Source organism: Streptomyces sp. NPDC012474, from assembly GCF_042955185.1.
Classification (GTDB): domain Bacteria; phylum Actinomycetota; class Actinomycetes; order Streptomycetales; family Streptomycetaceae; genus Streptomyces; species Streptomyces cahuitamycinicus.
The window spans coordinates 114,799-170,764 of the sequence record NZ_JBIBEP010000020.1 but is presented as its reverse complement, the minus strand read 5'-3'; the positions used below and the strand labels follow the sequence as shown (position 1 = coordinate 170,764).

Genomic DNA, 55,966 nt, shown 5'->3' with positions numbered 1-55,966 from the left:
CCGCGGCCCCTGGGAGCTCGGCGGCGGCGAGGCCACCGTCAACGCGACCGGCTGGAACGCGGCCGGCGGCTACGGGGTGGTGTGGGTGCCGTCCATGCGGATGGTGGTGAACCTCGGCGACCTCGACAAGTCGAAGTGGATCAACCTCACCGGCGCCTCCGGGCACGCCTACAACGCGCACTACGTCGACCAGACCGACAAGTGGGCCGACGGCGAGCTGTTGCCGTGGTCCTTCTCGGACCAGGCGGTCGAGAAGAGCACGGCCGACAAGCTGGTGCTCCGGCCGTGAGCCGGTGAACGAAGGGCCCTCCACGCGCGCGTGGAGGGCCCTTCGGCGTCAGGGCGCCGGCCGGAACCGTCGCACAGCCGACGGTGTCACCACCGCGTCCACCGGCCGGTCGTGCGGCTCCGCGGGGACGCGCTCGACGACCTCGGAGTCGTACAGGAGCACCACCAGGGCGGGATGCGCCCCGGCCCGCTCCAGCCGCGCCAGGACCCGGTCGTACGAGCCGCCGCCGCGCCCGAGCCGCATCCCGCGCGCGTCGACCGCGAGCCCGGGAAGCAGCACGGCGTCGGCGGTGGTCACGGCATCCGGCCCGAGGCGCTCGCCCGCGGGTTCGAAGAGGGCCATCCTGCCGCCGTGTTGCACGCGCGCCAGGGAGCTCCCGCCCTCGTACGCACCCCAGTCCAGGTCGTTGTCGGGCAGCAGGGCCGGCAGCAACACGCGCACGCCCCGGGCGCGCAGCGCGTCCAGGAGCGCGAGCGTCCCGGGTTCGCTCCCCACGGAGACGTACGCCGCCACCGTTCCGGCCCGCGCCAACTCGGGCAGTTCCAGCGCCCGCCCGGCCAGCGCGGCCGACGTTTCCCGCAGGTCATCCGCCGTCAACCTGCTCCTCGCCGCGAGGATCTCGCGCCGCAAACTCCGCTTGTCAGGCTCGCCCGGACGTGCGATAGGCCTCAATGGTTGCTCCCGTACCGTCGCAATACGCTCATATGAGCGCCTATGAACCGGAGCCGCAGATTCCATGCAAAGCCACCGGATAGGGTGGCCGACATGACTCAGTTGCACCCTCGGATCAGCAAGGCTGTCATTCCAGCAGCAGGCCTCGGCACCCGGTTCCTGCCGGCCACCAAAGCCACTCCCAAGGAGATGCTGCCGGTCGTGGACAAGCCCGCGATCCAGTACGTGGTCGAGGAGGCCGTCGCCGCGGGTCTCGACGACGTCCTCATGGTGACGGGCCGCAACAAGCGCCCCCTGGAGGACCACTTCGACCGCAACTACGAGCTGGAATCGGCCCTCCAGAAGAAGGGCGACGCCAGCCGCCTCGCCAAGGTGCAGGAGTCCAGCGACCTCGCGACCATGCACTACGTCCGCCAGGGCGACCCCAAGGGCCTCGGCCACGCCGTCCTGTGCGCCGCCCCGCACGTGGGCGACGAGCCCTTCGCCGTCCTCCTCGGCGACGACCTCATCGACCCCCGCGACCCGCTGCTGCAGCGCATGGTCGAGGTCCAGGAGCAGCGCGGCGGCAGCGTCATCGCGCTCATGGAGGTCGCCCCGGAGCAGATCCACCTCTACGGCTGCGCGGCCGTGGAGACCACCGAGGACAGCGACGTCGTCCAGATCAGCGGCCTGGTCGAGAAGCCCGACCCGGCCGACGCCCCGTCCAACTACGCCATCATCGGCCGCTACGTCCTCGACCCGCACATCTTCGAGATACTGCGCCGGACGGAGCCGGGCCGCGGCGGCGAGATCCAGCTCACCGACGCCCTCCAGCAGCTCGCCGAGACGTATACATCAGCGGCTACCGCCGCGGAGAAGATCGGCGGCCCCGTGCACGGCGTCGTCTTCAAGGGCCGCCGCTATGACACCGGCGACCGCGGGGACTACCTGCGTGCCATTGTCCGACTCGCATGCGAACGTGAAGACCTGGGACCGGACTTCCGGACCTGGCTCCGCAGTTACGTAGCCGAGGAGATGTAGCACGTTGAGCAGCGCCGCGCCCCACGTCACCGGCCAGGACCACTCCGACGCCGACCACCTCTGGTCGGTGGACGAGCACCTGGAGGACATCCTCGCCACCGTCCGGCCCCTGGAACCCATCGAGCTGCACCTGCTCGACGCCCAGGACTGCGTCCTCGTCGAGGACATCACGGTGCCGGTGTCCCTGCCGCCCTTCGACAACAGCTCGATGGACGGATACGCGGTACGGGTCGCGGACGTCGCGGGCGCGAGCGAGGAGTTCCCGGCGGCCCTGGAGGTCGTCGGGGACGTCGCCGCGGGCCAGGCCGAACTGCTCCACGTGGGCCCCGGCCAGGCCGCCCGCATCATGACCGGCGCCCCGCTGCCGCCCGGCGCCGAGACGGTCGTGCCCGTCGAGTGGACCGACGGCGGGCTCGGCGAGGGCCCGGTGCGCGGCATGCGCGCCCGCAGCCTCGGCCCCGAGGGCGCCACCGGGCACGTCCACGTGTACCGCCCGGCCGAGGCCCGCGCACATGTGCGCGCCAAGGGCAGCGACGTGAAGGCCGGCGACCGCGCCCTGGAGGCCGGCACCGTCCTCGGCCCGCCCCAGATCGGCCTGCTCGCCGCGATCGGCCGCGGCACCGTCCGGGTCCGCCCGCGCCCGCGCGTGGTGGTGCTCTCCACCGGCAGCGAACTCGTCCAGCCGGACACGGAACTGGGCACCGGTCAGATCTACGACTCCAACAGCTTCGCCCTCACCGCCGCCGCCCGCGACGCCGGCGCCATCGCCTACCGCGTGGGCGCCGTCGCCGACGACGCCGAGACCCTGCGCTCCACCATCGAGGACCAGCTGGTACGCGCCGACCTGATGGTCACCACCGGCGGAGTGAGCGTCGGCGCGTACGACGTGGTCAAGGAAGCCCTGTCCCACGTCGGCGACGAGGACGAGGCCGGCAGCGGCATCGACTTCCGCAAGCTCGCCATGCAGCCCGGCAAGCCCCAGGGCTTCGGCTCCATCGGCCCCGACCACACCCCGCTGCTGGCCCTGCCCGGCAACCCGGTGTCGTCGTACGTCTCCTTCGAACTTTTCGTCCGCCCCGCGATCCGCACCCTCATGGGCCTGCGGGACGTCCACCGCCCGACGACCCGGGCGACGCTGACCGCCGACAAGGCGCTGACCTCCCCGAAGGGCCGCCGCCAGTTCCTGCGCGCCACCTACGCCGACGGCAAGGTCACCCCGGTCGGCGGCGCCGGATCCCACCTGGTCGCTGCCCTCGCCCACGCGGACGCCCTGATCGCCGTCCCCGAGGACACCGAGTCCGTCGAGCCGGGCGCCGACGTCGAGGTGGTCCTGCTCGGCCGATAGCCGCTGGTTGCGGGTACCGTGTCGCGCACAACAGGCCCGTGCGCCGCACCGCGGCGGGCCCGGACCGGGAGCGCCACACAGCATGAGCACGCAGGACCCACCCCCGCAGGACGGCCCCACGCAGGACCGGCTGACGCACATCGACGCGGCGGGCGCCGCCCGCATGGTCGACGTGTCGGAGAAGGACGTGACCGCGCGCACCGCCCGCGCCAGCGGACGGGTCCTCGTCTCGCCCCGCGTGATCGAGCTGCTGCGCGGCGAGGGCGTCCCCAAGGGCGACGCCCTCGCGACCGCGCGGATCGCCGGGATCATGGGCGCCAAACGCACCCCCGATCTGATCCCGCTCTGTCACCCGTTGTCGGTGTCCGGTGTGAAACTGGACCTGTCGGTCGCGGACGACGCCGTGGAGATCCTGGCAACCGTGAAGACGACGGACCGCACGGGTGTCGAGATGGAGGCCCTCACCGCGGTCTCCGTCGCCGCGCTCACCGTGGTCGACATGGTCAAGGCGGTCGACAAGGGAGCGGTCATCACGGACGTACGGGTGGAGGAGAAGACGGGCGGCAAGTCGGGCGACTGGAGCCGGGCATGACGTACCGCGCTCTGGTGGTCACGGCTTCGAACCGGGCCGCCGCCGGGATCTACGAGGACAAGGGCGGCCCGCTGATCTCCGACGGCCTGCAGCGCTTCGGCTTCGAGGTCGACGGCCCGCAGGTCGTCCCCGACGGCGACCCCGTGGAGGCCGCCCTGCGCGCCGGGGTCGACGCCGGCTACGACGTCATCGTCACCACCGGCGGCACGGGCATCTCGCCCACCGACCGCACCCCCGAGGCGACCCGCCGCGTCATCGACCACGAGGTGCCGGGCATCGCCGAGGCCATCCGGGCCTTCGGCCGGGAGAAGGTGCCGACGGCGGCGCTCTCCCGGGGCCTGGCCGGAGTGGCGGGCGGCACGCTGATCGTCAATCTGCCCGGCTCCAGCGGCGGCGTGAAGGACGGCCTCGCCGTCCTGGAGCCGCTGCTCGTCCACGCCGTCGAGCAGCTCCGGGGCGGCGACCACCCCAGACCCGGCACCGGGGGTGCGAGCTGAACAGCCCATCCTGGCCCGTGGAGCTGGTGGACGGCGACATCGTCCTCAGGCCGATAAAGCTGCGCGACCAGCGGGTATGGCGTGAGGTCAACCGGCGCAACCGCGACTGGCTGCGCCCCTGGGAGGCGACGATTCCGCCGCCCACGCCCGGCGGGCCGATGGCGCACCGCCCGACTTTCCGCCAGATGGTCCGCCACCTGCGGTCGGAGGCGAACGCGGGCCGGATGCTGCCCTTCGTCATCGAGTACCAGGGGCGGCTGGTCGGGCAGTTGACGGTCGCCGGGATCACCTGGGGCTCGATGTGCTCGGGCCACGTCGGCTACTGGGTGGACGAGTCGGTGGCCGGCCGCGGTGTGATGCCGACGGCGGTGGCGCTCGTCACCGACCACTGTTTCCGCACCGTCGGACTGCACCGTGTCGAGATCTGCATTCGCCCCGAGAACGGACCCAGCCGCCGGGTCGTGGAGAAACTCGGATTCCGCGAGGAGGGTCTGCGCCCCCGCTATCTCCACATCGACGGGGCCTGGCGCGACCATCTCGTCTTCGCCCTCACGGCGGAGGAGGTGCCGGACGGGTTGCTGAGGCGCTGGCAGCGGGCACGATCGCAGAGTAATCCGGGAATGCGGCACCACCCCGGAAATTGAATAAGTGTTCGAAAATGATCGACTGGTGACCATCTCAGGGCAATGAATTCCCGGCCTGGGCGGTCTGCTGATCGCATCCATCACAAGAAAAGTTCGAAATATCAGCCAGATCGTGCGACACACCGGCTCAATTGGCAGATGGCCTCACGCAAACCCCTCTACGGTGTGAGGCGTGAGCAGCAGCGGCCTCATCTACGCAGTCATCGTCGGGGCCTGGGCCGCCTACTTGGTGCCGATGTGGCTCCGTAGGCAGGACGAGCTGAACGAGGCCCGTCCGACGGAACGCTTCAGCACCGCCATCCGGCTGCTGTCCGGACGGGCGGGAATGGAGCGCCGGTACGCCAAGGACCGGGCGCGCTCCACCGACGAGGGGGAGCAGGGCGCCGACGACCTGGACGCCGCCACCGACTCGGTGGACGTCCGGGCCTTCGCCGTGTCCAAGACCCGGCCCCAGACCCAGGCACCCGTACCGTCGCCCGGCACCGAACAGCCGGCCCGCCCGGCGGCCCCCGAACCCCAGGCCCGCCAGTCGCCCGCACCGCACGCGGCGATGTCCGGACGCCCCCGGGAACGGGTCCCCGCGGCCCGGCGCAGCGCCTCGGCACAGGCGAACGAGGCGGCCGCGGCACGAGCCCGGCGCTCGAAAGTGCTCGCGCGCCGTCGGCGCACCACCACCATGCTGTTCGCCGCCTTCACCCTCGGCGCGATCGTCGCCGCGGTCGGAGGGCTCGCCTTCCTGTGGGCGCCCGGCGTGCCCGCGGTCATGCTCAGCGTCTACATCGCCTACCTGCGCTCCCAGGAGCGCCGCCGCTTCGCCTACCAGATGGACCGCCGCATGGCCGAGGCCGCGGCGCAGCGCCTGCGCGAGCGGAGCCGCCAGCCCCGCCGTCGCGCCCCGGCCGACGAGAGCGACGACCCGGAGGAGGGACCCGAGCCGGTGACCGACCCCGGCCTGTCGGCCCTCGCGGCGGACCGGCGCGCCCTCGTCGAGCAGACCGACCACGCGGAGTGGGTCGACCAGCAGCGCGAGCGGCAGCGCCGGCCCTGCCAGGGCGGCGACAGCTGGGAGCCGGTGCCGGTGCCCCTGCCGACGTACGTGACCGCCCCGGTCGCACCGAGGGCCACCAGTGACGTGGATCTCGGCGCCCCCGACACCTGGAGCTCGGCGCGGTCGAGCTCGGTCACCCCGAATGCGGAGACCGAGTCCGCCGCGGACCGCCCCGGCGAGCCGCAGCCCCCCGCCCAGGACACGGACGACGACGGGGACGGCGACGGACGCAGCGACGCCCGCCGGGCCGCCTCGGCCCGACGGGCCCGCGAGCGCGGCCGCACCCCGCTGTTCGACCAGTACGAGGACGGGGATCGGCCCCGGGCCGCCAACGAATAGGCTCACGAAGCCGCAGGTGACGGCCCCTGGGGAACGGATTTCCAAGCAGGCCGATCGGAGTGCTAAAGTTTCACTCGTTGCAAGGGCCTGTGGCGCAGTCCGGTAGCGCACCTCGTTCGCATCGAGGGGGCCAGGGGTTCAAATCCCCTCAGGTCCACGCAGCTCAGAGCCCCGGTCGGGAAACCGACCGGGGCTCTGACGTGTGTTCAGGGCCTGATCGGTGAGCCGGCGACGCTGGTGGCCCGCGCCGGTGACACGGGCCACAGTGCGGACCGCCGTTGAGCATCCGTCAGCCGGTGGTCCTCAAGTCCTTCGCGAAGCAGCGGCTCGACTCGTACAGGCGGTAGTAGCCGAACTTGGCGCAGGGCTCGTAGCCGCTGGACGTGTACAGGGCTATGGCCTCCGGCTGCTTGGTGCCGGTCTCCAGGACCATGCGGATCCGGCCGGCCGTGCGGGCGTCCTCCTCCAGGGCGGCGAGGATGCGCCGGGCCAGGCCCCTGCCGCGCATGCCGTCGATCACGTACATGCGCTTCAGCTCGGCGTCGCCGTCGAGGTTGCCCTCGTCGTTGATGTCCTGGGCCCGCCAGCCGCCCGAGGCGACGGGGGTGCCGTGCTCGTCGTACGCGATCAGGTAGACGCCGTGGGGCGGGTCGAAGTCCGCGGCGGCCATGGGCGTGGCGTCGCCGTCGTCGCCGTAGCGGACGGCGTACTCGGCCTGGACCTGGTCGTTCAGCTTCATGGCGTCGGGGTGGTCGAAGGAGACCCGGCGTATGTGCATGGCCGCTACCGTATTCGATCCGGAACTGGACCTCGTCCAGCGTGCCGGTATCGTGCCCGGGTGCTCACTGTGACCTCTGTGAATGTGAACGGGCTGCGTGCCGCCGCGAAGAAGGGCTTCGTGGAGTGGCTGGCGGAGACCGAAGCCGATGTGCTGTGCCTCCAGGAGGTGCGCGCCGAGCCGGAGCAGCTGCCCGGGCACGTCCGCGCGCCCGAGGGATGGCATGTCGTGCACGCGCCCGCCGCCGCCAAGGGCCGGGCCGGGGTGTCCCTGTACAGCCGCCGCGAGCCCGACCGGGTGCGGATCGGCTTCGGGTCCGACGAGTTCGACGGCAGCGGGCGGTACGTCGAGGCCGACCTGCCCGGCGTCACCGTCGCCTCCCTCTACCTTCCCTCCGGCGAGGTCGGCACCGAGCGGCAGGACGAGAAGGAACGCTTCATGGGCGAGTTCCTCGCCCATCTGAAGGAGCTGCGGGAGCGTGCCGCCGCCGAGGGGCGCGAAGTGCTCGTCTGCGGCGACTGGAACATCGCCCACCAGCGGGCAGACCTGAAGAACTGGCGCGGCAACCAGAAGAACTCCGGGTTCCTGCCGGAGGAGCGGGAGTGGCTGACCCGGGTCCTCACTCCCGAGGACGGCGGATACGTCGACGTCGTCCGCGCGCTCCACCCGGACACCGAGGGGCCGTATTCGTGGTGGTCGTATCGAGGGCGGGCTTTCGAGAACGATTCGGGTTGGAGGATCGATCTCCACGTGGCCACCCCCGGGCTAGCCAAGCGGGCGGTCAAGGGCTTCGTGGAGCGTGCGGCCAGCCATGACGAACGGTGGTCGGATCATGCTCCCGTGACGGTCGTCTTCGGAATGTGACATGGGTGGGGGTGCCAGACATCTGGCGTTCCCCCACATGTCGCAGGGCAGATCAAGTACGAGACTCGATCGTGAAGGTCAGGCGTGAAGTATCGGGTCCGGTCAGTCGCTTCGGTCCGCCGCCCGACCGCCCCTTGACGACTATGACGCGGACTCCGTCCTTGAGGAGCTGCCCCCGAGTCACCTCCCCGTCCGTGGCGAACGCCTCGCGATAGTGGCTGACGGTGTACTCGTTGAGCCAGTCGGCGCGGATGCCGGCGGGAGCAGTGCAGGTCGTGCCCCGGGCAGAAGCACGGCAGACGTAGTCGCCGTATGCACACGCCTTTCGTGCGGCGAAGTACATGCGGCCACCGCACCCGGCGCAGTGCGCGACCCCAATCAGCAGCGCCGTCTCCCGGCGCTTGCGGCGAGGGCCGTTCGAGCGGGCCTTGAGGGTGTCCTGGAGCGCCTGAAACTCCTCTTCGCTCAGCAGCGGAGGACCGATCAGTACCGGTGAGCCGTCAGCGTTGCGGACTGTCTTCCCCTTGTGCACACGGTGGCCCATCAGCGCCGGGGTCCGAAGGATCTTGCACAGGCTGCCTGCTGTCCAGCGGTACCGCTCGAAGTCGCGTCCGTGGCGCCGCCCACCCGTGGGGCGTCCCTGAAGGTATGCATGGCGATCACGTGGCACCAGGACGCCCGCGATCTCGAGTTCGTGAGCGATGGCGACGAGGGACCGTCCCGAGTGGACACCGTTCACGATCGCGCGGACCACGGTGACGGTTTCGGGGTCAGGTACGAGACTCCATCCGACGCCGGAGGCGTGCGGTGACTTCTTGTACCCGAATGGCACCAGGCCGCCGCCGTATCGGCCTGCGGCGCGCAGCACTTCGTGAGCGCTGGTGAGACGGGCAGAAATGGCGCGCGCTTCTTGCTCCGCTGCGTGGGCCAGATCCATGCAACGGCGGACAGCGTCGCCAGCGGCCTGCGGAGTGATCACCAGCGGCCGATGCTCCTCAGGCATTCCGAAGACGAGTGTGATGGAGTTCCGCCGACTCCACTCGATCAACTCGGACATGTGGAGCACCGATCGTACGGCGCGATCCACATGCGACCACACGATGGCTTCATACGCGTCCGGGCGCTGGAGCCAGGACGACAGGGAGGGCCTCTCGAAGGGGGACAGAAGGCGTGCGGACACCCCGAGGTCAGAGGCTTCGGCGATCAGCGTGAAACCCAGTTGTCGGGCACACAACTGGATCGAGGTGCGCTGCCTGGTGGGCGAGGTGGTCACTGCTGTCAGGCAGCTGAGGCGCACGGCTCCGAGAGCTCGCAGATTTTCGATCGGAGTCGAAGCCGGTCGGGATGGCTGCGACGCTCCTCGTAAGTGTCGGCCACACCCCGGGACTGGTCGCACAGTCGCCGGGGCCTTTTCGATCTCACTCTGGGAGTGCGAACGTGGTTTCGTCGGTGCTTTCCTAGAAGCTGCCTCGATTGGGTGAATCCCTCTGCACGGCTGGATATTTGAGGCGTGATGGTCCTCGACGGCTAGTCCTGTCTGTGCATCCTGCGGTCCAGCGCCAGGGACAGTTCCGCCTCCACCACGCTCCGGGCCAGTGGGCGCAGGCGGGGCAGGTCCTCGGGGGAGGCGTGGCGGAGGACCAGGGTGGTGAAGAGTTCGGCGAGGGCGTCGGCGTGGATGCGGACCTGTTGGGCGGCGGCGAGGACCTCCGCGAGGGGGATGCCCTCGTGGACCAGGGCCGAGGAGACGTCCAGGAGGCGGCGGCTGACGTGGACGATCTCTCCGCCGTCGGTGCCGAGGTAGCCGAGTTCCATCGCGGCGGCGAGGTTCTCCGGTGTGGCCTCGCCGGCGAAGTGGTCGGCGAGTTCCTCGGGGGTGAGGTGGACCGGCTCCTCCTCGGTGGGGCCGCCGACGCCCAGCAGGTCGCCGACGTCGCGGCCGTGGTCGAAGGCCTCCGCCAGTTCCGCGATGCCGCTGAGGGTGTGGCCGCGCTCCAGCAGGGCCGTGATCGTGCGCAGCCGGGCCAGGTGCTGGTCGTCGTACCAGGCGATGCGGCCCTCGCGGCGTGGTGGCGGGATCAGCTTGCGTTCGCGGTAGAAACGCAGGGTGCGCACTGTGATCCCGGCGAGGCGGGCCAGCTCTTCCATGCGGTATTCACGCTTCTCGGCCACCTGGGCACCTTAAGGCGTACCAGGGGTAACTTTCCTCGCCCCGCCCCCTACCCATCAGTACGCAGCTGCCCTACGCTCCCATTGCGCCAGTGTTCACTGGCATGGTTCTGGTGGTGTGTGGAGGTGTCGGCATGGGCGAGCGCGAACACGAGCATGTGCGGGTCGCGGTGGTCGGGTCCGGGTTCGGCGGGCTGGGGGCCGCCGTGCGGCTGCGCCGCGAGGGCGTCACCGACTTCGTCGTCCTGGAGCGGGCGAGCGGTGTCGGCGGCACCTGGCGGGACAACAGCTACCCGGGGTGCCGGTGTGACGTGCCGTCCCATCTGTACTCGTTCTCCTTCGCGCCCAACCCCGACTGGCCGCGCGCCTTCTCGGGACAGGAGCACATCCGCGCCTACCTGGAGCATGTGACGGACGTGTTCCGGCTGCGCCCGCACATCCGCTTCGACTCGGAGGTGAAGCGGATGAGCTGGAACGCCGAGCGGCTGTGCTGGGACATCGAGACCAGCAGCGGAAGCCTGTCGGCGGACATGGTCGTGTCGGCGACCGGGCCGCTGTCGGACCCGAAGATCCCGGACATCCCGGGGCTGGACTCCTTCCCGGGCAAGGTCTTCCACTCGGCCCGCTGGGACCACGACTGCGACCTGCGCGGCAAGCGCGTCGCCATGGTGGGGACCGGGGCCTCGGCCGCCCAGATCGTGCCCGCCGTCCAGCCCGAGGTCTCACGCCTGACGCTGTTCCAGCGCACCCCGCCCTGGGTCATGCCCCGCGTCGACCGGAACATCAGCGACGCCGAGCGGTGGCTGCACCGGCAGCTGCCCTTCACCTCGCAGATCAGGCGCGGGCTGCTGTGGGGCATCCGGGAGTTGCAGGTCCAGGCGTTCACCAAGCATCCGAAGCAGCTCGGCCTCGTCGAGGAGCTGGCCCGGCGCAACATGGCCCGCTCGATCAAGGACCCGGCGCTGCGGGCGAAGCTCACCCCGGACTACCGCATCGGCTGCAAGCGGATCCTGCTGTCCAGCGACTACTACCCGGCGCTCGCGCAGCCCAACGTGGACGTGGTCGCGAGCGGGCTCGCCGAGGTCCGCGGGTCCACCCTGGTCGCGGCCGACGGCAGTGAGGCCGAGGTGGACGCGATCGTCTTCGGCACCGGTTTCCACGTCACCGACATGCCCATCGCCGAGCGGGTCGTGGGCGCCGACGGGCGGACCCTCGCCGAGACCTGGAAGGGCGGCATGGAGGCCCTGCGCGGCGCCTCGGCGGCCGGCTTCCCCAACTGGATGACGATCATCGGGCCCAACACCGGCCTCGGGAACTCCTCGATGATCCTCATGATCGAGTCCCAGCTGAACTACCTGGCCGACTACGTCCGTCAACTGGACGTCCTCGGAGGCCGGGTGGCCCTGGACGCCCGCCCGGACGCGGTGCGCGCCTGGAACCACCGGGTGCAGGAGCGCATGAAGCGCACCGTGTGGAACACCGGCGGCTGCACCAGCTGGTACCTCGACGCGAGCGGCCGCAACACCACCATCTGGCCCGGTACGACCGGCGAGTTCCGGCGGGCGACACGGCGCGTCGACCTCGCGGAGTACGACGTCCTGCGGGCGCCCGCGGCCAGGCAGAGCATCGGGTCGCAGGAGAAGGCCGGGGTGGAAGCGTGAGCCGCCTCCTGCACGTCGACTCCGGCCCCTACGCCCCGCCCGCCCCGGCGCGTGAACTGACCGCAGTCTCGGCCGACGGCGCCCGGCTGCACGTCGAGGTCCATGGGCCCGAGGGCGCGCCCGCCGTCGTCCTGGCCCACGGCTGGACCTGCTCCACCGCGTTCTGGGCGGCGCAGATCCGCGACCTGGCCGCGGACCACCGGGTCATCGCCTTCGACCAGCGCGGACACGGGCGCAGCCCGGCGAGCCCGGCGTGCAGCCCCGAGGCGCTCGCCGACGATCTGGAAGCCGTGCTCCAGGCGACCCTCGCGCCCGGCGAACAGGCTGTGGTCGCCGGGCACTCCATGGGCGGGATGACCGTCATGGCGGCCTCCGCGAGAGCCGCGTTCCGCGCGCACGCGGCGGCGGTCCTGCTGTGCAGCACGGGCAGTTCGCAGCTGGTCGCGGCTTCCACCGTCGTGCCGATGAGGGCGGGGCGGGTGCGGACCTGGCTGACCCGGCGCATCCTCGGCTCCCGTGCCCCGCTCGGGCCGGTCACACCGCTGGCGCGCCGGATCCTCAAGTACGGGACCGTGGGCCCCGGTTCGGCCCCGCACATGATCGAGGCGTGCGCCCGGATCGTGCACGCCTGCCCCCGCAAGGTCCGCTACTCCTGGTCGCAGGTGCTGGATCTGCTGGACCTGGACCACGGCGTGCGGGAGCTGGACGTGCCCACGGCCGTGATCGTCGGGACGGCGGACCGGCTGACGCCGCCGGGGCAGGCCCGGGCTCTGGCCGCCGCGCTGCCGCACTGCACCGGCATCGTCGAACTGCCCGGCATCGGCCACATGACGCCCATCGAGGCGCCTGAACTGGTCACCGACACCATCCGGGAACTCGTCCGCACACACGTCCAGGTCGTATCCGAGGAGAGCGCATGAGCAGGGTGAGCCTTGAGGGGAAGGTCGCCGTGGTGACCGGGGCGGCGCGCGGGGTCGGGGAGTTGCTGGCCCGCAAGCTCTCCGCTCGCGGGGTGAAGGTGGCGCTGGTCGGCCTGGAGCCGGACGGGCTCAAGCAGGTGTCCGGGCGGCTGCACAGCGACAGCGACCACTGGCACGCCGACGTCACCGACCACGAGGCGATGGCCCGGGTCGCCGGTGAGGTCGAGGAGCGCTTCGGGAGGGTCGACATCGTCGTCGCCAACGCCGGTGTCGCGACCGGCGGGCCCTTCGCCGACTCCGACCCGGAGTCCTGGCGCCGGGTGATCGAGGTCAATCTGATCGGCTCGGCGGTGACCGGCCGCGCCTTCCTGCCGTCGCTGCTGCGGAGCCGGGGGTATCTGCTGCAGATCGCGTCCCTCGCCGCGATCACCCCGGCTCCGATGATGACCGCGTACTGCGCGTCCAAGTCGGGCGTGGAGGCGTACGCGCACAGCCTGCGTGCCGAGGTCGGGCACCGGGGCGTGAAGGTGGGCGTCGGGTACCTGTCGTGGACCGACACCGACATGGTGCGCGGGGCCGACCAGGACGACGTCATGCGGGAGTTGAGGCAGCGGCTGCCCTGGCCGTCCAACAAGACCTACCCGCTGGGGCCGGCCGTGGACCGGCTCGTGGAGGGGATCGAGCGCAGGTCGAGCCATGTGTACGGGCAGCGGTGGCTGCGGGGGATGCAGGGCGTGCGCGGTTACCTGCCCGCGGTCATCGGGACGGTGGGCCAGCGCGAGATGCGGCGGTTCGCGGACCGGCTGACGGGCATGCGCACGGGCCTGGTCGGGGCCGGTGGAGCGGCCGACGAGCAGCAGCGCACTACGCTCCGTAAGTGATCGACATGCGTAGCGTCACGGCCCGTGTGAATCTGGACGAGCCAGATCCCCTCACCCCCAACGGGAGTGAACCCACATGGGTATGAAGGACCAGTTCCAGGAGAAGTCCGAGCAGTGGCAGAACCAGGCTCGCCAGAAGGCGGAGCAGGCTCGCGAGCAGGTGCCGGGCCGCGACCGCCGGCGTGACGAGGACATGGACCCCTCGCAGCCGCAGCGCGACCGTGAGCGCACGGAGCCGCAGCGCGACCGTGAGCGCGAGCAGGAGGACCGCTTCGACCAGGACTTCGACGCCTGACGTAGCGTGCTGAGCGGACTGGGGCGCCCCCGTGCGGGACGCCCCTTTCCCGTGTGTCACCTCAGGGCCGGCGTGTGTGAGCTCAGGGCCGGGCGTGTGTGACCTCAAGGCCGGGCGTGTGTGACCTCCGGGCCCGGGCTGTGTGTCACGTCCCGGCCCCGGGCGTTCACGTCCTGGGCGGCAGCTTCGGACGGGAGCGGTCGGGTACGTCGCTGTAGGTCGGCGGCGTCGCCGGCGGGTTGCTCTCCAGCAGTCCGAGCGCCAGCTCCACCGCGTCGGTCAGCTGGGCGTGCCGCCCCTCCGCCCAGTCCAGCGGGGTGCGCAGGACGTCGATGTCGGGGGAGACGCCCTTGTTCTCCACCGACCAGCCGTACGCCTCGAACCAGGCCGCGTTCATCGGCACCGTGATCACCGTGCCGTCGCCCAGCTCGTGGCGGCCGGTCATGCCGACCACTCCTCCCCAGGTGCGCTGCCCCACGACCGGGCCGAGCTTCAGCAGCTTGAACGCGGCGGTGATCATGTCGCCGTCGGAGGAGGTCGCCTCGTCGGCCAGGGCCACCACCGGGCCGCGCGGCGCGTTCGAGGTGTACGACACCGGCTGGGCGTCGCGGGTCAGGTCCCAGCCCAGGATGGTCCGGCTCAGCGTCTCGATGACCAGCTCGCTGATGTGACCGCCGGCGTTGCCGCGCACGTCCACGATCAGGGCGGGCCGGGACACCTCCATGCGCAGATCGCGGTTGAACTGCGCCCAGCCCGAGCCGCCCATGTCGGGGATGTGCAGATAGCCGCAGCGTCCGCCGCTCAACTCGCGTACCACCGCCCGGCGTTTGGCCACCCAGTCCTGGTAGCGCAGCGGCCGCTCGTCGACGAGCGGGACGACGGCGACCCGCCGGGGCGGGCCACCGCCCTCAGCCGGGCTCTTCGCCAAGGCCTCCACCGGGCTCCCGGCCGGGCTCTCCGCCGGGCTCCCGGCCAAGCCCTCCGCCGGGCTCTCCGCCAAGGCCTCCGCCGGGCTCCCGGCCAAGCCCTCCGCCGGGCTCTCCGTCAAGCCCTCCGCCGGGCTCCCGGCCAAGCCCTCCGCCAAGCCCTCCGCCGGGTCGAAGGTCAGCTCCACCGTCGTGCCGCCCGCGCCGGCCAGCAGCGGGTAGGGGCCGGCGTCCGGATCCACCGGGCGGCCGTCCACATGGGTGAGGACCGCGCCCTCCCGGATGCCCGAACCGGCCAGCGGGGAGCGGGCCTTGGAGTCGGAGGAGTCTCCGGGCAGGATCCGCTTCACGGTCCAGCCGCCGTTCCTGCGGACGAAGTTGGCGCCCAGCAGGCCCTGCCGGCGCTGGTAGTGCGGCGGGCCCTCGTTGCGCCGGGCGGCGGTGACGTAGGCGTGGGAGGTGCCCAGTTCGCCGAGGACCTCGCGGAGCAGGTCGGCGAACTCGTCGGGGGAGGCGACCCGTTCGACCAGGGGGCGGTACTGGTCGAGCACCCCGTCCCAGTCGATGCCGCACATGCCCGGATCCCAGAAGTGGGCCCGGATCAGCCGCCCGGCCTCCTCGTACGACTGCCGCCACTCCGCCGCCGGGTCGACCGTGTGCAGGATGCGGCGCGCGTCGATCCACACGGTGGAGTCGCTGTCGCCCTGCTCGGTGGCCGGGACCGCGCGCAGTTCGCCCTCGTCGACGATCACCAGCCGGCTGCCGTCGCCGCTGACCGCGAACCAGTCGAGGTGCTGGGCGAGTTCGGTCTTCCTGGCCTTGGTGATGCCGAAGTGCTCCAGGGTCGGCCGGCCGGTGGTGTCGTCCGGGTTGGCGAACGTCTCGCCGAGGGCGCCCGAGATCGGCCAGCGCAGCCACACCAGCCCGCCGCCCGCCACCGGGTGCAGCGCGGAGTACTTGGAGGCGGCCACCGGGAACGGCGTGACACGGCTCTCCAGCCCCTCGGCCTCGACGGTCACGGCCCCGTTGTCGCCGTTGTCGTCGTCCTCCACCGGGTCCAGGCCCCCGGCGGCCGGGCGGCCCTCCGGGTTCACCGCGAACGGGGAGGGCGTCGCGGAGGACAGCGGTACGAGGTACGGGCGGCAGCCCAGTGGGAAGGACAGGTCGCCGGTGTGCACGTCGTAGACGGGGTCGAAGCCGCGCCAGGACAGGAAGGCGAGGTAGCGGCCGTCGCGCGTGAAGACCGGGTTCTCGTCCTCGAAGCGGCCGTTGGTCACGTCGACGATCAGCCGGTCGGCGAGCCGGGCCATTTTGATCTGCCGCAGGGTCCGCCCGATGCCCGGGTGCGACCAGGTCAGCCATGCCCCGTCCGGTGAGAACGCGAGGTCGTGCACGGGCCCGTTGACCGACCGGATCAGCTCGGTGACCTCCCCGCCGGAGCCCTCCGTGACGTCGACGAGGAGGAGCCGGCCGTCGTGCGAGGCGATCGCCAGCCGCTCGCCCTCCGGGTCCGAGACCAGCTCGCGGACCCGGCCCAGTGCGGCCCGGGCCGGCCGCCGGGGTGCCCGTTCGCCGCTCGCCCGGGGCAGGGAGGCGATCTCGATCGCGTCCTCGCCCTCCGCGTCCGTCACGTACGCCACCCGCCCGCTCGCGCCGAGCATCTCGGGCAGCCGCACCCGGACGCCGGGGGTGTCGGTGAGGGTGCGGGCGGGGCCGTCCCGGTGGGTCAGCCAGTACAGGCTGCCGCGTACCACGACGGCACTGGCCCGCCCGGTCTCGTCGACGGAGAGCCCGTCGACGTGCCGGGAGGCCGCGACCTGGTAAGGGCGCCGGCCCGTCCGCGGCCCGCTCAGCCGTACGTCCAGCCGGCGCGGCCCGGAGCCCGGGGACAGGTCGTCGACGATCCACAGGTCGCCCGCGCACTGGTACACCACCCGGGCGCCGTCGCTCGCGGCGTGCCGGGCGTAGAAGGCATCGTGGTCGGTGTGCCGGCGCAGGCCGGAGCCGTCGTAGGCGATGGAGTAGAGGTTGCCGACGCCCTCGTGGTCGGAGAGGAACGCGATGCGGCCGCCGACGAACATCGGGGAGTGCAGATGGCCGTCGAGGCCTTCGAGGAGCCGTTCGCCGTGCAGCCAGAGCCGGCCGGTGGCGCCGCCGCGGTAGCGCTTCCATGAGGCCGGTTCGTGGGGCGGGGTGCCGGTGAGGAGCAGGGAGGTGCGCTCCCCGGCGACGTCGGCGACCTGGATGTCGGCGACCGGCCCCCAGGGCAGTTTGCGGCCCGGGTCGCCGGCGGGGGAGATCTTGTAGGCCCAGGTGTAGTAGGAGAAGGGTTCGCCGTGCGAGGCCACGGCCAGGATCTCGCCCTCCGGGGTCCAGCCGCAGACGCGGGTGTCGGCGCTGCCCCAGTGGCTCACCTGGCGGCCCGGGCCGCCGTCCACCGGGACGACGTGGACCTCGGGCACCAGGCTGCGCCAGCTCGTGCAGGCGAGGTGGCGGCCGTCGGGCGAGAAGCGGGGGTGGCCCGCCTTGGTGCGGTCGGCGGTGAGCCGCCAGGCCCGGCCGGGGGCGTCGAGCGGGGCGAGCCAGAGGTCGTCCTCGGCCACGAAGCACAGCAGGTCGTCACGGAGGTGTGGCAGACGCAGATAGGTCACGTCCTCATGCTTTGCCGGGGGACGGACCAGGGCAACTCAAGGCATAAGCCTGCCCATGACCCAGCGCACGTACGAAACGGTTTCGTTTTCATGGAGGGTGCGCTATCTTCGTGCTGTACGAAACCGTGTCGTTCGCAGTCAGGAAGGTGAGAGAGATGACTGAGGTCGCCGCCGCGCGTCGCAGTCGGATCACCCCCGAGCGAGAGGCCGAGCTCTACACGGCCGTGCTCGACCTGCTCCGCGAAGTCGGCTACGACGCCCTCACCATGGACGCCGTGGCAGCGCGCACCCGGTCCAGCAAGGCCACCCTCTACCGCCAGTGGGGCGGCAAGCCCGAGCTGGTGGCGCAGGCGATCCGGCACAACAAGCCGGGCAACACCTCCGACATCGACACCGGGTCCCTCCGGGGCGACCTGCACGCCCTCACCTCCCGTGAGGACGACTGCACCATGCAGCAGAACGCCGCGCTGATGCGGGGCCTGTTCATGGCGGTGCACGCCAATCCGGACCTCCTCCAGGCGTTCAAGGAACTTCTCGTGGAGCCGGAGATGGAGGAGTTCCACCGGGTGGTGCGGCGGGCCGTCGACCGAGGCGAGGTCCGCGCCGACTGTCCGGCGCTGGGCTACTTCATGCACCTGCTCATCGGTGCGTTCGTGACGCGCACGCTGATCGACGACCAGCCGCCGACACAACAGTTCCTCATCTCGTACATCGACGCCGTGGTCCTCCCCGCCCTCGGCGTGCCCACCGAGTAGTCCCCCTCAGCTAGCCCCTACCTGACGTCTCCGCTCACGTCGTCGGGCTGATGACCCCTGCCCTGAAGATCCCACGACTGACCGGGAGTACGCCCTCGTGGCCACTTTCCTCTACAAACTCGGCCGGCTCTCGTTCCGGCGGCGGCATTTCGTCGCCCTGATATGGGTGGCCCTGCTGACCCTCGCCGGTGTCGGCGCGGCCAGTGCCCCCACCGCGGGCAACAGCTCGTTCTCCATTCCCGGCACCGAGGCCCAGAAGGCCTTCGACCTGCTGGAGCAGCGCTTCCCCGGCACCAGTGCCGACGGGGCCACCGCACGCGTCGTCTTCAAGGCGCCGAGCGGCGAGAAGATGACCGACCCCGGCAACAAGGCGGCGGTCCAGGACACGGTGAAGGAGCTGTCCGACGGCTCCGAGGTCGTCCGCGTCACCGACCCGTACCAGGCGAAGGCCGTAAGCAAGGACGGCACGATCGCCTACGCGCAGGTGTCGTACAAGGTCTCCGGCATGGAGCTGGACGACGCGGCGAAGGACGCCCTGAAGGACAGCGCGCAGGACGCGCGCAAGGCCGGGCTGACCGTCGAGATCGGCGGTGACGCGCTCCAGGCGGTCCCGCACACCGGCTCCAGCGAGATCATCGGCATCGCGGTCGCCGCGGTCGTCCTGGTCATCACCTTCGGCTCGCTGGTGGCGGCCGGGCTGCCGCTGCTGACGGCGCTCATCGGCGTGGGCATCGGCGTCTCCGCCATCACGGGCCTGGCCAGTGCGCTGGACCTCGGCTCGACCACCTCCACCCTCGCGATGATGATCGGCCTGGCCGTCGGCATCGACTACGCCCTGTTCATCGTCTCCCGCTACCGCGCCGAACTGACCGAGGGCCGCGAACGCGAGGAGGCGGCGGGCCGGGCCGTCGGCACGGCCGGTTCCGCGGTGGTCTTCGCCGGCCTGACCGTGGTCATCGCGCTGGTGGGCCTGTCCGTCGTCAACATCCCCATGCTGACGAAGATGGGCATCGCGGCGGCGGGCACGGTGGCCATCGCGGTGCTGATCGCCCTGACGATGGTGCCGGCACTGCTCGGATACGCGGGCCGGAAGGTGAAGCCGATGGGGGAGAAGGGCAAGCTCCTCGGCCGGGCGAAGAAGCAGGACGAGCAGAACAAGCAGGCCGAGCCGGCCAAGCCGAACCTGGGCACCCGCTGGGCGAGCTTCGTCGTACGCCGTCCGGTGGCGGTCCTGCTGCTCGGCGTCGTCGGCCTCGGCGCGGCGGCCGTCCCGGCGGCCTCCCTGGAACTGGGCCTGCCCGACGACGGCTCCCAGGCCACCTCCACCACCCAGCGCCGCGCCTACGACCTGCTGTCCGAGGGCTTCGGACCGGGCTTCAACGGCCCGCTGATGGTCGTCGTCGACGCGAAGGACAGCGACGACCCCAAGGCGGTCTTCGCCGAGACCGGCGACCGGATCAAGGGCCTGAAGGACGTCGTCACCGTCACGCCTGCGCAGCCCAACAAGGCCGGTGACACCGCCACCATCACCGTGATCCCCGACTCCAAGCCGTCCTCCGTCACGACGGAGAACCTGGTGCACGGCATCCGGGACGCGGGCACGGGCATCAAGGCCGACACGGACGCGAACGTCCTGGTCACCGGCAGCACGGCGATGAACATCGACGTCAGCGAGAAGCTCAACGACGCGCTGGTGCCCTATCTGGTGCTGGTCGTCGGCCTGGCCTTCCTCCTGCTGATCGTGGTCTTCCGCTCGATCCTGGTCCCGCTGAAGGCGGCCCTCGGCTTCCTGCTGTCGGTGATGGCGGCCCTCGGCGCGGTCGTCGCGGTCTTCCAGTGGGGCTGGCTGTCCGGCCTGATGGGCGTCGAGCAGACCGGACCGGTCATGTCGATGATGCCGATCTTCATGGTCGGCGTGGTCTTCGGCCTGGCGATGGACTACGAGGTGTTCCTCGTGACCCGGATGCGGGAGGCGTACGTCCACGGTGAGGAGCCCACGCAGGCCGTGGTCACCGGGTTCCGGCACGGCGCACGGGTCGTCACCGCCGCAGCCGTCATCATGATGGCCGTGTTCGCCGGCTTCATCGGCTCGTCCGAGTCCATGGTCAAGATGATCGGCTTCGGCCTCGCGATCGCGGTGTTCTTCGACGCGTTCGTCGTCCGCATGGCCATCGTCCCGGCCGTCCTGGCGCTCCTCGGCCGCAAGGCCTGGTGGCTGCCCAAGTGGCTGGACCGGGTCCTGCCGAACGTCGACGTGGAGGGCGAGGGCCTGCGCGCCGCCTCCGGCGACGACGACGGCGACAGGGAACTGGTCCGCGTCTGACAGTCCGTGAAGACCGGCCGGTGAGGGCATCGTGGGGACGGTGCGCCCTCACCGGCCTTTCACTTGGGCACGTCGACTTCGGCCCACACTGTCTTGCGCGGGTGCGGACCCGGTGTCACGCCCCAGCGGTCGGCGAGGGCGGCCACGACGAGGAGGCCCCGGCCGGTGGTGGCGTCCGGGGCCGGCCGGGAGGGATGGGGAAGCCGGTCGCCGCGCGTGTCCGTGACCTCGATACGGAGGGTGCCGCCGACGACGTAGAGGGTCAGCCGGAAGTCCCGGCCGGGGACGCGCCCGTGTGTGGCGGCGTTGGTCGCGAGCTCGGCGATGATCTGCTCCGCAGGGCCCAAAGGCAGTCCCCACGCGCGGAGTTGCTCCGTGGCGAGGAGCCGGGCGAGCCGGGCTCCCCGAGGTGTGGGGGAGAGCAGAAGGCTGATGTTGCGGATGGTGGTCTCCTGGTTCATGTGACTCAGCGTGGCGGAGTCTGCGCGCAGCGATCGGCCGCAGCGGGTGTGCGTACCACTACTGTCCGGAGCTTGTTCGTGCTGTCTCGGCTGTCCCGGGCGTTGTACGGGTACGGCTGCGCGATGGAGGTGGGGCATGAACGAGGCTGTCGACGAGGCCGGCTGGGATGTCGAGCCGGGCGACGAGATCGAGCCGCTGGTCCAGGCGGTGGGGAAGCTGCTGAAGGTGTGCCGGGAGGCGGCGGGGATGCGGGTCGCCGAGTTGGGTGAGGTGCTCGGCTATGGCGAGGACATGATCCGCAAGATGGAACGAGGAGCGCGGATTCCGCGACCGGAGTACCTGGACAGGGCGGACCAGGTGCTGAACGCCCAGGGGCATCTGAGGGCGTTCATGAAGGACATGGAGAGGGCTCGGTATCCCAAGCGCGTTCGCGAACTTGCCCAGTTGGAGGAGCGGGCGGTGGAGATGTTGCTCTACAGCACGCATCACGTCCACGGCCTGTTGCAGACGCCCGAGTATGCGGAGGCGATGTTCGAGAACCGACTCCCGGCGCTCTCGCGAGACGTGGTGGAACGCGCCGTCGCAGCGCGGGTCGCTCGGAAGTCCGTCTTTGATCGGGACCCTGCTCCCGCTTTGAGTTTCGTCCAAGAACAGGTGACGCTCGAACGCCCCCTCGGGGGCAGAATGGTGTTGCGTCGACAACTCGAACACCTGCTGGAGGTGGGGGAGTTGCGGACCGTCTCGCTCCAGGTGATGCCGACTGATCGCGAGGAGCATGCCGGTATGCACGGGCTGATCGAAGTGCTGAGGTTCTCGGACGGCACAGGGGTCGGGCGTTCCGACGGTGCGTTCAACGGCCGCCCCGTTTCAAGCCCTCGGGACCTCAGGCTCCTTGAACTGCGCTATGGGATGATCCGGGCGCAGGCTCTCTCTCCGAGGGAGTCGCTGGCCTTCATTGAGCAAGCGCTGGGGAGACTATGAGCGCCACGGAACTCCACTGGGTCAAGAGCAGCTACAGCAGCGGACCTGACCCCGGCGACTGCGTCGAGGTCGCCCACACCCCCGCCATGATCCACATCCGGGACTCCAAGACCCCGGGGACTCCCCACGTGGCGGTCGCCTCCGCCACGTGGGTGTCGTTCCTCGCGTACGTCACCGACTGACTGTCGGCCCGGCCCGGGCTGCCTAAGCTGCCTGCGGGTGGAGGACCACCTTCGTGTAGCCCTCGACGCGCTTGTCGAACTTCTCGTACGCCGACGAAGCCTGGTCGAGCGGCAGCTCGTGCGAGACCACGAAGCTGGGCTTCGCACGGTCCTCGATGATCATGTCCCGCAGGTGGCGGTTGTACCGCTTGACGTTGCACTGCCCGGTGCCCATGCGGAGCCCCTTCTCGAAGAGGCGCCCGATGGAGACCATCAGCATGCCCTTCTTGGCCTGCTCGTCCGGACCGCCCGGGTCGCTCGGGACGTAGAGGCCGGGGATGCCGAGCGCGCCCGTCGGGCGGACCGTTTCGACCAGGGAGTTCAGAACGATCGCCGGTTCCTCGCGGTCCTCGCCCTGCGCCTGGGCCTGGTAGCCCACGGCGTCGATTCCCTTGTCGGTTCCCTGGCCGTCGGTCTGCTCCTTGATCTGCTCCGCCGGGTTGCCCTGGGTGAAGTCGATCGGGACCGTGCCGATCTCCTCGGCCTTCTGGAGACGTTCCGCCACCCGGTCGACCACGAACACCTTGCTCGCACCGCGCAGCATCGCGGAGTAGGCGGCCATCAGCCCGACCGGACCGGCGCCGTACACGGCGACCGTGTCACCGGGGCGTACGTCGGCCAGTTCGTTGCCGTGGTAGCCCGTCGGGAAGATGTCCGCGAGCAGGACGAAATCGGTCTCCTTCTCGGTGCCCTCCGGGAGCTTCAGGCAGTTGAAGTCGGCGTACGGGACCCGTACGTACTCCGCCTGCCCTCCGGTGTAGGGCCCCATCGCGACGTAGCCGTAGGCGCCGCCGGCGAAGCCCGGGTTCACCGTCAGGCAGAAGCCTGTGAAACCCGCCGAGCAGTTCTTGCAGAACCCGCAGGCCACGTTGAATGGCATGACCACCCGGTCGCCCTTGCTGAGGCTGGTGACCCCCTCTCCTGTCTCCTCGACGACCCCGAGGTTCTCGTGGCCGAACACGATGCCCGGCTCCGCGGCCGTGCGGCCCTCGTACATGTGCAGGTCGGAGCCGCAGATAGCCGTTGACGTGACCCGGACGAGTACATCGTTCGGGTGCTGAATCCGTGGATCCTCCACTTGCTCTATCGCTACCTCGAAGGGTCCCTTGTATACGACAGCCCTCATCGTCAAGCACCTCCATCTGTGCCGTGGCTCATATACCAGGCTGGTGCATGATGAGACGATTTGCACCCAGAGGAGAAAGGAAGTAGGGCTTTGTCACGTCGTATAGGCACCCTTCTCGTGGCGGTCTCCGGACTGTCCGGCACCACCTACCCGGTCGGGACCCGTGTGGCCATCCAGGGCACCGGCGGATCCGTCGACGGCTTCGTCGACGGCGACTGGCTGCCGCTCGCCTGGTGGGAGTTCGCCGATGTCCGGCCTGAGGAGGCCACCGGCTGAAACGGCCTCGCGTGTCCCGTACACGTACCGCTAGCGTGCGGGGCATGACGACGACAGCCGCCACTGACGCCGAGGGCTCCGGAGCCCACCCCCGATTCGCCGAGGCCCTGCGGGAACTCGGGATCGGGGATCTCGTGGGCCGCGTACGCCGCTTTCCCGACGCCACCCGCACTGCCGAGGAGGCCGCCGCCGCGATCGGGTGCGAGCTGAGCCAGATCTGCAAGTCGCTGATCTTCGCCGCGGACGGGGTGCCGGTGCTCGTGCTCATGGACGGGGCCTCCCGTGTCGACCTGGAGCTCGTCCGCAAGGAACTCGGCGCCGACAAGGTCACCCGGGCCAAGGTGGACGTCGTGCGGGAGACCACCGGGTACGCCATCGGCGGGGTGCCGCCCTTCGGGCACCGGACCAGGACCCGGGTGCTCGCCGACCGGTCCCTGCTGGAGCACGACGTCGTCTGGGCCGCGGCCGGCACGCCGTACGCCGTCTTCCCGATGGCCCCCGAGGATCTCGTCGCCCACGCCGGCGGCACCCTGGTGGACGTGCGCGAGCGCCCCGCGTGACCCCCCCTGGTCACCGCCGCCGTGCTGCTCGCCGCCGTCACCCACGCCAGCTGGAACGCCATCGCCCACAAGATCACCGACAAGCTGGCCGGGTTCGCGCTGATCTCGGGCGGGGGCGTCCTGATCGGGCTGGCCCTCGCGCCCTTCGTGGCCTTTCCGGCAGCCGCAGCATGGCCGTACCTGCTCGCCTCCGCCGCCGTTCACATCGCCTACTACGCCCTGCTGATGAAGTCCTTCCGGCTGGGCGACTTCGGGCAGGCCTATCCCATCGCCCGGGGCACCGCGCCGCTGGTCGTGACCCTGCTCGCCGCCCTCTTCGCCCACGAGGTACCCGACGGGTGGGGCGCCGCCGGGATCGCCCTGTCCTGCGCGGGGCTGACCGGCGTCGCCCTGTGGGGACTACGCGGGCGGCGGCCCGACTGGGCGGCGATCGGAGCGGCCCTGGCGACCGGGCTGACCATAGCGGTGTACACCGTCGTCGACGGGCTGGGCGTGCGGGCCTCCGGGTCCTCCCTCGGTTACATCGCCTGGCTGATGGCGGTGCAGGGGGTCGTCGTCCCGGCGTATGCCGTGTGGCACTGGCGCGGGGAGACCGTTGCCCAGCTCCGGCCCTTCGCCGGGGTCGGGCTGCTCGGCGCCGCGCTGTCCGTCACCGCCTACGCCCTCGTGCTGTGGGCCCAGACCAGGGCCGAACTCGCCCCCATCGCGGCCCTGCGCGAGTCATCGGTCAAGCTACGCCCATGCAGTAATAACTTGCCTGCGGCGGGTGGCTAACCGAGGCCGTTCCTCCTACCGACCCCTGATAGCTAGAGTCGAACGATTGCTCGATACCATGTTGCGGGCAGGGTGTGGGCGAGAGACGGATAGCGACCGCGATGAGCGGCAATCGTTTCGTGTTGCGATCAACTCCCACGTTGATCGGCTCGGTGCGCCTACGCTTGCCTGCAGACCCTGCCGAGTCGCACAACAACAGGAAGGCGCATAGACGGTATGTCAGCACCTACTGCACCACCGGTAACGATCCGTACGGGAGCTGTTCCGGAGGGTAAGGTCGCCGACTTCCTGACGCAGCGCCACGTGCGCGACACTCCGGAAGAGTACGTCCGGCAGAACCTGGAGAAGGCGCTCGTCAGGCAGTACAAGTACGCCTCCAGTGACTGTGAGCCGGAGTACCCGGTGCGAGTGGGCTCGTCACGACGACGCGTTGATGTGGCGGTCTTTCTGCCCGGCGCTGAGCACAAGCAGGAAAACATCTACCTGATTGTCGAAACTAAGAAGCCAGGGACTAACCCTTCCAATAAAAAGGAGGGTGTTGAGCAGCTTCGCAGTTACCTGGCGGCATGCCTCAATGCTAAGTATGGTCTCTGGACCAACGGGGATGAGCAATATTGCATTGCTAAACGAACCGACAATTCAGGTGGATTCTCTTTCGAAGAGATTATTGATATCCCCGCTTTCGGGCAGACCGAAGAAGAGGCTCAGCGGCCCAGTCGAAAAGACCTGAAGCCCGCCACGGCGGATAACCTACTTTTTGCCTTCAGGCGGTGCCACAACTACATTGCGGGAACGGAGGGGAAGCAAAAGGCGGAAGCCTTCTGGGAGCTGCTGAAAATCATCTTCTGTAAGATTGAGGATGAGCGTTCTCGGCGGCTTGACTTCTATGTGACGGCATCCGAAAGGTCCAGCGCCACTACTGCCGCATCTGTGAAGACGCGGATTCAGAAGGTATTTAATGACAAGGTACTGAGTAAGTACGGCGCCATTTTCCCGCCGGCAGATTCGACGATCGACCTTAAGCCAACGGTTGTCGCGTTCGTCGTAAGTCAGCTTCAGGGTTATTCGCTCCTCGCCTCGCCTGTAGATGTTAAGGGCGTGGCCTACGAAGAAATCGTTGGATCTAATCTTCGAGGTGACCGAGGAGAATTCTTCACCCCGCGTAACGCTTGCCGTATGGCGGTTACGATGTTGAATCCGCAACCCGAAGAGCGGCTGATTGACCCTTCATGCGGTACCGGCGGATTCCTCATCACGGCAATGAACCACGCTCTCAATCATATTGAACAGGCGGAGCGGGCGAATTGGATTGACCCTAGCCGCGGGACGGATGAAGAACGCCACGAACTGTATCGCGCGCGAAATGAGTATCTTTCGCAGTATGTGTACGGGCTTGATCTCAACCCGGGTCTCGTGCGCGCCGCCAAGATGAACATGGTCATGAATAATGATGGATCTGGTGGTCTCTGGCAGGCGAACAGCTTGGCGAATCCCCGAACGTGGGACGCGGAGACTGCGCGAAGGGTCCGGTTGGGTTCCTTTGACGTGATAGTCGCCAACCCTCCGTTTGGAGCCAACATCCTCATTGATGATGAGGAAATCCTTGAGCAGTACGAACTCGCCTCCATGTGGGACAAGCGGGAAGATGGCTCTTGGGTGCGGCGAGTGGACCAGAATGGGCGAGCCGTTCTGCAAAAGAATCAGCCCCCAGAAATCCTTTTCATTGAGCGCTGCGTTCAACTGCTCAAGCCTGGGGCCGGCCGGTTCGCAATGGTGATTCCAAACGGAATTCTCAACAACCCAGCTCTCGGGTATGTGCGGACGTGGTTGCTTCAGAACACGCAGATCCTTGCCGTGGTCGACATGGCCCGCGAACTTTTCCAGCCGAAGAACGACACGCAGACGTCAATGGTTGTAGCACGTCGCCTTGATGACGAAGAACGTAAGGCGGCAAATCGCGGCGAGTTGGAGTACCCGATTTTCATGGCCACCACAACCCACATTGGTCACGACAAGCGGGGCAATACGATCTTCCGTAGGGCCGAGACTGGGGATGACGTGTTGGTGACGCGTCAGGAAACCATCTCGGAGATCGACCAGAGTACGGGTGAGGAAGTGCTAAAGACGGTAGAGGTAGAGGAGCGTCAGGTAGACGATGACCTCCCCGACGTCGCACGCGCTTACCTCGCTTGGTTGAGTGAGCAGCGATGAAAATCACCCATGTTCGGTCCCGCTCTGCACTCTTGCACGACCGGTTGGACGCGCACTTTTTCACCTCTCCGGGCGTCGCCGCTGGCGAGCAAGTTGCGCTGCTCGAAGCAAGCGGGACTGAGGTTGTACCTCTCGGTGCGATCGCCACGGTATGGGACCCGGCGCGTTTCGCCCGAGCTTATGCTGCGCCAGTAGAAGACGGCGTGCCTTATCTGCGACCATACGATGTCTTCGACTTCATTCCCATGCCGAAGGATCGACTTTCCCGCGAGCGTAATAGCGACGTTGAACGATTGATTCCGACTGCGGGGACGATCCTGCAGACATGCTCAGGTCGGAATCTTGGCCCCGTCGCATATGCGGATAGCTGTATCGCTCAATTTGCGCTGAGTCACGACATGATTCGTATCAATATTGATGATGTTCGAACGCGATTCTATGTCTTGGCCTACCTGAAAACCCCCACCGGTCAGGCGCTCATCCGCCGAGGGAAGAGTGGCTCTGTAATTGACCATGTCACTACCGGTGATATTTCCGCCGTGCCCATCGCGTTTATTGGGGATCAGTGGCGCGAAAAGGTGAGCGATCTAGTCGAAGCCAGCACTGAGGCAGCTAACTGTGCTCGCTCTAACATGCTGGCTCTATTCAATGAGATCGACTCGATGTCCCCTGTTGATGAGTTGGAAAGTTCAGGCTTCAGGCATTGGGTACACAACTCTCGGGACCTCGCCGGTAGGCTAGATGCTGCATTTCACCATCCTGCTGTTGAGGGAGCAAGGAGGGCGGCATTGTCGAATCAGTCGGTTCGATGCGGAGACATCGCCCAAGCCATACTCCCTGTAAGGTATAAGCGATACTACGTCAGCGGAACGAATGGCAGGCCGATTCTCTCAGGACGTCAACTCTTGCAATTGGATCCTGTAAACCTGAGGCGTGTAGCAGACAGATCCTTCAAAGAGGCTTCTAAGTACGAACTCGAAGAGGGAATGACAATTTTCGGGGCTGTGGGGCGTTCCGAAGGTCGACAAGGCTCTGCGTCTTTGGTGACACGCGACCGAAGTGGCTGGCTCGCCAGTAACGATGTGATGAGGCTGGTTCCGCGCGCCGGAGTTTCGCCAGGTGCAGTTTGGCTGGCTATCGCAGCACGCCAGACCAGAATGCAGATTAATGCCTTGTCTTTCGGTTCCGTTATTGATCATCTCAACCCATGGGATGTAGAGGAGATTCGGGTTCCGCAGATCTCCGAGGACCTGGCTAAGCGCGCGGAATCAACTTGGGAACTATTTGCTCGATCTCGTGAGCTGATGGATGAGGCTGTAAGGATGGTTGAGTCTCACTTGAGTCGCGGAGCTGCCGATCAAGAGATTCCGGCGCAACGGGCCATTTGAGAGAGGCCCTGATTCCCAGCACACGGGAGGGTAGACGTAGACGTCTGCCAGATTGTCAGCCCGAGACCTCGCGTTGGCGAGTGCGCTCCTCTCGTCGCACGCCATGAATCCTCGGTACGGTCGGAGTCGTGTCCGACGTACGGTCGGGGTTGGTCACCCCTAGTCGTGCGTTGGTTGGTCGCGTACGACTAGGGGAGCTGGTACGGGCATGGCGGTTAACGCTGCTCGGTTGGATGAGGGGTTCACATCGGCAAGGGCTGCGCGGGTGATGCGTGCTGCGTGTCGGCGGGCCGGACTGGACGACAGAGGCGCCGAGCTTGTCCGTCTCGGGGAGAATGCGCTGTTTCGGCTGGCTTCGGTGCCAGTGATCGTGCGAGTGGCCCGCGGTGAGGAGTATCTCCCGAAGGCACGCACGGAGGTTGGCGTGTCGCGGTGGCTTTCTGGGGAAGGGTTTCCGGCTGCGCGCATCGTTGATGACTTGGAACAGCCGTTGCTGGTCGAGGGGCACCCGGTGACCTTCTGGCGCCTCATCGTGGAAGGTAACCGCAAGGCGACATATGGGGAGTTGGGCAGCATGCTGCGTGACCTACACTCCATGACGCTGCCGGCCGAGTTTGAGCTGCCGTCGTTCGATCCCTTCGACAAGCAAGAGCTGCGGATCAGTCGGGCTGCGATCCCGGATGACGACAGGGTGTTCCTTCGTAAGCGCTGGCGTGAGCTGCGCGACCAGTTCGAAGAGCTGAAGTTCGAAACTTCCAAGGGGCCGGTGCACGGTGATGCTCACGTGCAGAACCTCATGGTGAACGAGCGGAGCGAAGCTGTCTTGATCGACTTCGAAGCCTTCTGCTTCGATCATCCGGAATGGGACCTGATGGTTACGGCGGTGGAGCATCACAGCCTTGGCTGGCAGACCGACGAGCAGTACGCCGACTTCGTGCGGGCATACGGGCGGGACCTGTACGACTGGCCCGGTTACGAAACTCTTCGGCGGCTCCAAGAGTTCGGCATGACAACTTGGCTCATGCAGAACGTCCAGGAGGATCAGGAGACAGCGGATGAGTACCGCCGACGTATCACTGCTCTGCGTAACGATGACGCGCCGCGTGACTGGCGGCCTCGGTAGCTCTTACTCGTCTTCGTCGTCCAGGCGGGCGAGTGCTTCGGTGACTTGCTCGTTGAAGGCAACGACGACGGGGTGGGCGGCGTGTGCGCTGACCTCTGCCTGGAAGTCGGTGATGTAGCGCTGAAAGCGGGAGGACTGGAGGGAGTCGCCGCCGTCCACGGCAAGGCTTGCTGTGGACGGCGGCGGCTTCTAGATCGCCGTTCAGTAGCTGACTCTGGGCGAGCACCATGCGGCAGAAGCCGAGCGTGCGGGCGTACTGCGGATCGGTGCTGTCAACGGCACGCTGTGCGTGTGCGACGGCTTCCCGGCGCATCTTCAGGTCACGGAAGCAGTGGCAGAACTCGCCCAAGAGTTCAGCGTCGTCGAAGTAGCTCAGCCATGCGGGGTCTTCGGCGGTGTCAGCTTGCTGGAAGTGCCGCTCGGCCTGGTTCATGGCGCGGCCGGCCCCGGTCCGGTCGCCTGCGTTGGACAGGGCGCGGGCCTCCATGGCCCAGTAGTTCGCCATGGCTCGTGGGGTGGCTCGGCCTTTGGCGCCCTCGACGGCGGCGCGGGCCAGCTGGATGGCTTGGGTGTGGTTAGCCAGGTAGTTGGCCTGGTGACTGAGGTTGCCGAGGATACGAGCGCCGAACATGCGGTCGTCGATGACCTGGGACAGGCGCAGGGTAGAGGTGAGGTAGCGGTGGGCGAGTCGGTGGTTGCCGACGTCGTACGCGGTCCGCGCGAGCAACTGGGACACCTCGGCGGCGGCGCTGAACAACGCATGGCCCACCTTCTCGCTGTAGCTGGCGCTGAGGAGTGGCAGGACTTCGTGGCGGAAGTAGTGGCGTAAGGCTCGGTGACCGTGGCCTCCGCCGTACTTGAAGTCGAGTTGCATGAATGTAGCGGCTGCGTCTCTGATCGCACGCACGTCGCGCATGCCAACCCGCTGGTGAGCGGGGCGGTCGGCCTGGATGCCATCGGGGCGCGCGATCATCCAGGACAGGACTGCTGCGCTGAGATCGGCGTCCGCTACAACCAGACGATCGGTGACCGCGGCCTCGGCGCGCTCCTGGGCGAGGCCGTCCAGCATGGACAGCACGTCGGGGACCATGCTCGGGTAACCGACCGGATAGGGGGCCGTCGGCTGAATGTGGTCAAAGAATCCGAGATCGGCCGGTGTGATGCGGCGACCCAGTTTCGAGCTGAGCACGTCCGCCATGATCACCGCGGTCTGAGGCTGGATGCCGACGCCGTCCCGCCATCGCTGCACTGAGACGTGCGTTGTCCCCAGACTGATGCCCCGCTGGTCTGCGGCATCCCTCATCCGCTTGGCAAGGCCCTTGTTCGAGACCTTCGCCTCGTCCATGACGGCGATCAACTGCGCGTTCGGCTCTCGGCTCATGCTCCCCTGCCAACCCGAGAATGACGGCGAGTGTTCATGGTGTCACAGCATTCTCGCGGCGGGGGGTTCATTGGTGAACCCCCCTTGTCTTTGCCGGTGTTCACGTGAACCCCCTGGTGAACGCTCCCGGTGACGTCCCGTGCGTCGTGTACTGGCTTTCCGGAAAGCAAGCGGTGCCATGAGGGCCGTAGAGGTTCGGAAGGGGACGTCATGGATGCGGGGAAGGCCATGCACCTGGCGAGTGAGTTGGACGCTTACGCGCACTGGTTCGTGGCACCGAAACCGTCCTCGGGCGGGCACTTTCTGACGCTGACGCTGTTCGCCGAGTGCGGTAACACGGCGCGCATCGCACGGGACACGACGTCCGTGTTCCTGCGCGGCGTTGTTGCGGAGGAACTCATCTACGATGCTCGGCTGGCTGTGTCCGAACTGGTCGGGAACGTCGTGAACCACGCGGTGCCGGATCGAGGTAAGGCGCATCCCGGTGGCTGTCGGCGGATTGATGTGGTGTTCAAGCTGTACCCGAAGTGGCTCTTCATCGGCGTCACAGATGAGGACTCGACGCCCCCGCTCCTGCCCATGGGCGACGTGTACTCGCCCGAGCTGATGGCGGACATCTCGGAAGCGGTCCTGCCCGACAGCGGACGAGGATTGTTGATCGTTCAGCGGGTGGCGACGGCGGTCTGGTGGACACCGGGCGAACGAGGCGGAAAGACGGTCTGGTCCCGCTTCGACTTGGACGGCCGGGAACTGAGCGAACCGTCCTGATGATCTCCGGGCCTCTGCCTCCTCGTTACTCCCACGCGATCGGGAGTGGGCGGCGGTCCGGAATCCCGGCCGGAGCTGACCTCTCCGGCCGATGGGGCGCGGCTCTGGTGCATACGGGACCCCGCAGGATCCCCTGACCCGGAGCACGGGGCCGCGCTTCACAACCTCATACCGAGACCGGACCACCCCCGCGCCTGGCAGCAACCGGGGTGGTCCGGGAGGGGACACAGCGTTCCCCGGTGCCCGATGGTACCGGGGTCGTTGTGCTGCTCATACGCCCCGGGCGAACGGCGTTTTCGCTGATGAGCGGCGCGCGTGGGCACGTCGTCGGCTGGAGAGACTTTGGGCGGGAGCTGCCATGGGGCGAGTGAACAGGGGGCCCTACGCTCGCCCGGCGAATCGGGCAGGTACTGGTCCTGCCCGCGTTTGTGCCCGATGGGCCCCCTGTTCTTCGAGGCTCGCCCCATGGTGGCTGCCTAAAGTCTCGGAGGCCGGCGACCCCCAGCCCGGTGGGCTCCGGCCCTCGGCGACCGGTCGAGGCGCGAACTCCTCGGGCACGGTGCGGTGCGGGGCGTCGGGCGACCGGACGGGACCGGCGGTCACACCGCATGCCCGGCCGGGGCGGCCGGGCGCCCCGGCGCGCCGCAGGCGCGCCCTTGAGGAAGTGAAGGTGGTTTCGACCGATCATCGGTGCCGCTCAGGCCTGACGGCGCTTGGCGGGCTGCTTGAGGAAGTGAAGGTGGTTTCGACCGACCATCGGTGCCGCTCAGGCCTGACGGCGCTTGGCGGGCTGCTTGGCGGCGGTGATCCGGTAGGCGGCTTCCGCGCGGTCGGCTCCGATGCGGAGTTCTTCGAGGATCAGGGCGCGGTCGTCGGTGCCGTGGGTGACGCGGGTCAGGTGCAGGATCGGGGTCGCGTCGGGGAGCTGGAGCGTGGCGCGCTCGTCGGGCAGCGGCATACGGGCGCGTACGCTTTCCGACCACCACAGCGTGTGTCCGGCGTTGGTGAGCTCCTCGTAGACCGCTGTCGGGCGCTGGCCCGGTGCTTCCGCGAGTGCGGGCACGGTCTCGGCGACCTCGAAGGGGATCAGCGTGCGGTGCATCGCGCGTGTACCGGTGGTGGCATCGGCAAGGAGCCTGTCGCAGCCGAACAGTTCCTCTTCTTCGCCCACGTTGAGCAGTCGGCCGGTGGCCTTCGTGGTGCGGGTGCGGTAGACGCTCGGTTCCTCGGCCTCGTCCCAGGCGTCGCCGTTGGGCATGACGAACTGCCCGTTCGGGGCGCGGTTGATGCGGCGTTCGAGCGTGAGTGTTGGCTGTCCGTCGGAGCGTACGAAGCTGCCCTTGCCGTGCCGGACGTCGATCAGTCCTTCGGCGCGCAATGCCGCGATGGCGTTGCGGACGGTGGGGCGGGAGACTCCGTAGCGGGCCATGAGCTGAGCTTCGGACGGCAACAGGGACTCGGGGGCGAACTCTCCCGACAGAATCGCTTCCCGGATCGCTGCCGCCACCTGTTGGTAGAGGGCTCCGGGTCGCTGGATCTCTGTCATCTCGGCCTCTCCGGTTCGGGATCGTAGGCACGTCGCACGCGCGACATCACTCGTCAGCATAAGTAGTTGCATCCTCGCCGTACAGCACTCCATAGTCGTAACTCGTAAGGACAAGTGACGTCAGCACATCACTTGAGCTCTGATAGGCCAAGGAGGCCACAGAACATGCAGTCCATTCCCGTGGACACGACGCGGCTCGGCGTACTGCGCTGCGCCATCGCGCCGGAAGCCAAGCTCAGCAACCCCGAGACACAGGAGGTGAAGAAGGACCGGGACGGCAACCCGGTCTACACCGTGGCCGTGACCGTGCGGCAGGACCGGCGACGGATCTCCGTCATTGAGATCGCCGTGACCGGTGAACCCAAGGGCATCGAGGAAGGCCAGATCGTCAAGGTCACCGGGCTGACCGCGTTCGTCTGGTCGATGGGCGAACGGCACGGAGTCAGCTTCCGTGCTGACGCGATCACCCCCGTACCTGGCACGGCGGCGCACGCCAAGGGCGGTGCGGCGTGATGCGGCCGGTCCTACTCGCCTTCGCCCTGGCGGCGCTGGCCTGGGTGCTCGTCGTGGGGGACCTTGTGCGCCGGCATCGTCCGGCCTGGCACTGGTACCTCGTCGGCTACCCGGTTGCTGCCTTCCGTGTGGTCGTCACCTGGCGCAAGGTGGCCATGCTGAACGACCTCGCCGTCTCCCGGCGTCCGTCTCGTGGCCTGCTCGGTGACCTGATGGTCAAGGGCGATCCGCTGCGGCCGGTAGCTCCGCGGTTCTCCTTTCCGCGCGCCACGCGTATGGGCCTGACCGTGATCGTGCGCCTGCATGCAGGTCAGACACCGGCGACCTACCTGAAGGCTGCCGACGCGTTCGTTCATGCGTGGAAGGTCCACGCGGTGCGGGTGACGTCGCCCGAACGCGGGCTCGTGCTCCTGACGGCAACGGCAATGGATCCACTGGAGCGCCCTGGCTTAGCCACTGCCCCGGCCGAACTCCTCTCCGCGCTCATAGGCGTGATGGAGAGCGGCGGGGCTTGGGTGATGAACCTTCGGCTTGTACCGCACTGGCTCATTGCCGGGGCCACCCGGTCCGGCAAGTCGACGCTCCTTGCCCGGCTGATCACCCAACTCGCTCCGCAACGTGTCGCCCTCGTCGGCATCGACTGCAAGGGAGGTATGGAACTTGGGCTGTTCGCCGGACGTCTGAGCGCGCTGGCGACCTGCCGCCGGGAAGCGGTCGCCGTGCTCTCCGCGCTCGTGGGCGACATGCAGTACCGGATGAGCGTCTGCCGGTCGGCCGGCGTGCGCTCGATCTGGGAGCTGCCCGGCAAGTTGAGGCCGGTCCCGGTCGTCGTCCTGGTCGACGAGATCGCTGAGCTGTACCTGTCCGACGGCACCCGCGAGGGCAAGGCGGAAGCGGAACAGTGCTCGACGCTGCTGCTGCGGTTGGCGCAGCTTGGTGCCGCGCTCGGTCTGCACCTGGTCGTCGCGGGGCAGCGGGTCGGCTCCGACCTCGGGCCCGGTGTCACCGCGCTGAGGGCCCAGCTCGGCGGCCGTATCTGCCACCGGGTGAATGACCCCGGCACGGCAGAGATGACCTTGGGCGACCTCAACAAGGACGCCGTGGCCGTCGCTCAGGCGATCACGGCGGAGGAACGGGGCGTGGCCGTGTGCACAGGTCCAGACGGTGGCTGGAGCCGCGCGCGCTCACACCTGACCGCTACGGATGAGGCCGTGGCGACGGCCCGGAAGTACTCCGGCATGACCCCGGAACTCCCTGCCATTGACCGTGCCCTTGCGGTGCTGGAAGGAGACGGCAAGTGATCAGCGAAGGTACGGCGTTCACGTTCGCGGTGGTCTTCGGGATCATCACCGTCCTCCTCGTCCGCTCCCGCGACGTACGCGCCTGGGAAGCGGTCTGCGTCGGCCTCTTCGGCCTCTACCTCGGCCAGACCCCGGTGATCTACACCGTCCATGGCCTCGTCACGTGGCTGATCAACGGCTTCTCCCACACCTGAGCAGGAAGGACACACCATGCCCATGCCTCGCGTGAGGTGCCCTCACTGCAAGGGCGACGGGGCCCGCAGGACCTGGACGGGACGGCAGCGACGCTGCCGCGTCTGCCGGGGCACCGGAACCATCCACTGACCCCTCTCCAACGCCCTGCCCACACGGAAGTGACTGATCCCCATGACCGACAACGCACCACCACCCGCCATCAGTGCCGCTTCGGCGGCCCACTCTGGAAGGTCACCACCATCACCCCGCAACTCACCCCGGCTGACCGGCGCGCCGCCCTCGACCGCGCGGCGCGCCTGCGTCAGCTCTCCGAAGCAGATCGCGATGCCATCCGCATCGCGCAAGACCCGAAATTCTCGCGCTGGCTGGAGCAGGTCACCGCCACTGGTGGTTGCGCTCACCCCGTCCATCTCTCCGGCTCCACCACCGTTTTGGACGGGGCGACAGGTGAGATCCTCCGCCGCTACGACACCCGCGACGAACCCGGCGAACGCCTCCTCATCCGCTGCCGCAACCGGCGCGCAAGCATCTGCCCAGCCTGCTCCCGCCTCCACGCGGGCGATACCTTCCACCTCGTCCGCGCCGGGCTCCTCGGTGGCAAGAACGTTCCCGCCACGGTCCGCACCCGGCCGCGGCTCTTCGTCACCCTGACTGCGCCGTCCTTTGGGCCGGTGCATCGAGCTGGGGAGTTGTGCCGTCCTCGTCGCGGGGGTGGTACCTGCGAGCACGGTCGTCCGCTCAGCTGCGGCACCGCTCACGCCCCAGACGCATCGATCGTGGGCCAACCTCTCTGCCCGGACTGCTACGACTACTCCGGTCATGTGCTGTGGCACGCTCACGCATCCAAGCTGTGGGACAGGTTCGTCATCGACGTTCGGCGGCGCCTGGCTTCTTCGGCCGCCCTGGTGCAGTCACGGTTCGCCCACCACGCTCGGCTGTCCTTTGCACGTGTCGCTGAGTACCAGAAGCGTGCGGCCATCCATGTGCACGCCGTTGTCCGCCTCGACGGTCCGGACGGACCGGCCGACGAACCCCCGGCTTGGGGTACCACCGTTCGGCTCATGGGTGCGGTGCGTGCCTCGGCTGGCCGGGTTCTGGTCCACACCCCATACAGTCCGGCCGTAGGTGAGTTGGTGCTGCGCTGGGGCGCCCAGATCGATGCCCGTTCTCTGCGGACTGGTGATGACGGGCCCTGACGGCGATGCTGTGGCTGCCTACGTCGCGAAGTACGTCACCAAGGGAGCGGACGAGACAGGCGCCGGCATTGACCGCAGGGTCGTCGCTCGGGACGACATCGACATGGTCTCTGTGACGCCTCATGTCCGCACCCTCATGCACACGTGCTGGCGTCTCGGCGGCCTCCCCGAGTACGCGCCCCTGCATCTGCGCACCTGGGTGCACACCCTCGGCTACCGGGGCCACATCCTGACGAAGTCCCGTGCCTACTCGACCACCTACGCCGTACTCCGCGCCGAACGCGCTCACCACGTACAAGACCTCGACCTCCCTGAGACGATCACGGATGCCCAGTGGCGCTACGTCGGCTCTGGACATACCCCTGGGGCAGCGCTTCTTGCCGCTGGAGTCGCTGAAGACGTCGCCATGAACCGCGAGATCGCTCGCGAAGAGCGTGAGGCGTCCCAGTGACGAGACGCCGCGACGAGAAATGGGTTCGGGCCGTCGAGCGACAGGCGGCCAAGTTTCCGACCCGCATAGGCCCGAAGAGCGCTGCGCGACTTGCACGGCTCTTCGGCCCTCCCCGCTAGGGCTCCTCACGACGCTGCACGCGCGAGATCGAGGCCACGTCAACGAACTGTTTCAAGCCACTCACCAGGCACAACCCTGACTTTAAGTTTGACAGTTCCCGGTCAAAGATCACATACTAAGCACGCTTTCATTGCTGATCTTGCCAACAGCAGTGATCGCAATGACCAAACAAGAGGGGAAAACGCTTTGCTGGGGAAGAAGTTGACTATCGCCGCCGTGACCGGCGTGCTGGTGCTCTCGGGTTCGACTGCCTTCGCTGAATCCAAGAGCACGTCACTGTCGAACGGGACGCTCACCATCAGCGAGGAGGATGGCTGCAAGGTAACTGGAAACTGCAGCCTGTACTACTCCTCCACGTCTTACAAGAAGACGGGTGGCAGTAAGGTCGACATCAGGCTTGGCATGACCACGTCCAAGGAGTTGTACCAGGACAAGTGGAGGACGGCCTCTAAGGGGCAGACGGTTTCGCACAGTTGGGGAGGCCTGAAGAAGTCGGCCGTTCCTGACTGCACGATCGTTGGTTACATGAAGGCTTCGACTGGCGACTACTACACGCCGCCGGTCAGCGTCTGCTAGTCGCGCTCTCCGACAACCGGGGGTGCCTGACCCGCACCCCCGGCTTCGTCTATCGAAGGTCATCTTGTGATCGAAGCATCCGTCTCCGCCGTCCCCCGCCTAATCGTCTCCTTCTTGATTATTGCCGTCCTGCTCGCGGTGCCCACCGCCTTTGTCGCCAAGTCCAGGAAGAAGCCGTGGGCTTTGAGGACGGCTCTTGCAGTCTGTCTGGCCGGCATTGTCGCTGTCACCTTGCTGCCGGGGAATGCCGGTCTGGAGGCTGGGCAATGTGACACGTCGCTATCGAGCCGCGCCTTCACCTCACCGAGTTCACTGCTGAACATCGCCCTCTTCACGCCCGGTGCGTTCCTCGCCGTCCTCGTCTTCAGGCGACCAGTGACCGTCGCTGCAGCGTTTGGGCTTCTTAGCGGATCTGTCGAACTCATCCAGTCCGTTGCCGACACTGGCCGCGCGTGCACGATGACGGACATTGCGGCCAATGCCACCGGTGCTGTCCTGGGGGCACTCGCTGGCGCCGTGTGGCTGCACCAGCGGAGGCAAGCGCCGCGGAACCCCGTCCGTGATCTGTTCTGGGGCATGGGACTCGCCGCACTGAGTGCTGCGGCCGTGGCGGGCCTCATCCACTTCCGGATCGACTCGGTGGACGTCGCCACAATGGACGATCAACGGGAAGACTTCACGCAGTCCGCCATCGCGGCCGATGACTGGATTACCGCGACAGCCAAGGGCATCTACGGAAGCGACGTACGCATTCTGGAGAGCAGTAGCGAGAAGCAAGGCAAGCGTTTGAGGGCCACTGTCAACACGAACAGGGGCAGCCTCTCAGGCTGGTGGCCTGAGAAGGACCTGGAGCGAGTCTGGTCTTCCAACACACGCGGTGACGAGGGCAGCCTCTCCCAGAAAGAAGTGGCAAAAACAGCCGATACGTATGCGCGCAAGTGGATTCCGAAGAACGTCGCTGGCAGCAAGCAGCAGATTCGTCCCATAGGAGACGGTGCGACAAAGGCCTACGTCGTGTCGTACCGACGCTACTCCGAGGGCGTGTTGCTGCCGATGCGCCTCGACCTAACCGTCACCACAGCAGGCCGAGTCATCGGGTTCACCGCCAGAACAATTGCCGACCCCGACCTACCGCCGGTCACAGTGGACGAATCGAAGGCCAGGGCCGTCGCAAAGGGTGCAACCGGTCTGCCGACTGAATCCGCACTGCTCCTCGCCCAGAAGATCAGCGGCGAATGGCGACCCATCTGGCTCGTAGGCAGCGGCAAAGAGGACATCGCCATCGATGCGGTAACTGGGGAACGCATCGCCAAAGCAGAGTGATGGTGCGCCACGTGGCCTAGTCCAATGGATTCGGCTTGATGTCCACCCGGTCGGTGTCGAACCCTCTGCCCCTCCTCGTCGGGGGACGGACGAACACGGCGGCGAACAGGAACCGGTAGATCGCGTTCATCCGTGCGTAGTCCTCTGCCTTCTCCAGCCTCTCCCAGTTCGCCTCCGCGTCCGGACCGGCGATGCCCTCTAGGACGGCCACGGGGCGCTTCACCGTCTTGCGCTGCCGTTCCTTCATCCGCTTGACGATCGGCGCACGCATCGCCTGGAAGTCGGCGGTCGAGAAGTCGTCGTCGTTGAGCCACAGCTCTTTCAGCTCCCGCAGCTTCTCGCGGTCCTTCTCGTCCGCGATGACGTCGGCCTCCGGGCGCGTGGTCGTGGCGGGCTCGTAGCCGGACGTGTCCAGCTTCGTCAGTACCTTGATCGCCACGTCCCGTACGAACTCCTCAAGCGGCCCGGCCGAGATGGAGCGGTTGCACTTCTGCTGGTCGGTGTTGTCGGAGCGGGTGCACCGGTAGTAGGCGTACCGGCCGCTGTTCGTGCCGCCCATACGCGCGCCGCACGTGCAGGTGGCGACTCCCCGCAGGAGGTAGTTCCGAATGGGGCGCTTCTTCGTGTCCTGGTGCTGCTGGGCGCGGTACTCCCGGAGCCGCTGCACCTCGTCCCACTGCCCGCGGTCGATGATGGCGGGCCACGTACCGACGGCCATTTCCTCGCCCAGGTGGAACCGCAGTCCGGCCACGAAGTGGGACGACAGCAGATGCCGAACGTTCTCGGGGTTCCACGCCTTGCCCTTCGACGTGGGGATGCCCCGGGCGACGAGATCTTTAGCTATGGCGTGCGGCGACTCCCCGTCCAGGTAGCGGCGGTACACCTCGCGGACGATCTCCGCCTCCTCCTCGACGATCGCGCGGCCGTCCCCGGTGTAGCCGTACGGCCGGTTGCCCACGTGGGGTCGGCCTTAGCGGGCGTGGTCCTTCAGGGCGTCCTTGAGGCGGCGGGACGTGTCGTCGGAGGAGCGGCAGGCGTGGGCGACCTCGATGCGGAGGATGAAGCGGTCGTCGGGGTCCGAGAGATCGCGGCGGTTCGCCTCGCCGTGGAGCAGGACGCGCTTGTCGTCGGCGATGGAGAGCAGCTCTTCGAGATCCTTGGGCTGCCGCATGAGGCGGTCGGGGTGGTAGACGATGACGTGCCGGATCTCTCCGGCCCCCATCGCCCCCAGCATCGCTTCCCATCCGGGGCGCTTGCGGTCGCGCTGCCAGGCGGAGCGGTTGTTGTCGATGTAGACGTGTGTCGGCTCGACGCGGAGCTGGAGGCGTTCGGCGATGTCCCGGCAGATGCGTTCCTGCCGGTCGACGCCGGTCTGGTCCTCGTCCCTGGTGTGGGAGATGCGGCAGTAGATCGCTGCGGGCTCGCCCGGTGTGACGGCGGCCCTTCCTAACTTGGGTCGGGTCATGCCAATCACTGTATGAGCGGGGTATGACATCGATCATCGTGGGTGCGGCGATCGGGGCCGTGTTCTTCAAGGAGCGGTTCGGAGTGCCGAGGATCGCGGCGGCCGGGCTGCTGGTCATCGGGATAGGGCTGATGCTGCGCGCCGGATAGGGGCTCGTCAGGCGGGTGCGTCCGGCCCGCGCGAGGAGCACCCTGGAACTAAGCGTTCCGGAGGTGATCGTCATGATGCACACCACCGTGGGGTGGCACGTCGAGATGGAGTTCACGGAGGACGACCAGCACACGCGAGCGGCCGCGATGGTCCGCCTGCCCGACGGCACCGAGGTACGGGCGCACGGGCACGCGAGCCGGCACCGGACCGACGCCAATCAACCGAGGGTCGGGGAGGAGATCGCCGGGGCGCGGGCGCTCAACGAACTCGCCATGCGGTTGCTGACCAAGGCCCACGAGGAGATCGACCAGGCGTCCGGCCGGACCTCGCACCCCATCCACGTATAGACGTCAGAGCCCCAGCACTCCCCGTACCGCCCGCACCAGCCCCTGCGCCCGCGGGTCCGCCGTCACCGTCTTGCGGAAGCCGTTGGTGACGTAGCCGAAGGCGATTCCCGTCTCCGGGTCGGCGAAGCCGAGGGCACCGCCGCGCCCCGGGTGGCCGAAGGAGCCCGGAGTGAGGAACGGCGAGGTGCTGCCGTGCAGCATGTAGCCGAGGCCGAAGCGGGTGCCGACCACCAGGACCCGGTCGGGGCCCGCCGACTCCTCGGCCCGGGCCAGTTCCACCGTCTGCGGCGTGAACAGGCGGGCGGCGCCGTTCGTGTCGCCGATCAGGGCCGCGTAGAAGCGGGCCAGTCCGTCCGCCGTCGCCATGGCGTTCGTCGCGGGGAGGGCGGTCGCCCGGTAGGCGGGGTCGTTCTGGTCCGGGAACGGGGAGATCGCGGCGAACGCCCGGCGGGTGAGGGAGGCCGGGTCCTCGTAGGCCTCGGTGACCGAGCGTTTGGGGCGGGCGCGCAGGCCACCTGCCGGCTCGGCCCCCTCGACGCGGCCCACGCGTCCCACCCGGCCGGCCTCCGACTCCGGCAGGCCGAGCCAGAGGTCCAGGCCCAGCGGGCCGGTGACCTGCGACGCGAGCCACTCCCCGGTGCCCTGCCCGGTCACGCGCCGCACGATCTCGTCGAGCAGCCAGCCGTAGGTGAGGGCGTGGTAGCCGTGGCCGGTGCCCGGCTCCCAGACGGGGGCCTGCGCGGCGACGGCCTCCGGGCCCTTCAGCGGGTCGAGGGCGTCCTGCGGGGTGAGCGGCCGGTCGAGGATCGGCAGCCCGGCGCGGTGGTTCAGCACGTGCCGTACCAGCACCCGTTCCTTGCCCCGCGCCTTGAACTCGGGCCAGTAGTGCCCCACCGGCGCGTCCAGGTCCAGCTGTCCGCGCTGGTGCAGCAGCAGGAGTACGGCGGCGGCGACCCCCTTCGTCGCCGAGCGCACGACCTGGGCGGTGCCGCGCTCCCAGGGGGCCGTGCCGTCGACGTCCTTGGTGCCGCCCCACAGGTCGACGACCTTCCGCCCGTCCCGGTAGACGGCGACCGCGGCGCCCCGGTCCCCGAGCGTTTCGAAGTTCCGTACGAACGCGTCCCTCACCGGCTCGAAGCCCTCGGCCACTGTGCCGTCCACGTCCACGCCCGTACTCCTCGTCGCCTCGCCGCCGCACCGGTGGTGCTCTCTAGCCAAGCAGGATGGTCACGTCGATGTTCCCGCGGGTCGCGTTCGAGTACGGGCAGACCTCGTGGGCCGCGTCCACCAGCCGGGTCGCGAGGTCGGCGTCGACGACCGGCACGGAGACGCTGAGGGCGACCGCGAGGCCGTACCCGCGCTGCCGGTTGGGGCCGATGCCGACCTTCGCGGAGACCGTGGAGCCGGTCAGGTCGTAGCCCTCGCGGTTGCCGACGAGGATCAGGGCGTTGTGGAAGCAGGCGCTGTAACCGGCCGCGAAGAGCTGTTCCGGGTTGGTGCCGTTGCCGTCGCCGCCGAGCTGCGGGGGCATGGCGACCTTGAGGGCGAGCTGTCCGTCCTGAGTGGTGACGTAGCCTTCGCGACCGCCGTGGGCGGTGGCCTCCGCCACGAACATGATCTTCGTCGGGCGGGTGTCGACGGCGGGGCCGTCAGTCATGCTGTCCTCCCCCGGAACCAAGTGCGCACAAATACATCGTGCACAAGGTACTGGCCGGTAACTCACCTGTCGGGTCCAGGGGGTGGCAACCGGGGGTAACCCTCAGGCCGTGTCCAGGGGGTGGCAACCGGGGGCTCTCTCAGCGGGCCCGGTCCGCCGCCGACTCCGCCCGCTCGGCCAGCCGCCACAGCTCCGCACGCAGCCGCCCGGCCTCCGTCCCGTCGAGCCCCGTCGCCGCGATCAGCGCGCCGGGCACCCGCCCCGCCCGTTCCCGGAGTTCCTCCCCGCGCCCCGTCATGGCCACGAGCACCGACCGCTCGTCCCGCGCCGACCGCTCGCGCCGGACCAGACCGGCCGCCTCCAGCCGCTTCAGCAGCGGCGAGACCGTGCCGTAGTCGAGGCGCAGGGCCGCGGCCAGCTCCTTGACGGTGGTCTCGCCGCGCTCCCACAGGACCAGCAGCACCAGGTACTGGGTGTAGGTGAGGCCCAGGTCGTCGAGGAGCGGACGGTACGCCGCCGTCACCGCGCGCTGCGCGGCGTACAGCGCGAAGCACAGCTGGTCGTCCAGCAGCGGTGATCCGTCGCTCTCCTGGTTCGTCACGCGGCCATTGTCACGGACGGGCCGGAGTCGCCGGGACGGAACGCGGGTCGAACCCGAACGGCAGCTCCAGACGGTGGGCCCGCATCAGCTCCTCGTCGGAGAGCAGCTCGCCCGTCGGCCCGTCGGCCGCGATCACCCCGTCGCTGAGGACCAGGGAGCGCGGGCACAGCTCCAGGGCGTAGGGCAGGTCGTGTGTGACCATCAGCACGGTCACGTCCAGGGAGCGCAGGATGTCCGCCAGTTCGCGGCGCGAGGCCGGGTCCAGGTTGGAGGACGGCTCGTCGAGCACGAGGATCTCCGGCTCCATCGCCAGCACGGTCGCGACGGCCACCCGGCGGCGCTGGCCGAAGGAGAGATGGTGCGGCGGGCGGTCCTTGAACTCCGCCATGCCGACCCGCTCCAGCGCCCGGTCCACGCGCTCCTCCAGGGCCGGGCCCTTCAGCCCGGCCGCCGCCGGCCCGAACGCCACGTCCTCGCGGACCGTCGGCATGAACAGCTGGTCGTCCGGGTCCTGGAAGACGATGCCGACCCGGCGCCGGACCTCGGCCATGTTCCGCTTGTCCAGGGGCAGCCCGGCGACCTTCACCGTGCCGGCACCGCCGGTCAGGATGCCGTTGAGGTGCAGCACGAGGGTCGTCTTGCCGGCGCCGTTCGGCCCGAGCAGCGCGACCCGCTCGCCGCGCGCGACCGAGAAGTCGACGCCGAAGAGGGCCTGATGCCCGTCGGGGTAGGCGAAAGCGAGGCCCGAGACCTCCAGGGAAGCAGTCACAGGGTCCATCCCAGCAGACAGACGAGCAGCGCGGCGCAGGGGAGGGCGAGGGCGTACGACCACTGCGCCCGGGACGCGGTCACCTCGTCGATGACGGGCATGGAGCCGGCGTATCCGCGGCTGACCATGGCCAGGTGCACCCGCTCGCCGCGCTCGTAGGAGCGGATGAACAACGCGCCGGCCGACTTGGCGAGCACGCCCCAGTGCCGGACGCCCCTCGCCTCGAAGCCGCGCGACTCCCGGGCGATCCGCATACGCCGCATCTCGTCGGTGACGACGTCGCCGTAGCGGATCATGAAGGACGCGATCTGCACGAGCAGCGGCGGGAGTCTGAGGCGTTGCAGGCCCAGCAGCAGTTCGCGGAGCTCGGTCGTGGCGGCCAGCAGCACCGAGGCCGCGACGCCCAGGGTGCCCTTGGCGAGCACGTTCCAGGCGCCCCACAGTCCGTTCACGCTCAGGGACAGACCGAGGACGTCGACCCGCTCGCCCTCCGCCACGAACGGCATGAGCACCGCGAACGCGACGAACGGCACCTCGATCAGCAGCCGCCGGAGCAGGAAGCCGGCGGGCACGCGCGCGACGCACGCGACGGCCCCGAGCAGCACGGCGTACAGCCCGAACGCCCACATCGCCTCGCGCGGTGTCGACACCACGACGACCACGAAGGCGAAGACGGCGGCGAGCTTGGTGTGCGGCGGCAGGCCGTGCACGGGCGAGTGCCCGTGCCGGTACAGCTTGTGCGCGTGCCCGGCTCCCATGTCAGACGCTCGTGCCCGTCGTGCTGGTGGTGCCGCTGGTGCTTGTCGTGGCGGTCGTGGAGGTCGCGTCCGTCGCCGTCGCGTTCGTCGCGTCCGTCGTGTCCGACGGGGAGGTGTCGTCCGTGCGGCGGCGGCGCACGGCCCAGAACACGCCGGTGCCCGCGACGACCGTGACGCCCACGCCGATGACACCCGCCAGCCCTCCGGACAGGCGGTCGTCGTCGACGTCCTCGACGCCGTAGTCGGCGAGGGGGGAGCCGGCCACCGCGTGCTCCTCGGTCTCCTTGTCGATGCCGTGGTCGGCGGCGACCTTCTCCAGGCCGTCGGGGTTCGCCGAGGCGTAGAAGCTGACGAACCCGGCCAGCACGAGGGAGGCGACCAGACCGGCCGCCCACACCTTGCGGTGCGAGGTCCGGGCGGCGGCGGGCACGGGCTCGGCGCCGGGGGCGTCGACCAGTTCGCCGTTCACCCGGAGCTTGAGCTTCTGCGTCAGCCCGCGCGCCCCGTACACCAGGTCCGGGCGGACGGCGATGACCGCGCCGACGGTCAGTGCGGTGATCACGGCCTCGCCGATGCCGATCAGGACATGCACGCCGATCATGGCGGTCGCGACCTTGCCGATCGACACGTCGGTGGTGCCGCCGATCGCGTACATCAGCGTGAAGGCCAGCGCGGCGGCCGGGACGGAGACCAGGGCCGCGACGAAGGCGGCGGCGGTGACCGACCGGCGGGTGCGGGGCAGCACCTTCACCAGGCCGCGGAAGAGGGCGTAGGCCACGACCGTCGTGACGATCGCCATGTTGGTGATGTTCACGCCCAGCGCGGTCAGACCGCCGTCCGCGAACAGGATGCCCTGCATCAGCAGGACGACGGAGACGCACAGGACCCCGGTGTAGGGGCCGACGAGTATCGCCGCCAGCGCACCGCCGAGGAGATGGCCGCTGGTGCCCCCCGCCACGGGGAAGTTCAGCATCTGCACGGCGAAGATGAACGCCGCCACGAGCCCGGCCAACGGCGCGGTGCGCTCTCCCCCCTGTTCACGGCGTGCGCCGCGCAGGCTCACGGCGATGGCGCCCGCGGCGATCACACCGGTGGCGGCGGAGGTGGGCGCGTTGATGAATCCGTCAGGTACATGCACCGTTCGATGATGTGGCTTGATGCGAACGGTTTGCAAGAGCGTGACTCTCGTTTTATCTCACCCGCGATATATCCGGCTCCAGAAGCGCAATCCGGAAAATATGCGACATTGGAGGGGGAGTGGACGCACGGTTTCCACTCGGATTGCGCACGGTGAAGGGGCCGTCCGATGTCCGTAGTCGAGCAGTACGCGCGAGCCCACATCGTCTCGGACGCGGCCGTGCCGCTCGTCGACGAGCTGGAGGCGGTTCCGGTCGCCCTGCGGTACGACCCCGACCACGATCCCCGGAAGGTGCGCATGGCGCTGCCGGGGGCCGGGGGACGCGAGTGGGTCTTCAGCCGTGAGCTGCTGGAGGAGGGACTGCGGGCCCCCGCCGGGAGCGGCGAGGTGCGGGTGTGGCCGTGCGGCCGGGTGCAGGTCGTGGTGGAGTTCCACTCCGCGCAAGGCGTTTCGGTGGTGCAGTTCGAGCGGCAGACGCTGCTGCGGTTCCTGCGGCGGACCTACATGGCCGCCGCGGAACCGGTCACTCACTGACCATCGAACCCGGTGCTCAGCCGCCCGCCTTGAGCAGGGCCGCCACGATCGGACCGGCCGTCGAACCGCCGTGTCCGCCCTGCTGGACCACGCCCGCGGCGGCCAGGTCGCCCCGGTAGGCCGTGAACCAGCCGTTCGGCTTCTTCTGCCCGTCGACCTCGGCGGACCCGGTCTTCGCGCCGACGTCGCCGCCGACCCCGGACATCGCCTCGGCGGCCGTGCCGTACGCGGCGGTGTACGCCATCAGCTCACGCAGCTGGGACAGGGTGCCCGCCGGCATCGTGCGCGCGGCCTTCGCCAGCTTGCGCCCGTCCACGTCAGGGGAGACCAGGTACGGCTGGTGGAAGGTGCCGGCCTTGACCGTCGCCGACACCGACGCCATGTTCAGCGGGTTCATCCGGACCCCGCCCTGCCCGATCAGCGAGGCACCCATCTGGGCCGCCGACTGCACGGGCACCGCGCCGTCGAAGGACGGCACCCCGATCGCCCAGTTGTTCAGGCCCAGGCCGTAGACCTGCTGGGCCTCCTTGGTCAGGTCGTCGTTCTCCAGCTCCGGGGCCTGGCTGATGAAGGCCGTGTTGCAGGAGCGGGCGAAGCTCGCCTTGAAGGTGCCGTTCTTGATCTGGAACTTGTCGTCGTTCTGGAACTTCCAGTGGCCGTACGTGAAGTACTTCGGGCACGGGTGCTTCTTGTCGGCCGAGGCCAGGCCCTTCTCGATCAGCAGCGACGAGGTGATGACCTTCATCGTAGAGCCGGGGGCCAGGGAGCCCTGGAAGGCGGTGTTGAAGCCGGGGGAGGCGTTGGCGGCGGCCAGGATCTCGCCGGTCGACACCCGCACCACGGCCACCGACGACCGGGCCTTCTTCGCGACCTGCCGCTCGGCCGCCGCCTGCAGGGCCGGGTCCAGCGTGGTCTTCACCGTGCCGGGCGTGCCCTCGCTCAGCTCCAGCAGGGTCTTGTCGGAGAGGTCCTTCGCCTCGGCGGACTTTCCGCGAACCACCCGCAGTTCGATGCCGGCCTTGCCGCCGGCCTTCTTGCCGTACTTCTCGCGCAGGCCGTCCAGGATCGGGCCGACCGAGGCGTACTTCTTCGTGGTCAGTTCGCCGCCGTCCCGGTCGAGGGCCTTGACCGGGGGTGTGCCCGCCGCGCCGGTGACGAGGGTGTCGCCGTCCCGCAGCTCCGGGTGCACGACCGCCGCGTGCCAGTCGACCAGTGGCTTCCCGTCGGCGGCGCGGCGCACGACGGTCAGGGCGCTGTCGTACGCCAGGGGCTTGTCGGTGCCCTTGTAGGACACCGTGCCCTTGACGGAGAACGGCACCTTGTCGCCGGTGGGCTTGCCCGGGGTGAGGGTGACGTCCTTGATGCGGGCGTCCTTGGTGTAGCCGGTGAGCAGCGACCGGGCCGCCGACGCGTCGTCGGTGGCCGCGGCGGCCCGGTCGACCTTCCGGGACTGCCAGGCGGTGAGGAAGGCGCGGGCGGTGGTGGTGACTTCGGCCGGGGACAGCGGGCCCGTCTTCACCTTGGCCTTCTGGTCCGACGCGCGTGTCCCGTCGTCGGCGGCGGCGCCACCGCCGTACAGCGCGTAGGCACCGGCCCCGGCGCCCACGACGACCACGGCGATCATCCCGCCGATCACGGCGGGTCTGGTCTTCGGTCGCTCGGTGACGCGCCTTCTGTTGCCCACTGCTGTCCGTTCCTCCGAGATTCCCCAGGGTCCCCGTTGCCCTCAGCTGTCCCATGGTGCAACGACGGCCACCACCCTAGAGTCCCGTGCCGCGGAGGTGAGATCAGCCACCTGTTCGTAGCACGGCTGCGACAATCGGCCCGGCCGCGTCACCGCCGTGGCCGCCCTCCTCGGTCATGGCCGCCGCCGCGATGTCGTTGCGGAATCCGGTGAACCAGCTGTTGGACCTGGCGTTGCCGTCGACCTCGGCGGAACCGGTCTTGGCGCCGATGTCACCGCCCAGCCCGGCCATGGCCTGCGCGGCGGTGCCCTGTGTGGCGGTGAGCCGCATCATCTCCTTGAGCTGGGCGGCGGTGCTCGCCCGCAGGCCCTGGGCCTGTGCCAGCTCGCGGCCGTCCAGCTTCGGCGAGACCAGGTAGGGCTGGCGGAAGGCGCCGGTGATGGCGGTCGCGGTCACCGAGGCCATGTTCAGCGGGCTCATCTGCACCTGGCCCTGCCCGATGGCGCCGGCCGCCCGGTCCGGTCCGCCGACGGCGGGGACGCTGCCGTCGAAGGAGGCGATGCCGGTCTTCCAGTTGTCCTGGCCCAGTCCGAAGCGCTGTTCGGCCTCCTGGGTCAACGAGGCGTCCGTGAGCGGCTTCTCGTCGATGAGCTTGATGAAGGCGGTGTTGCAGGACCGCATGAAGCTGTTGGCCAGCGTCGCGCTCTCGTCGGACTTCATGCCGGTCAGGTTCTTGAACGTCTGGCTCTGCCACACGGCGGTGTCCGGGCAGGGTGCCGGGCCGTTCATCGAGGTCACGCCGTTGTCGATGAGCATCGCGGCGGTGATGATCTTCATGGTGGAGCCGGGGGCCGCCTCGCCCTGGAAGGCGGCGTTGTAGCCGTCCGTGCGGTTGTTGGCCACGGCCAGCACCTCGCCGGTGCTGGGCTTGACGGCCACCACCGACGACTGGGCGAACCGCTTGACCGCCTTCTCGGCCGCCGCCTGCGCGCTGGGGCTGATCGTGGTGGTGAGCTTGCCCGGTCTGCCCTTGGCGAGGGTGAGCAGCGGGGTGTCGGGAGCATCGTTGCCGGGGTGCCGGATGACCAGCTCGACGCCGGGGGCGCCACCGGCCTTGTCGCCGTACTTGTCGCGCAGGGCGTCCAGGACCGGTCCGAGGGAGGGGTACTTCTCCTTCGTCAGCTCGGAGCCGTCGCGGCCCACGGCCTCGATCGGCGGGGTGGCCGACTGCTCGGTGACGAGGGTGTCCTCCTTCGTCAGCTCGGGGTGCACGACGGACGGCTGCCAGTCGACCAGCGCTTGCCCGGTGGTCAGCCCGCGCACGACCTTCAGCTCGCTCTTGTAGCCGAGCGGCTTGGACTTCCCGCCGTAGGCCACCTTCGCCTTCACCGTGTACGGCACGGTGGTGCCCCGGGCCGTGCCCGGCGTGATCTTCACGTCGGTGATGTGCGCCTCGTCGCCGAAGGCGGTGAGCAGCTGCTCGGCGGCCGCGTCGTTGTTCGTGTACGAGGCCGCCGAGGCGGCGGCGCCCTTCTCCCAGGCCGCGAAGAACTTGGCCGTGGTCTCCTTGACCTCGTCCTTGCCGGGCGGCCCCGACTTCGTCTCCGCGGCCACCCCGCCCGTGCCGCCCCTGTCACCGTCGAGCGCGCTCACGATGTTGTAGGCGCCGTACCCGGCCCCGCCCGCCATCACCGCGAACACCCCGCCTATGACGGCGGCTCTGACCCCCTTGCCCACTGGCCGGCCCTCCCCGTTGAGCCCCACGCGCTCCTTTGAACGCGTTCAGAAAGCTCGATCCCGGGGGGCACTCTATGCGTAACCGCTTACTGCCGGGACATGAGTTTCGATTTTTGACCGAACACAGATCAGACCCACGTATCGAGCCACATCCGCGCCCGCCAGTCGTCGATCGGGATGGCGGTGCCCGTGTACAGGGGCCAGAAATAGATGAAGTTCCAGGTGATCAGGAGGACCAGGACGCCCGCGGCCGTGGCGCCCGCGACGCGGCGGGTGTCGCCGGAGCGGGGCGGGCCGATGATCGCGCCGAGGAGCATCGCCACCGCCAGGCACAGGAACGGCAGGAAGACGACGGCGTAGAAGAAGAAGATCGTGCGCTCCTGGTACATGAACCAGGGCAGGTAGCCGGCCGCGATGCCGCAGGCGATGGCACCCGCGCGCCAGTCACGGCGGAAGAACCAGCGCCACAGCACGTACAGGACCGCGAAGCAGGCGACCCACCACAGCAGCGGCGTGCCGAGGGCGAGCACCTCGCGGGCGCACTTCTCGCCGGCGTCGGCGGGGCAGCCGTCCTTGCCGGGGGCCGGGGACTCGTAGAAGTACGACACCGGACGGCCGAGGACGAGCCAGCTCCACGGGTTGGACTGGTACGTGTGCGGTGAGGACAGGCCGACGTGGAACTCGTACACCTGGTGCTCGTAGTGCCACAGGCTGCGCAGCCAGTCGGGCAGGAACGCCCAGCCGTCGCCCTTGCCGCCGGTCGCGGCCCAGTTGCGGTAGTAGCCGCCGGAGCCGTCGGTCGCGGAGAGGATCCAGCCGGTCCAGGACAGGACGTAGGTGACCAGGGCCACCGGGACCGTGGCGAGGAACGCGAGGCCGGTGTCCCGCTTGAGGACCGCCGAGTACGGGTGCCGGGCCCCGGCGACCCGCCGCGAACCGACGTCCCACAACACGGCCATCAGGCAGAACGCGGCCAGGATGTAGAGGCCGTTCCACTTCGTGCCGATGGCCAGGCCCAGCATCAGGCCCGCCGCCCAGCGCCAGGGGCGCCATCCCAGGCGGGCCGTCTCGGCCGTGTGCCGGTCGGGCCGGGCCCGGCCGTCCTCGTCCAGCGGCAGCGCGGCGGCGAGTCTCGCACGGGCCCTGTCGCGGTCGACCAGCAGACAGCCGAACGCGGCCAGCACGAAGAACATCAGCACGCCGTCCAGCAGCGCCGTGCGGCTCATCACGAAGTGCAGGCCGTCCACCGCCATCAGCGCGCCCGCCAGACACCCCAGGAACGTGGAGCGGAACAGGCGGCGGCCGATCCGGCACAGCAGCAGCACGGACAGCGTGCCGAGCACCGCCGTCATGAAACGCCAGCCGAAGGGGTCGAACCCGAACATCAGCTCGCCGAGCCCGATGACGTACTTGCCGACCGGCGGGTGCACGACATACGCGGCGTCCGCGGGGAGCGTGACGTTCCCGCCCGACGACAGGACCAGGTCGTTGGCGTTCTTGTCCCAGTTGAGTTCGAACCCGCGGTGGACCAGCGCCCACGCGTCCTTGGCGTAGTACGTCTCGTCGAATATCACCGCCCTGGGGTTGCCCAGGTTCCAGAACCGCAGCACCCCCGCCAGCAGCGTGACGAGCAGCGGGCCGATCCAGCCCGACCAGCGCACCAGCCGGCCCGCGAGCGGGTGCGGGACGCCGAGCGCCGCCCACAGACGCGGGGAGGGCTCGGTGTACGGCGGCACCAGGCGGTCACGGACGTCGCGGGCGTCGCTTCTGGGCTGCCCCTGGTAGCCGAAGCGGCGCAGCCGCTGCTGCCAGGACGGCCGCTGGTCGAGCGGCGCCTGGCCCTGCCGGGTGTCCGTGGAGGACGCGGTACTGGTCACCGCGCCATCGTAGGGAACCGTTCTGTGTGAGTCCCGTGCATGGCCGGTATGCGTCCGCATGCTCCGCCCCTGGGAGGAGTCCGCGTCCGCCGCCCCTGGGAGGATGGGAGCGTGATCGGAACCCTCGTACTAGCAGGCACCCCCATCGGCGACACCGCGGACGCCCCGCCCCGGCTCGCCGAGGAACTGGCCGGAGCCGATGTGATCGCCGCCGAGGACACGCGGCGGCTGCGCCGGCTGACCCAGGCGCTCGGTGTGACGCCCAGGGGGCGGGTGGTGTCGTACTTCGAGGGCAACGAGTCCGCCCGGACGCCGGAGCTGGTCGAGGAGCTGGTGGGCGGGTCGCGGGTGCTGCTGGTGACCGACGCGGGGATGCCGTCCGTGTCCGACCCGGGGTACCGGCTGGTCGCCGCCGCGGTCGAGCGGGACGTGCGGGTCACCGCCGTGCCCGGGCCGTCCGCGGTGCTCACCGCGCTCGCGCTGTCCGGACTGCCGGTCGACCGGTTCTGCTTCGAGGGGTTCCTGCCGCGCAAGGCGGGAGAGCGCCTGGGCCGGCTGCGGGAGGTCGCCGGAGAGCGGCGGACGCTCGTCTACTTCGAGGCTCCCCACCGGCTCGACGACACGCTGTCGGCCATGGCCGAGGTGTTCGGGGCCGGACGGCGGGCCGCGGTGTGCCGGGAGCTGACCAAGACGTACGAGGAGGTGCGGCGGGGCGGGCTGGGGGAGCTGGCCGCGTGGGCCGCGGAGGGGGTGCGCGGCGAGATCACCGTCGTGGTGGAGGGAGCGCCGGAGAAGGGCCCCGAGGAGGTCGGGCCGGAGGAGCTGGTGCGGCGGGTCCGGGTGCGGGAGGAAGCGGGGGAGCGGCGCAAGGAGGCGATCGCCGCGGTGGCGGTGGAGGCCGGCGTGCCGAAGAGGGTTGTCTTCGATGCGGTGGTCGCCGCGAAGAACGCTGCGGGGTGACCGGGTTCGGGGCGAGGGCTGCTGTGCTTCGCGGGACGCGCGTCGTGCGGGGCTTGTCGCGCAGCTCCCCGCGCCCCCGGCTTGTCGCGCGCAGCTCCCCGCGCCCCTGAGGGGCGCCTTCGTGCGCCCCATGCGTGGGTAAAGGCGCCGGGGGCTCGGGGCAAGGGAGCCCCAAATCGGGGCCAACACTCGACAGTTCTGCTGCCACCGGTCCGGCCGGGGAGTCCACTGGGGTGCGGGGACGGAATCGTCCTCACGCCACAGCGGAACAGGAGCTGGCATGAGTGAGATCGCAGGGCAGACCGGGCTCCGCGCCGGTGCCACCGCAGTCGTCAACGAGTCCTACTCGTTCGCCTGCATGCGGTGCGGGCACGGCTGGGAGCAGTCGTACGAGATAGAGCACCACACGGACGCCGCGGGTCATGAGTTCGTCCTCTACGTCGCGGACGGCAAGGTGGTGCCCTCCCCGTTGAGCAAGCCCGAGTGCCACAACTGCGACAGCCACGTCGTGCGGATCATGCGGCCCGGGCGGGTCGCGTCGGCGCACGACGCCGCGCACCGGCCGTCCCGCGTGCCGCCGCCCGCCGGGCCCGTGGAGGCTCCCTCGGCAGGGCCCGGGAGCGAGGGCGAGGAGCGCGAGCACCACCACTGGCACCTGTCCGACCTGCTGCATCCCTTCCAGCGCAAGGCGAGCTGACCCGTCCGGCTGCCTTGTCCGACGCCCTCCCCGGTCCTCCCCCGTCGGGGAGGGCGTGCCCCTTTCGTAGGATCGGGGCATGCCTTCGAACGACTCCGGCCGCCAGGACAAGAACGCGGCCCCGCCCCTCCCGGAGCCCCTGCGGGTGCCGGTCGCCGACTCCCACACCCACCTGGACATGCAGTCCGGCACGGTCGAGGAGGCACTGGCGAAGGCGGCGTCGGTCGGAGTGACGACGGTCGTGCAGGTCGGCTGCGACCTCAAGGGCTCCCGGTGGGCGGCCGAGACGGCTGCGGCCCACGACGCCGTCCACGCCACGGTCGCCCTGCACCCGAACGAGGCGCCCCGGATCGTGCACGGCGACCCCGACGGGTGGTCGCGGCAGGGCGCCCGCGAACCCGGCGGCCCAGCCGCGCTGGACGACGCGCTCGCCGAGATCGACCGGCTGGCCGCGCTGGAGCAGGTCAAGGGCGTCGGCGAGACCGGCCTCGACTACTTCCGCACCGGGCCCGACGGCAAGGACGCCCAGGAGCGGTCCTTCCGCGCCCACATCGAGATCGCCAAGCGGCACGGCAAGGCCCTGGTCATCCACGACCGCGACGCCCACGCCGACGTCCTGCGCGTGCTCAAGGAGGAGGGCGCCCCCGAGCGGACCGTCTTCCACTGCTACTCCGGTGACGCCGAGATGGCGGGGATCTGCGCGAGCGCGGGCTATTTCATGTCCTTCGCCGGCAACGTCACCTTCAAGAACGCCCGGAACCTGCGGGACGCGGTGGCGGTGGCCCCGCTGGAGCTCCTCCTCGTCGAGACGGACGCGCCCTTCCTCACACCGGCGCCCTACCGCGGACGGCCCAACGCCCCGTACCTCGTGCCGGTCACCGTGCGGGCCATGGCCGAGGTGCGCGGCATCGACGAGGACACCCTCGCCACGGCACTCGGCGCGAACACGGCACGCGCGTTCGCTTACTGACCCCGGGTCCACAACCACACCGCACGACCGTGCGTAGTCGCGTCGCTTTGGAGAGTGACGAACGCTCCGCTAGGTTCTGGGGGCCCGATCCGGACCCCTCTGGACCCCTCCGGCCCCCTGGAGCGCGTCGGCGTGAGCAATTCCCGATACGAAACGTACGAGGCATACGAGACGTACGAGACGTACGGCCCGGCCTACGCCGACCCGGTGTACGGCGGCTTCGACGCGCCGGCCGATCTGCACAGCGCACAGACGCTCGGCTACGGGACCCCCGGGGCACCCGGCGCCCACCGGGACACCTACCGGCCCGCCTACGAGGCGCCGACCCCGCCCGGGCTGCCCCGGCAGGGCGCTCCGCACGACGGGCCCGCGCCCGGGTCCGTCGAGCAGCCGGGCCAGGAGCGGCCAGGCCAGGGCCCGGGTGCGCACGCCGGATCGCGTGCCGCGGCGCGCACCGGCTCGCACCGCAGATCCGCACGCCGGCGCAAGGCCCGCTACCCCGAGCGCCCGGACAGCCCCATGCGGCGGCTCCTCCCGCAGGCCCTGGTCGTCGCCTTCCTCGCCGGCGGCACCACGGCGTTCGTCGCCAAGGACAAGGCGATCGAGCTGAACGTCGACGGCAAGGCGCGCACACTGCACACCTTCGCCGACGACGTCACCGAACTGCTCGCGGAGGAGGGCGTCGAGATCGGCGCCCACGACGTGGTCGCGCCCGGGCCCGGCACGGACATCAGCAGCGGCGACGAGGTCGCCGTGCACTTCGCCCGTCCCCTGCGGCTCACCCTCGACGGGCACCGGCGCGAGGTCTGGACGACCGCCCACACGGTGGACGGAGCGCTGCGGCAGCTGGGTGTGCGACAGGAGGGAGCGTACGTGTCCACCTCGCGCTCCCGCCGCATCGGGCGCGAAGGGCTCGCACTGGACGTACGGACCGAACGCACCGTCACGATCATGGCGGACGGCCGTGCCCGCACGGTGCGCACCAACGCGGCGACCGTACGGGAGGCCGTCGAGGAGGCCGGGATCACCCTGCACGGCCAGGACACCACCTCGGTCCCGCAGAACAGCTTCCCGCGCGACGGGCAGACACTGACCGTGCTGCGGATCACCGGCGGCAAGGAGGTCCGCGAGGAGCCGGTCCCGTTCCCGGTGCGGCGGACGGAGGACCCTGACCTGTTCCGGGGCACGGAGGTCGTGGAGCACGCGGGCGAGCCGGGCCTGCGCCGCGTCACCTTCTCGCTGCGCACGGTCAACGGCGTCAAGCAGAAGCCGCGCCGGATCAGAACCGAGCTGGTGCGCGAGCCGCGCCCGCAGGTGGTCAAGGTCGGCACCAAGGAGCGCCCCGCCTCCGTCCAGGGCGCCGACCACCTCGACTGGCGGGGCCTGGCGGCCTGCGAGTCCGGCGGCCGGCCCGACGCGGTCGACTCCTCGGGCACCTACGGCGGCCTCTACCAGTTCGA

The 55,966-nt window shown here is 69.3% G+C and carries 53 protein-coding genes, 1 tRNA gene and 3 pseudogenes (2 of these 57 running past the window's edge); 37 read left to right on the top strand and 20 right to left on the bottom strand.

Annotated features, from left to right (window positions below):
• Positions 1–289: the 3' portion of a penicillin acylase family protein gene (locus ACFY9S_RS33700; RefSeq protein WP_391136123.1), read on the top strand. The gene continues 2,558 nt to the left of window position 1, outside the view; only the last 289 of its 2,847 coding nucleotides appear in the window; its start codon lies beyond the left edge, outside the window; the stop codon is at positions 287–289.
• A 48-nt stretch (positions 290–337) separates the two neighbouring features.
• Here the strand turns inward: ACFY9S_RS33700 and ACFY9S_RS33695 are convergent, their stop codons facing one another.
• Positions 338–886, bottom strand: coding sequence for a 5-formyltetrahydrofolate cyclo-ligase (locus ACFY9S_RS33695; protein WP_391136120.1), 549 nt, complete (start codon positions 884–886; stop codon positions 338–340).
• A gap of 168 nt (positions 887–1,054) precedes the next feature.
• Here ACFY9S_RS33695 and galU point away from each other — a divergent pair, with 168 nt between their 5' ends.
• From galU to ACFY9S_RS33660, 7 genes are all read left to right on the top strand, one after another.
• Complete coding sequence (galU, locus tag ACFY9S_RS33690) at positions 1,055–1,981, top strand: UTP--glucose-1-phosphate uridylyltransferase GalU (RefSeq protein WP_391136117.1); 927 nt, start codon at positions 1,055–1,057, stop codon at positions 1,979–1,981.
• A 4-nt stretch (positions 1,982–1,985) separates the two neighbouring features.
• Positions 1,986–3,326, top strand: coding sequence for a gephyrin-like molybdotransferase Glp (gene glp, locus ACFY9S_RS33685; RefSeq protein WP_391136114.1), 1,341 nt, complete (start codon positions 1,986–1,988; stop codon positions 3,324–3,326).
• Between the two features lie 82 nt (positions 3,327–3,408).
• Complete coding sequence (gene moaC / locus ACFY9S_RS33680; protein ID WP_102909966.1) at positions 3,409–3,918, top strand: cyclic pyranopterin monophosphate synthase MoaC; 510 nt, start codon at positions 3,409–3,411, stop codon at positions 3,916–3,918.
• Entirely contained in the window at positions 3,915–4,415 is a 501-nt protein-coding gene (locus ACFY9S_RS33675; RefSeq protein ID WP_391136110.1) for a molybdenum cofactor synthesis domain-containing protein, read from the top strand. The genes moaC and ACFY9S_RS33675 overlap by 4 nt, the downstream gene beginning before the upstream one ends.
• Positions 4,416–4,438: 23 nt before the next feature.
• Entirely contained in the window at positions 4,439–5,059 is a 621-nt protein-coding gene (locus ACFY9S_RS33670) for a GNAT family N-acetyltransferase (protein WP_391136168.1), read from the top strand.
• Between the two features lie 172 nt (positions 5,060–5,231).
• Positions 5,232–6,446, top strand: coding sequence for a gephyrin-like molybdotransferase receptor GlpR (gene glpR, locus ACFY9S_RS33665; protein ID WP_391136107.1), 1,215 nt, complete (start codon positions 5,232–5,234; stop codon positions 6,444–6,446).
• Positions 6,447–6,529: 83 nt separating this feature from the next.
• Positions 6,530–6,603 (top strand) — tRNA-Ala (locus ACFY9S_RS33660).
• Positions 6,604–6,735: 132 nt separating this feature from the next.
• Here the strand turns inward: ACFY9S_RS33660 and ACFY9S_RS33655 are convergent.
• Entirely contained in the window at positions 6,736–7,224 is a 489-nt protein-coding gene (locus tag ACFY9S_RS33655) for a GNAT family N-acetyltransferase (protein WP_391136104.1), read from the bottom strand.
• A gap of 60 nt (positions 7,225–7,284) precedes the next feature.
• On the opposite strand from ACFY9S_RS33655, the gene ACFY9S_RS33650 reads away from it, so the two are divergent.
• A complete protein-coding gene (locus ACFY9S_RS33650; protein ID WP_391136101.1) occupies positions 7,285–8,088 on the top strand; it encodes an exodeoxyribonuclease III in 804 nt (267 codons plus the stop codon).
• Between the two features lie 52 nt (positions 8,089–8,140).
• Here the strand turns inward: ACFY9S_RS33650 and ACFY9S_RS33645 are convergent, their stop codons facing one another.
• Together ACFY9S_RS33645 and ACFY9S_RS33640 are read right to left on the bottom strand one after the other, a co-directional pair.
• Entirely contained in the window at positions 8,141–9,361 is a 1,221-nt protein-coding gene (locus tag ACFY9S_RS33645) for a recombinase family protein (protein WP_391136098.1), read from the bottom strand.
• Between the two features lie 254 nt (positions 9,362–9,615).
• Positions 9,616–10,236: a MerR family transcriptional regulator gene (locus tag ACFY9S_RS33640; RefSeq protein WP_391136165.1), complete on the bottom strand. Its 621-nt coding sequence runs from the start codon at positions 10,234–10,236 to the stop codon at positions 9,616–9,618.
• A 155-nt stretch (positions 10,237–10,391) separates the two neighbouring features.
• Here ACFY9S_RS33640 and ACFY9S_RS33635 point away from each other — a divergent pair, with 155 nt between their 5' ends.
• From ACFY9S_RS33635 to ACFY9S_RS33620, 4 genes are all read left to right on the top strand, one after another.
• The gene (locus ACFY9S_RS33635; RefSeq protein ID WP_391136095.1) at positions 10,392–11,918 is read left to right on the top strand and encodes an NAD(P)-binding domain-containing protein; all 1,527 of its coding nucleotides are present in this window, start codon (positions 10,392–10,394) and stop codon (positions 11,916–11,918) included.
• Positions 11,915–12,838 (top strand): alpha/beta fold hydrolase, encoded by a 924-nt coding sequence (locus ACFY9S_RS33630; RefSeq protein ID WP_391136092.1) that lies wholly within the window; start codon positions 11,915–11,917, stop codon positions 12,836–12,838. The genes ACFY9S_RS33635 and ACFY9S_RS33630 overlap by 4 nt, the downstream gene beginning before the upstream one ends.
• The gene (locus ACFY9S_RS33625; RefSeq protein WP_391136089.1) at positions 12,835–13,719 is read left to right on the top strand and encodes a short-chain dehydrogenase/reductase; all 885 of its coding nucleotides are present in this window, start codon (positions 12,835–12,837) and stop codon (positions 13,717–13,719) included. The genes ACFY9S_RS33630 and ACFY9S_RS33625 overlap by 4 nt, the downstream gene beginning before the upstream one ends.
• A 76-nt stretch (positions 13,720–13,795) precedes the next feature.
• The gene (locus tag ACFY9S_RS33620) at positions 13,796–14,014 is read left to right on the top strand and encodes a hypothetical protein (RefSeq protein WP_102909958.1); all 219 of its coding nucleotides are present in this window, start codon (positions 13,796–13,798) and stop codon (positions 14,012–14,014) included.
• A 166-nt stretch (positions 14,015–14,180) separates the two neighbouring features.
• Here ACFY9S_RS33620 and ACFY9S_RS33615 read toward each other — a convergent pair whose 3' ends face one another.
• Positions 14,181–17,591 carry a S41 family peptidase gene (locus tag ACFY9S_RS33615; RefSeq protein WP_391136086.1) on the bottom strand — a complete coding sequence of 1,137 codons (3,411 nt, stop codon included), beginning with the start codon at positions 17,589–17,591 and terminating at the stop codon, positions 14,181–14,183.
• A gap of 155 nt (positions 17,592–17,746) precedes the next feature.
• On the opposite strand from ACFY9S_RS33615, the gene ACFY9S_RS33610 reads away from it, so the two are divergent.
• Together ACFY9S_RS33610 and ACFY9S_RS33605 are read left to right on the top strand one after the other, a co-directional pair.
• Positions 17,747–18,346 carry a TetR/AcrR family transcriptional regulator C-terminal ligand-binding domain-containing protein gene (locus tag ACFY9S_RS33610; protein WP_391136083.1) on the top strand — a complete coding sequence of 200 codons (600 nt, stop codon included), beginning with the start codon at positions 17,747–17,749 and terminating at the stop codon, positions 18,344–18,346.
• 97 nt (positions 18,347–18,443) lie between these two features.
• A complete protein-coding gene (locus ACFY9S_RS33605) occupies positions 18,444–20,669 on the top strand; it encodes an MMPL family transporter (RefSeq protein WP_391136080.1) in 2,226 nt (741 codons plus the stop codon).
• A 59-nt stretch (positions 20,670–20,728) separates the two neighbouring features.
• On the opposite strand, the gene ACFY9S_RS33600 is transcribed toward ACFY9S_RS33605, so the two are convergent.
• On the bottom strand, positions 20,729–21,130 hold the full coding sequence (locus tag ACFY9S_RS33600; protein ID WP_391136077.1) for an ATP-binding protein: 402 nt from the start codon (positions 21,128–21,130) through the stop codon (positions 20,729–20,731).
• Positions 21,131–21,266: 136 nt separating this feature from the next.
• Between ACFY9S_RS33600 and ACFY9S_RS33595 the strand changes: the two genes are divergently transcribed.
• Positions 21,267–22,112, top strand: coding sequence for a Scr1 family TA system antitoxin-like transcriptional regulator (locus ACFY9S_RS33595; RefSeq protein ID WP_391136074.1), 846 nt, complete (start codon positions 21,267–21,269; stop codon positions 22,110–22,112).
• Entirely contained in the window at positions 22,109–22,294 is a 186-nt protein-coding gene (locus ACFY9S_RS33590; protein WP_391136071.1) for a DUF397 domain-containing protein, read from the top strand. The genes ACFY9S_RS33595 and ACFY9S_RS33590 overlap by 4 nt, the downstream gene beginning before the upstream one ends.
• 22 nt (positions 22,295–22,316) lie before the next feature.
• Here ACFY9S_RS33590 and ACFY9S_RS33585 read toward each other — a convergent pair whose 3' ends face one another.
• Positions 22,317–23,459 (bottom strand): alcohol dehydrogenase catalytic domain-containing protein, encoded by a 1,143-nt coding sequence (locus tag ACFY9S_RS33585; protein WP_391136068.1) that lies wholly within the window; start codon positions 23,457–23,459, stop codon positions 22,317–22,319.
• A gap of 90 nt (positions 23,460–23,549) precedes the next feature.
• Here ACFY9S_RS33585 and ACFY9S_RS33580 point away from each other — a divergent pair, with 90 nt between their 5' ends.
• The 6 genes from ACFY9S_RS33580 to ACFY9S_RS33555 all read left to right on the top strand — a co-directional run bounded on the left by ACFY9S_RS33580 (position 23,550) and on the right by ACFY9S_RS33555 (position 29,791).
• A complete protein-coding gene (locus ACFY9S_RS33580) occupies positions 23,550–23,735 on the top strand; it encodes a hypothetical protein (RefSeq protein WP_107457033.1) in 186 nt (61 codons plus the stop codon).
• A 44-nt stretch (positions 23,736–23,779) separates the two neighbouring features.
• On the top strand, positions 23,780–24,295 hold the full coding sequence (locus tag ACFY9S_RS33575; RefSeq protein WP_391136065.1) for a YbaK/EbsC family protein: 516 nt from the start codon (positions 23,780–23,782) through the stop codon (positions 24,293–24,295).
• A 21-nt stretch (positions 24,296–24,316) separates the two neighbouring features.
• Positions 24,317–25,069: an EamA family transporter gene (locus ACFY9S_RS33570; RefSeq protein WP_391136062.1), complete on the top strand. Its 753-nt coding sequence runs from the start codon at positions 24,317–24,319 to the stop codon at positions 25,067–25,069.
• Positions 25,070–25,372: 303 nt separating this feature from the next.
• Positions 25,373–27,280 (top strand): N-6 DNA methylase, encoded by a 1,908-nt coding sequence (locus ACFY9S_RS33565; protein WP_391136059.1) that lies wholly within the window; start codon positions 25,373–25,375, stop codon positions 27,278–27,280.
• Positions 27,277–28,668 (top strand): hypothetical protein, encoded by a 1,392-nt coding sequence (locus tag ACFY9S_RS33560; RefSeq protein ID WP_391136056.1) that lies wholly within the window; start codon positions 27,277–27,279, stop codon positions 28,666–28,668. Before ACFY9S_RS33565 ends, ACFY9S_RS33560 begins: the two co-directional genes overlap by 4 nt.
• A gap of 208 nt (positions 28,669–28,876) precedes the next feature.
• Positions 28,877–29,791 carry a phosphotransferase gene (locus ACFY9S_RS33555; protein ID WP_391136053.1) on the top strand — a complete coding sequence of 305 codons (915 nt, stop codon included), beginning with the start codon at positions 28,877–28,879 and terminating at the stop codon, positions 29,789–29,791.
• Between the two features lie 3 nt (positions 29,792–29,794).
• Here the strand turns inward: ACFY9S_RS33555 and ACFY9S_RS33550 are convergent.
• Positions 29,795–31,172 (bottom strand): annotated as a pseudogene (locus tag ACFY9S_RS33550) (sporulation protein).
• Between the two features lie 210 nt (positions 31,173–31,382).
• On the opposite strand from ACFY9S_RS33550, the gene ACFY9S_RS33545 reads away from it, so the two are divergent.
• A complete protein-coding gene (locus tag ACFY9S_RS33545) occupies positions 31,383–31,940 on the top strand; it encodes an ATP-binding protein (RefSeq protein ID WP_391136050.1) in 558 nt (185 codons plus the stop codon).
• Positions 31,941–32,706: 766 nt separating this feature from the next.
• On the opposite strand, the gene ACFY9S_RS33540 is transcribed toward ACFY9S_RS33545, so the two are convergent.
• Complete coding sequence (locus ACFY9S_RS33540) at positions 32,707–33,486, bottom strand: GntR family transcriptional regulator (RefSeq protein WP_391136047.1); 780 nt, start codon at positions 33,484–33,486, stop codon at positions 32,707–32,709.
• Positions 33,487–33,651: 165 nt separating this feature from the next.
• Here ACFY9S_RS33540 and ACFY9S_RS33535 point away from each other — a divergent pair, with 165 nt between their 5' ends.
• The 6 genes and pseudogenes from ACFY9S_RS33535 (at position 33,652) to ACFY9S_RS33510 (ending at position 39,161) form a co-directional block, all read left to right on the top strand.
• Positions 33,652–33,999 carry a hypothetical protein gene (locus ACFY9S_RS33535; protein ID WP_370008644.1) on the top strand — a complete coding sequence of 116 codons (348 nt, stop codon included), beginning with the start codon at positions 33,652–33,654 and terminating at the stop codon, positions 33,997–33,999.
• The gene (locus ACFY9S_RS33530; protein WP_391136162.1) at positions 33,999–35,300 is read left to right on the top strand and encodes an FtsK/SpoIIIE domain-containing protein; all 1,302 of its coding nucleotides are present in this window, start codon (positions 33,999–34,001) and stop codon (positions 35,298–35,300) included. Before ACFY9S_RS33535 ends, ACFY9S_RS33530 begins: the two co-directional genes overlap by 1 nt.
• Entirely contained in the window at positions 35,297–35,494 is a 198-nt protein-coding gene (locus ACFY9S_RS33525) for a hypothetical protein (protein WP_003991451.1), read from the top strand. The genes ACFY9S_RS33530 and ACFY9S_RS33525 overlap by 4 nt, the downstream gene beginning before the upstream one ends.
• Positions 35,495–35,791: 297 nt before the next feature.
• Positions 35,792–37,142: pseudogene (locus tag ACFY9S_RS33520) on the top strand (replication initiator).
• Between the two features lie 306 nt (positions 37,143–37,448).
• On the top strand, positions 37,449–37,838 hold the full coding sequence (locus ACFY9S_RS33515) for a hypothetical protein (protein ID WP_391136042.1): 390 nt from the start codon (positions 37,449–37,451) through the stop codon (positions 37,836–37,838).
• A gap of 66 nt (positions 37,839–37,904) precedes the next feature.
• On the top strand, positions 37,905–39,161 hold the full coding sequence (locus tag ACFY9S_RS33510; RefSeq protein WP_391136039.1) for a VanZ family protein: 1,257 nt from the start codon (positions 37,905–37,907) through the stop codon (positions 39,159–39,161).
• A gap of 16 nt (positions 39,162–39,177) precedes the next feature.
• Here the strand turns inward: ACFY9S_RS33510 and ACFY9S_RS33505 are convergent, their stop codons facing one another.
• Both ACFY9S_RS33505 and ACFY9S_RS33500 read right to left on the bottom strand, forming a co-directional pair.
• Positions 39,178–40,119: a recombinase family protein gene (locus tag ACFY9S_RS33505; protein WP_391136036.1), complete on the bottom strand. Its 942-nt coding sequence runs from the start codon at positions 40,117–40,119 to the stop codon at positions 39,178–39,180.
• Between the two features lie 12 nt (positions 40,120–40,131).
• Positions 40,132–40,626, bottom strand: a complete 495-nt coding sequence (locus ACFY9S_RS33500) for a recombinase family protein (RefSeq protein ID WP_391136033.1) — start codon at positions 40,624–40,626, stop codon at positions 40,132–40,134.
• A gap of 26 nt (positions 40,627–40,652) precedes the next feature.
• Between ACFY9S_RS33500 and ACFY9S_RS33495 the strand changes: the two are divergent.
• Both ACFY9S_RS33495 and ACFY9S_RS33490 read left to right on the top strand, forming a co-directional pair.
• A pseudogene (locus tag ACFY9S_RS33495) lies at positions 40,653–40,775 on the top strand (EamA family transporter); the annotation flags it as partial.
• Between the two features lie 72 nt (positions 40,776–40,847).
• Positions 40,848–41,123: a DUF1876 domain-containing protein gene (locus ACFY9S_RS33490; RefSeq protein ID WP_031138714.1), complete on the top strand. Its 276-nt coding sequence runs from the start codon at positions 40,848–40,850 to the stop codon at positions 41,121–41,123.
• A gap of 3 nt (positions 41,124–41,126) precedes the next feature.
• Here ACFY9S_RS33490 and ACFY9S_RS33485 read toward each other — a convergent pair whose 3' ends face one another.
• From ACFY9S_RS33485 to ACFY9S_RS33460, 6 genes are all read right to left on the bottom strand, one after another.
• Positions 41,127–42,290 carry a serine hydrolase gene (locus ACFY9S_RS33485; protein ID WP_391136029.1) on the bottom strand — a complete coding sequence of 388 codons (1,164 nt, stop codon included), beginning with the start codon at positions 42,288–42,290 and terminating at the stop codon, positions 41,127–41,129.
• A gap of 43 nt (positions 42,291–42,333) precedes the next feature.
• On the bottom strand, positions 42,334–42,780 hold the full coding sequence (locus ACFY9S_RS33480; RefSeq protein ID WP_391136026.1) for an Ohr family peroxiredoxin: 447 nt from the start codon (positions 42,778–42,780) through the stop codon (positions 42,334–42,336).
• A 139-nt stretch (positions 42,781–42,919) separates the two neighbouring features.
• Positions 42,920–43,381, bottom strand: a complete 462-nt coding sequence (locus tag ACFY9S_RS33475) for a MarR family transcriptional regulator (RefSeq protein ID WP_391136023.1) — start codon at positions 43,379–43,381, stop codon at positions 42,920–42,922.
• Between the two features lie 10 nt (positions 43,382–43,391).
• On the bottom strand, positions 43,392–44,159 hold the full coding sequence (locus tag ACFY9S_RS33470) for an ATP-binding cassette domain-containing protein (RefSeq protein WP_391136020.1): 768 nt from the start codon (positions 44,157–44,159) through the stop codon (positions 43,392–43,394).
• The gene (cbiQ, locus tag ACFY9S_RS33465; RefSeq protein WP_391136017.1) at positions 44,147–44,908 is read right to left on the bottom strand and encodes a cobalt ECF transporter T component CbiQ; all 762 of its coding nucleotides are present in this window, start codon (positions 44,906–44,908) and stop codon (positions 44,147–44,149) included. Before cbiQ ends, ACFY9S_RS33470 begins: the two co-directional genes overlap by 13 nt.
• 1 nt (position 44,909) lies before the next feature.
• On the bottom strand, positions 44,910–46,046 hold the full coding sequence (locus ACFY9S_RS33460) for an energy-coupling factor ABC transporter permease (RefSeq protein ID WP_391136015.1): 1,137 nt from the start codon (positions 46,044–46,046) through the stop codon (positions 44,910–44,912).
• Between the two features lie 168 nt (positions 46,047–46,214).
• On the opposite strand from ACFY9S_RS33460, the gene ACFY9S_RS33455 reads away from it, so the two are divergent.
• Positions 46,215–46,580, top strand: coding sequence for an SsgA family sporulation/cell division regulator (locus ACFY9S_RS33455; RefSeq protein ID WP_391136014.1), 366 nt, complete (start codon positions 46,215–46,217; stop codon positions 46,578–46,580).
• 16 nt (positions 46,581–46,596) lie between these two features.
• On the opposite strand, the gene ACFY9S_RS33450 is transcribed toward ACFY9S_RS33455, so the two are convergent.
• The 3 genes from ACFY9S_RS33450 to ACFY9S_RS33440 all read right to left on the bottom strand — a co-directional run bounded on the left by ACFY9S_RS33450 (position 46,597) and on the right by ACFY9S_RS33440 (position 51,879).
• Entirely contained in the window at positions 46,597–48,264 is a 1,668-nt protein-coding gene (locus tag ACFY9S_RS33450; protein WP_391136012.1) for a penicillin-binding transpeptidase domain-containing protein, read from the bottom strand.
• Between the two features lie 103 nt (positions 48,265–48,367).
• Complete coding sequence (locus ACFY9S_RS33445) at positions 48,368–50,002, bottom strand: penicillin-binding transpeptidase domain-containing protein (protein ID WP_391136159.1); 1,635 nt, start codon at positions 50,000–50,002, stop codon at positions 48,368–48,370.
• 128 nt (positions 50,003–50,130) lie between these two features.
• Positions 50,131–51,879, bottom strand: a complete 1,749-nt coding sequence (locus ACFY9S_RS33440; protein WP_391136010.1) for a phospholipid carrier-dependent glycosyltransferase — start codon at positions 51,877–51,879, stop codon at positions 50,131–50,133.
• A gap of 111 nt (positions 51,880–51,990) precedes the next feature.
• On the opposite strand from ACFY9S_RS33440, the gene rsmI reads away from it, so the two are divergent.
• From rsmI to ACFY9S_RS33420, 4 genes are all read left to right on the top strand, one after another.
• Positions 51,991–52,839, top strand: coding sequence for a 16S rRNA (cytidine(1402)-2'-O)-methyltransferase (gene rsmI, locus ACFY9S_RS33435; RefSeq protein ID WP_391136008.1), 849 nt, complete (start codon positions 51,991–51,993; stop codon positions 52,837–52,839).
• A 280-nt stretch (positions 52,840–53,119) separates the two neighbouring features.
• Positions 53,120–53,536: a hypothetical protein gene (locus ACFY9S_RS33430; protein WP_391136006.1), complete on the top strand. Its 417-nt coding sequence runs from the start codon at positions 53,120–53,122 to the stop codon at positions 53,534–53,536.
• A gap of 79 nt (positions 53,537–53,615) precedes the next feature.
• Positions 53,616–54,506: a TatD family hydrolase gene (locus tag ACFY9S_RS33425; protein WP_391136004.1), complete on the top strand. Its 891-nt coding sequence runs from the start codon at positions 53,616–53,618 to the stop codon at positions 54,504–54,506.
• 132 nt (positions 54,507–54,638) lie between these two features.
• Positions 54,639–55,966, top strand: partial view of a ubiquitin-like domain-containing protein gene (locus ACFY9S_RS33420; protein WP_391136002.1) — the 5' portion only. The gene runs 142 nt beyond the window's last position; 1,328 of the gene's 1,470 nt are visible here — the first part of the coding sequence; the start codon lies at positions 54,639–54,641; its stop codon lies off the right edge, out of view.

What these genes read in the sequence shown, in the direction of transcription:
- galU (WP_391136117.1), top strand. Translation starts at nt 1,055, where the DNA reads ATGACTCAGTTGCACCCTCGGATCAGCAAGGCTGTCATTCCAGCAGCA.
- moaC (WP_102909966.1), top strand. Translation starts at nt 3,409, where the DNA reads ATGAGCACGCAGGACCCACCCCCGCAGGACGGCCCCACGCAGGACCGG.
- ACFY9S_RS33675 (WP_391136110.1), top strand. Translation starts at nt 3,915, where the DNA reads ATGACGTACCGCGCTCTGGTGGTCACGGCTTCGAACCGGGCCGCCGCC.
- ACFY9S_RS33655 (WP_391136104.1), bottom strand. Translation starts at nt 7,224, where the DNA reads ATGCACATACGCCGGGTCTCCTTCGACCACCCCGACGCCATGAAGCTG.
- ACFY9S_RS33640 (WP_391136165.1), bottom strand. Translation starts at nt 10,236, where the DNA reads ATGGAAGAGCTGGCCCGCCTCGCCGGGATCACAGTGCGCACCCTGCGT.
- ACFY9S_RS33635 (WP_391136095.1), top strand. Translation starts at nt 10,392, where the DNA reads ATGGGCGAGCGCGAACACGAGCATGTGCGGGTCGCGGTGGTCGGGTCC.
- ACFY9S_RS33625 (WP_391136089.1), top strand. Translation starts at nt 12,835, where the DNA reads ATGAGCAGGGTGAGCCTTGAGGGGAAGGTCGCCGTGGTGACCGGGGCG.
- ACFY9S_RS33620 (WP_102909958.1), top strand. Translation starts at nt 13,796, where the DNA reads ATGGGTATGAAGGACCAGTTCCAGGAGAAGTCCGAGCAGTGGCAGAAC.
- ACFY9S_RS33610 (WP_391136083.1), top strand. Translation starts at nt 17,747, where the DNA reads ATGACTGAGGTCGCCGCCGCGCGTCGCAGTCGGATCACCCCCGAGCGA.
- ACFY9S_RS33600 (WP_391136077.1), bottom strand. Translation starts at nt 21,130, where the DNA reads ATGAACCAGGAGACCACCATCCGCAACATCAGCCTTCTGCTCTCCCCC.
- ACFY9S_RS33595 (WP_391136074.1), top strand. Translation starts at nt 21,267, where the DNA reads ATGAACGAGGCTGTCGACGAGGCCGGCTGGGATGTCGAGCCGGGCGAC.
- ACFY9S_RS33590 (WP_391136071.1), top strand. Translation starts at nt 22,109, where the DNA reads ATGAGCGCCACGGAACTCCACTGGGTCAAGAGCAGCTACAGCAGCGGA.
- ACFY9S_RS33585 (WP_391136068.1), bottom strand. Translation starts at nt 23,459, where the DNA reads ATGAGGGCTGTCGTATACAAGGGACCCTTCGAGGTAGCGATAGAGCAA.
- ACFY9S_RS33575 (WP_391136065.1), top strand. Translation starts at nt 23,780, where the DNA reads ATGACGACGACAGCCGCCACTGACGCCGAGGGCTCCGGAGCCCACCCC.
- ACFY9S_RS33560 (WP_391136056.1), top strand. Translation starts at nt 27,277, where the DNA reads ATGAAAATCACCCATGTTCGGTCCCGCTCTGCACTCTTGCACGACCGG.
- ACFY9S_RS33555 (WP_391136053.1), top strand. Translation starts at nt 28,877, where the DNA reads ATGGCGGTTAACGCTGCTCGGTTGGATGAGGGGTTCACATCGGCAAGG.
- ACFY9S_RS33545 (WP_391136050.1), top strand. Translation starts at nt 31,383, where the DNA reads ATGGATGCGGGGAAGGCCATGCACCTGGCGAGTGAGTTGGACGCTTAC.
- ACFY9S_RS33540 (WP_391136047.1), bottom strand. Translation starts at nt 33,486, where the DNA reads ATGACAGAGATCCAGCGACCCGGAGCCCTCTACCAACAGGTGGCGGCA.
- ACFY9S_RS33535 (WP_370008644.1), top strand. Translation starts at nt 33,652, where the DNA reads ATGCAGTCCATTCCCGTGGACACGACGCGGCTCGGCGTACTGCGCTGC.
- ACFY9S_RS33530 (WP_391136162.1), top strand. Translation starts at nt 33,999, where the DNA reads ATGCGGCCGGTCCTACTCGCCTTCGCCCTGGCGGCGCTGGCCTGGGTG.
- ACFY9S_RS33500 (WP_391136033.1), bottom strand. Translation starts at nt 40,626, where the DNA reads ATGACCCGACCCAAGTTAGGAAGGGCCGCCGTCACACCGGGCGAGCCC.
- ACFY9S_RS33490 (WP_031138714.1), top strand. Translation starts at nt 40,848, where the DNA reads ATGATGCACACCACCGTGGGGTGGCACGTCGAGATGGAGTTCACGGAG.
- ACFY9S_RS33480 (WP_391136026.1), bottom strand. Translation starts at nt 42,780, where the DNA reads ATGACTGACGGCCCCGCCGTCGACACCCGCCCGACGAAGATCATGTTC.
- ACFY9S_RS33470 (WP_391136020.1), bottom strand. Translation starts at nt 44,159, where the DNA reads ATGGACCCTGTGACTGCTTCCCTGGAGGTCTCGGGCCTCGCTTTCGCC.
- cbiQ (WP_391136017.1), bottom strand. Translation starts at nt 44,908, where the DNA reads ATGGGAGCCGGGCACGCGCACAAGCTGTACCGGCACGGGCACTCGCCC.
- ACFY9S_RS33455 (WP_391136014.1), top strand. Translation starts at nt 46,215, where the DNA reads ATGTCCGTAGTCGAGCAGTACGCGCGAGCCCACATCGTCTCGGACGCG.
- ACFY9S_RS33430 (WP_391136006.1), top strand. Translation starts at nt 53,120, where the DNA reads ATGAGTGAGATCGCAGGGCAGACCGGGCTCCGCGCCGGTGCCACCGCA.
- ACFY9S_RS33425 (WP_391136004.1), top strand. Translation starts at nt 53,616, where the DNA reads ATGCCTTCGAACGACTCCGGCCGCCAGGACAAGAACGCGGCCCCGCCC.